Annotated in this window: 54 protein-coding genes (1 of these 54 only partly in view); 26 read left to right on the top strand and 28 right to left on the bottom strand. The window is 62.5% G+C overall.

Annotation, left to right across the window (positions count from 1 at the left end; translation table 11 throughout):
• The 17 genes from fliF to NKH57_RS16605 form a co-directional block, all read right to left on the bottom strand.
• Positions 1-1,011, bottom strand: the 5' portion of a protein-coding gene (fliF, locus tag NKH57_RS16685; RefSeq protein WP_352599725.1) for a flagellar basal-body MS-ring/collar protein FliF. Its footprint begins 636 nt before the window's first position; the window shows 1,011 of its 1,647 coding nt (coding positions 1-1,011); the start codon lies at positions 1,009-1,011; its stop codon lies beyond the left edge, outside the window.
• Positions 1,012-1,145: 134 nt separating this feature from the next.
• On the bottom strand, positions 1,146-2,213 hold the full coding sequence (locus tag NKH57_RS16680) for a flagellin N-terminal helical domain-containing protein (RefSeq protein WP_031260865.1): 1,068 nt from the start codon (positions 2,211-2,213) through the stop codon (positions 1,146-1,148).
• 266 nt (positions 2,214-2,479) lie between these two features.
• Positions 2,480-3,469 (bottom strand): flagellin N-terminal helical domain-containing protein, encoded by a 990-nt coding sequence (locus NKH57_RS16675; protein WP_352945552.1) that lies wholly within the window; start codon positions 3,467-3,469, stop codon positions 2,480-2,482.
• A 234-nt stretch (positions 3,470-3,703) separates the two neighbouring features.
• Positions 3,704-4,435, bottom strand: coding sequence for a flagellar type III secretion system pore protein FliP (gene fliP, locus NKH57_RS16670; RefSeq protein WP_352945550.1), 732 nt, complete (start codon positions 4,433-4,435; stop codon positions 3,704-3,706).
• Entirely contained in the window at positions 4,432-4,926 is a 495-nt protein-coding gene (locus NKH57_RS16665; protein ID WP_352945548.1) for a flagellar basal body-associated FliL family protein, read from the bottom strand. Before NKH57_RS16665 ends, fliP begins: the two co-directional genes overlap by 4 nt.
• Positions 4,927-4,945: 19 nt before the next feature.
• On the bottom strand, positions 4,946-5,656 hold the full coding sequence (gene flgH / locus NKH57_RS16660) for a flagellar basal body L-ring protein FlgH (protein WP_352945546.1): 711 nt from the start codon (positions 5,654-5,656) through the stop codon (positions 4,946-4,948).
• Entirely contained in the window at positions 5,653-6,240 is a 588-nt protein-coding gene (locus NKH57_RS16655) for a MotE family protein (protein ID WP_352945544.1), read from the bottom strand. The genes flgH and NKH57_RS16655 overlap by 4 nt, the downstream gene beginning before the upstream one ends.
• A gap of 3 nt (positions 6,241-6,243) precedes the next feature.
• A complete protein-coding gene (locus NKH57_RS16650) occupies positions 6,244-7,485 on the bottom strand; it encodes a flagellar basal body P-ring protein FlgI (RefSeq protein ID WP_352945542.1) in 1,242 nt (413 codons plus the stop codon).
• A complete protein-coding gene (gene flgA, locus NKH57_RS16645; protein WP_352945540.1) occupies positions 7,482-8,018 on the bottom strand; it encodes a flagellar basal body P-ring formation chaperone FlgA in 537 nt (178 codons plus the stop codon). The genes NKH57_RS16650 and flgA overlap by 4 nt, the downstream gene beginning before the upstream one ends.
• 6 nt (positions 8,019-8,024) lie before the next feature.
• The gene (gene flgG / locus NKH57_RS16640; RefSeq protein WP_013529795.1) at positions 8,025-8,813 is read right to left on the bottom strand and encodes a flagellar basal-body rod protein FlgG; all 789 of its coding nucleotides are present in this window, start codon (positions 8,811-8,813) and stop codon (positions 8,025-8,027) included.
• An 11-nt stretch (positions 8,814-8,824) separates the two neighbouring features.
• Positions 8,825-9,151, bottom strand: a complete 327-nt coding sequence (gene fliE / locus NKH57_RS16635; RefSeq protein WP_352599734.1) for a flagellar hook-basal body complex protein FliE — start codon at positions 9,149-9,151, stop codon at positions 8,825-8,827.
• Entirely contained in the window at positions 9,151-9,567 is a 417-nt protein-coding gene (gene flgC, locus NKH57_RS16630; RefSeq protein ID WP_023761683.1) for a flagellar basal body rod protein FlgC, read from the bottom strand. The genes fliE and flgC overlap by 1 nt, the downstream gene beginning before the upstream one ends.
• A gap of 2 nt (positions 9,568-9,569) precedes the next feature.
• Positions 9,570-9,950, bottom strand: a complete 381-nt coding sequence (gene flgB / locus NKH57_RS16625) for a flagellar basal body rod protein FlgB (RefSeq protein WP_023761682.1) — start codon at positions 9,948-9,950, stop codon at positions 9,570-9,572.
• Positions 9,951-10,034: 84 nt separating this feature from the next.
• Positions 10,035-10,880: a hypothetical protein gene (locus NKH57_RS16620; protein WP_352945537.1), complete on the bottom strand. Its 846-nt coding sequence runs from the start codon at positions 10,878-10,880 to the stop codon at positions 10,035-10,037.
• Positions 10,861-12,264, bottom strand: a complete 1,404-nt coding sequence (gene fliI, locus NKH57_RS16615; protein WP_352945535.1) for a flagellar protein export ATPase FliI — start codon at positions 12,262-12,264, stop codon at positions 10,861-10,863. The genes NKH57_RS16620 and fliI overlap by 20 nt, the downstream gene beginning before the upstream one ends.
• A gap of 3 nt (positions 12,265-12,267) precedes the next feature.
• Positions 12,268-12,990 carry a flagellar basal-body rod protein FlgF gene (flgF, locus tag NKH57_RS16610; RefSeq protein WP_352945533.1) on the bottom strand — a complete coding sequence of 241 codons (723 nt, stop codon included), beginning with the start codon at positions 12,988-12,990 and terminating at the stop codon, positions 12,268-12,270.
• Positions 12,991-12,997: 7 nt separating this feature from the next.
• Positions 12,998-14,119, bottom strand: coding sequence for a DUF1217 domain-containing protein (locus tag NKH57_RS16605; protein ID WP_352945531.1), 1,122 nt, complete (start codon positions 14,117-14,119; stop codon positions 12,998-13,000).
• Positions 14,120-14,266: 147 nt separating this feature from the next.
• Here NKH57_RS16605 and motA point away from each other — a divergent pair, with 147 nt between their 5' ends.
• From motA to NKH57_RS16575, 6 genes are read left to right on the top strand one after another with little or no spacing between them, the layout of a single operon-like run.
• Entirely contained in the window at positions 14,267-15,142 is an 876-nt protein-coding gene (motA, locus tag NKH57_RS16600) for a flagellar motor stator protein MotA (protein WP_023761677.1), read from the top strand.
• A gap of 32 nt (positions 15,143-15,174) precedes the next feature.
• Positions 15,175-16,122: a FliM/FliN family flagellar motor switch protein gene (locus NKH57_RS16595; RefSeq protein ID WP_352945529.1), complete on the top strand. Its 948-nt coding sequence runs from the start codon at positions 15,175-15,177 to the stop codon at positions 16,120-16,122.
• A gap of 15 nt (positions 16,123-16,137) precedes the next feature.
• Positions 16,138-16,524 carry a flagellar motor switch protein FliN gene (fliN, locus tag NKH57_RS16590; RefSeq protein ID WP_023761675.1) on the top strand — a complete coding sequence of 129 codons (387 nt, stop codon included), beginning with the start codon at positions 16,138-16,140 and terminating at the stop codon, positions 16,522-16,524.
• 43 nt (positions 16,525-16,567) lie between these two features.
• The gene (locus NKH57_RS16585) at positions 16,568-17,578 is read left to right on the top strand and encodes a flagellar motor switch protein FliG (protein WP_352945527.1); all 1,011 of its coding nucleotides are present in this window, start codon (positions 16,568-16,570) and stop codon (positions 17,576-17,578) included.
• Positions 17,579-17,587: 9 nt separating this feature from the next.
• Positions 17,588-18,670, top strand: coding sequence for a flagellar biosynthesis protein FlhB (gene flhB / locus NKH57_RS16580; protein WP_352599744.1), 1,083 nt, complete (start codon positions 17,588-17,590; stop codon positions 18,668-18,670).
• A complete protein-coding gene (locus tag NKH57_RS16575; RefSeq protein WP_352945525.1) occupies positions 18,667-19,143 on the top strand; it encodes a BspJ family T4SS effector nucleomodulin in 477 nt (158 codons plus the stop codon). Before flhB ends, NKH57_RS16575 begins: the two co-directional genes overlap by 4 nt.
• Before the next feature lie 5 nt (positions 19,144-19,148).
• Here the strand turns inward: NKH57_RS16575 and NKH57_RS16570 are convergent, their stop codons facing one another.
• Together NKH57_RS16570 and NKH57_RS16565 are read right to left on the bottom strand one after the other, a co-directional pair.
• The gene (locus NKH57_RS16570; RefSeq protein WP_352945523.1) at positions 19,149-19,919 is read right to left on the bottom strand and encodes a helix-turn-helix transcriptional regulator; all 771 of its coding nucleotides are present in this window, start codon (positions 19,917-19,919) and stop codon (positions 19,149-19,151) included.
• On the bottom strand, positions 19,916-20,626 hold the full coding sequence (locus tag NKH57_RS16565; protein ID WP_352945521.1) for a helix-turn-helix transcriptional regulator: 711 nt from the start codon (positions 20,624-20,626) through the stop codon (positions 19,916-19,918). The genes NKH57_RS16570 and NKH57_RS16565 overlap by 4 nt, the downstream gene beginning before the upstream one ends.
• A 587-nt stretch (positions 20,627-21,213) precedes the next feature.
• On the opposite strand from NKH57_RS16565, the gene NKH57_RS16560 reads away from it, so the two are divergent.
• Positions 21,214-22,407, top strand: coding sequence for a TMEM43 family protein (locus NKH57_RS16560; RefSeq protein WP_352945519.1), 1,194 nt, complete (start codon positions 21,214-21,216; stop codon positions 22,405-22,407).
• A gap of 73 nt (positions 22,408-22,480) precedes the next feature.
• Here NKH57_RS16560 and NKH57_RS16555 read toward each other — a convergent pair whose 3' ends face one another.
• The 4 genes from NKH57_RS16555 to NKH57_RS16540 form a co-directional block, all read right to left on the bottom strand.
• Positions 22,481-22,987, bottom strand: coding sequence for a DUF4411 family protein (locus tag NKH57_RS16555; protein ID WP_352945517.1), 507 nt, complete (start codon positions 22,985-22,987; stop codon positions 22,481-22,483).
• 1 nt (position 22,988) lies between these two features.
• On the bottom strand, positions 22,989-24,182 hold the full coding sequence (locus tag NKH57_RS16550) for an ImmA/IrrE family metallo-endopeptidase (protein ID WP_084025623.1): 1,194 nt from the start codon (positions 24,180-24,182) through the stop codon (positions 22,989-22,991).
• A 97-nt stretch (positions 24,183-24,279) separates the two neighbouring features.
• Positions 24,280-25,311, bottom strand: a complete 1,032-nt coding sequence (locus NKH57_RS16545; protein WP_352945515.1) for a histone deacetylase family protein — start codon at positions 25,309-25,311, stop codon at positions 24,280-24,282.
• Positions 25,312-25,334: 23 nt separating this feature from the next.
• Positions 25,335-25,988, bottom strand: a complete 654-nt coding sequence (locus NKH57_RS16540; RefSeq protein ID WP_352829088.1) for a TetR/AcrR family transcriptional regulator — start codon at positions 25,986-25,988, stop codon at positions 25,335-25,337.
• Positions 25,989-26,246: 258 nt separating this feature from the next.
• Here NKH57_RS16540 and NKH57_RS16535 point away from each other — a divergent pair, with 258 nt between their 5' ends.
• The 8 genes from NKH57_RS16535 (at position 26,247) to NKH57_RS16500 (ending at position 37,022) form a co-directional block, all read left to right on the top strand.
• Positions 26,247-27,920: an amidohydrolase gene (locus NKH57_RS16535; protein WP_352945513.1), complete on the top strand. Its 1,674-nt coding sequence runs from the start codon at positions 26,247-26,249 to the stop codon at positions 27,918-27,920.
• Between the two features lie 156 nt (positions 27,921-28,076).
• On the top strand, positions 28,077-29,171 hold the full coding sequence (locus NKH57_RS16530) for an ABC transporter ATP-binding protein (protein ID WP_352725407.1): 1,095 nt from the start codon (positions 28,077-28,079) through the stop codon (positions 29,169-29,171).
• Positions 29,171-30,103, top strand: coding sequence for an ABC transporter permease (locus tag NKH57_RS16525; RefSeq protein ID WP_352945511.1), 933 nt, complete (start codon positions 29,171-29,173; stop codon positions 30,101-30,103). Before NKH57_RS16530 ends, NKH57_RS16525 begins: the two co-directional genes overlap by 1 nt.
• The gene (locus tag NKH57_RS16520; protein ID WP_352599764.1) at positions 30,096-30,908 is read left to right on the top strand and encodes an ABC transporter permease; all 813 of its coding nucleotides are present in this window, start codon (positions 30,096-30,098) and stop codon (positions 30,906-30,908) included. Before NKH57_RS16525 ends, NKH57_RS16520 begins: the two co-directional genes overlap by 8 nt.
• Before the next feature lie 29 nt (positions 30,909-30,937).
• Entirely contained in the window at positions 30,938-31,966 is a 1,029-nt protein-coding gene (locus NKH57_RS16515; protein ID WP_031260861.1) for an extracellular solute-binding protein, read from the top strand.
• 66 nt (positions 31,967-32,032) lie between these two features.
• Entirely contained in the window at positions 32,033-33,229 is a 1,197-nt protein-coding gene (locus NKH57_RS16510; RefSeq protein WP_352945508.1) for a serine hydrolase domain-containing protein, read from the top strand.
• 159 nt (positions 33,230-33,388) lie between these two features.
• Positions 33,389-34,570 (top strand): serine hydrolase domain-containing protein, encoded by a 1,182-nt coding sequence (locus NKH57_RS16505; protein WP_352945506.1) that lies wholly within the window; start codon positions 33,389-33,391, stop codon positions 34,568-34,570.
• Between the two features lie 127 nt (positions 34,571-34,697).
• On the top strand, positions 34,698-37,022 hold the full coding sequence (locus NKH57_RS16500; RefSeq protein WP_352945504.1) for a Tex family protein: 2,325 nt from the start codon (positions 34,698-34,700) through the stop codon (positions 37,020-37,022).
• On the opposite strand, the gene NKH57_RS16495 is transcribed toward NKH57_RS16500, so the two are convergent.
• Positions 37,023-37,934, bottom strand: coding sequence for a LysR family transcriptional regulator (locus NKH57_RS16495; protein ID WP_352945502.1), 912 nt, complete (start codon positions 37,932-37,934; stop codon positions 37,023-37,025). It abuts the gene before it with no gap.
• 156 nt (positions 37,935-38,090) lie between these two features.
• Between NKH57_RS16495 and NKH57_RS16490 the strand changes: the two genes are divergently transcribed.
• The 8 genes from NKH57_RS16490 to amaB all read left to right on the top strand — a co-directional run bounded on the left by NKH57_RS16490 (position 38,091) and on the right by amaB (position 50,736).
• Positions 38,091-39,287, top strand: a complete 1,197-nt coding sequence (locus tag NKH57_RS16490) for an acyl-CoA dehydrogenase (RefSeq protein WP_352725421.1) — start codon at positions 38,091-38,093, stop codon at positions 39,285-39,287.
• 112 nt (positions 39,288-39,399) lie between these two features.
• Positions 39,400-42,759, top strand: a complete 3,360-nt coding sequence (locus NKH57_RS16485) for a transglutaminase family protein (RefSeq protein WP_352945500.1) — start codon at positions 39,400-39,402, stop codon at positions 42,757-42,759.
• A 6-nt stretch (positions 42,760-42,765) separates the two neighbouring features.
• Positions 42,766-45,177: a circularly permuted type 2 ATP-grasp protein gene (locus NKH57_RS16480; RefSeq protein ID WP_352945498.1), complete on the top strand. Its 2,412-nt coding sequence runs from the start codon at positions 42,766-42,768 to the stop codon at positions 45,175-45,177.
• A gap of 28 nt (positions 45,178-45,205) precedes the next feature.
• Positions 45,206-46,090 carry a transglutaminase family protein gene (locus tag NKH57_RS16475; protein ID WP_352945496.1) on the top strand — a complete coding sequence of 295 codons (885 nt, stop codon included), beginning with the start codon at positions 45,206-45,208 and terminating at the stop codon, positions 46,088-46,090.
• Positions 46,091-46,190: 100 nt separating this feature from the next.
• The gene (locus NKH57_RS16470) at positions 46,191-47,282 is read left to right on the top strand and encodes a DNA topoisomerase IB (protein WP_352725429.1); all 1,092 of its coding nucleotides are present in this window, start codon (positions 46,191-46,193) and stop codon (positions 47,280-47,282) included.
• A 109-nt stretch (positions 47,283-47,391) separates the two neighbouring features.
• A complete protein-coding gene (locus NKH57_RS16465; RefSeq protein WP_352599780.1) occupies positions 47,392-47,766 on the top strand; it encodes a YciI family protein in 375 nt (124 codons plus the stop codon).
• Positions 47,763-49,037 carry an RNA polymerase sigma factor gene (locus tag NKH57_RS16460; RefSeq protein ID WP_352945493.1) on the top strand — a complete coding sequence of 425 codons (1,275 nt, stop codon included), beginning with the start codon at positions 47,763-47,765 and terminating at the stop codon, positions 49,035-49,037. The genes NKH57_RS16465 and NKH57_RS16460 overlap by 4 nt, the downstream gene beginning before the upstream one ends.
• Before the next feature lie 184 nt (positions 49,038-49,221).
• A complete protein-coding gene (gene amaB, locus NKH57_RS16455; RefSeq protein WP_352945491.1) occupies positions 49,222-50,736 on the top strand; it encodes an L-piperidine-6-carboxylate dehydrogenase in 1,515 nt (504 codons plus the stop codon).
• A 240-nt stretch (positions 50,737-50,976) separates the two neighbouring features.
• On the opposite strand, the gene NKH57_RS16450 is transcribed toward amaB, so the two are convergent.
• The 4 genes from NKH57_RS16450 to NKH57_RS16435 all read right to left on the bottom strand — a co-directional run bounded on the left by NKH57_RS16450 (position 50,977) and on the right by NKH57_RS16435 (position 54,895).
• Entirely contained in the window at positions 50,977-51,840 is an 864-nt protein-coding gene (locus NKH57_RS16450; RefSeq protein ID WP_352945489.1) for a hypothetical protein, read from the bottom strand.
• A 160-nt stretch (positions 51,841-52,000) separates the two neighbouring features.
• Positions 52,001-52,366, bottom strand: coding sequence for a hypothetical protein (locus NKH57_RS16445; RefSeq protein ID WP_352945487.1), 366 nt, complete (start codon positions 52,364-52,366; stop codon positions 52,001-52,003).
• Positions 52,367-52,429: 63 nt separating this feature from the next.
• On the bottom strand, positions 52,430-53,284 hold the full coding sequence (locus tag NKH57_RS16440) for an endonuclease/exonuclease/phosphatase family protein (RefSeq protein ID WP_352945485.1): 855 nt from the start codon (positions 53,282-53,284) through the stop codon (positions 52,430-52,432).
• A gap of 147 nt (positions 53,285-53,431) precedes the next feature.
• Positions 53,432-54,895, bottom strand: a complete 1,464-nt coding sequence (locus tag NKH57_RS16435) for a phospholipase D-like domain-containing protein (protein WP_352945483.1) — start codon at positions 54,893-54,895, stop codon at positions 53,432-53,434.
• On the opposite strand from NKH57_RS16435, the gene NKH57_RS16430 reads away from it, so the two are divergent.
• From NKH57_RS16430 to NKH57_RS16420, 3 genes are all read left to right on the top strand, one after another.
• On the top strand, positions 54,894-55,046 hold the full coding sequence (locus NKH57_RS16430) for a hypothetical protein (RefSeq protein WP_352945481.1): 153 nt from the start codon (positions 54,894-54,896) through the stop codon (positions 55,044-55,046). The two genes, NKH57_RS16435 and NKH57_RS16430, sit on opposite strands and share 2 nt — an antisense overlap.
• 163 nt (positions 55,047-55,209) lie before the next feature.
• Entirely contained in the window at positions 55,210-55,413 is a 204-nt protein-coding gene (locus NKH57_RS16425) for a hypothetical protein (RefSeq protein WP_352599794.1), read from the top strand.
• A gap of 619 nt (positions 55,414-56,032) precedes the next feature.
• Positions 56,033-56,449 carry a helix-turn-helix transcriptional regulator gene (locus NKH57_RS16420; RefSeq protein WP_352945479.1) on the top strand — a complete coding sequence of 139 codons (417 nt, stop codon included), beginning with the start codon at positions 56,033-56,035 and terminating at the stop codon, positions 56,447-56,449.
• The last annotated feature ends 245 nt before the right edge of the window (positions 56,450-56,694 follow it).

Genomic DNA, 56,694 nt, shown 5'->3' with positions numbered 1-56,694 from the left:
CTCGTAGTTGGTGATCTCTTCTCTGCGATCGTTCTGCGAAGAGGACTGCGGACCATCGGTGGCGGTTGCCTGGGTCTCGGGCAGGTTCTGTTCGACGCTGGCCGGGGTCGAGGCCTGCTTCTGATTGTTGTTCTCGTTGGCGCGCACCGATTGCACCGAGCGTTCGACGCGGGAGTTCGGATCGAAGATGGTTTCTTCGGTCTGGCGGGTGTCGGTGTTGACCTCGGCCTTGACGCTGGCGCGGAAATTATCGGGGCCGAGATAGGCAGTCAGCGCACGGCGGATGTTGTCGCCGATCTGAGCCTCGACGGTCTGCTCGACGCCGAGCGTGCGGGCGGCGCTGGTGTTGGAAGGGTCATCGCCCGCGGCCAGCAGATTGCCGCTGGAATCGAGCACCGTCACCTTGTCGGCCGACAGGCCGGGGACGGCGGCGGCAACGAGATGGCGGATCGACATGGCGCTCTTCTCGGCGTCGATGCCGGCGTAGCGGATGACCACCGAGGCGGAAGGCTGCTGCTCGTCGCGGCGGAAATTGGCGCGTTCGGACATGACGATATGGACGCGCGCCGCCTTGATGCCCGATATCGACTGGATGGTGCGGGCGATCTCGCCTTCCAGCGCACGCACGCGGGTGATCTGCTGCATGAAGGAGGTGAGGCCGAGCGAGCCGACATTGTCGAACAGTTCGTAGCCGGCATTGGCGCTTGTCGGCAGCCCCTTTTCGGCCAGCAGCATGCGCGCCTGCGCGGTGGTGCCGGCCGGCACCAGCACCGAGGTTCCGTCGGCACCGACGTCGAAGCCGATGCCGGCTTCGCCCAGCACCAGGCCGATCTGGTTCACGTCGGCGCGGTCGAGGCCGACATAGAGCGTGTCGTAGGCGGGGCGGTTGAGATAGACCGAGGCGATGCCGATGACACCCATCACCAGAACCGCGATGCCCGCCAGCATGGCGAGGCGCTTCACGCCAAACCCGCGGAGATTCGAGATGATGCTCTGGATCTGTTCCGGCACGGTTCAACGACTCCCAGCATGATTGTCCGCCGGAACAGTAGTCTTCGAAGCTTGTGCGAAAATGAAATCGGGCCGCGCTTGCGACGCGGCCCGTCAATCGGGATGAGTGGGGATCGCGCTAGTGGCGCCTGTGATCAGTTCTTGAACAGCGACAGGATCGACTGCGAGGCGCTGTTGGCGATCGACAGCGCCTGGATGCCGAGCTGCTGCTGCACCTGCAATGCCTGCAAGCGGGTCGATTCCTTGTTCATGTCGGCATCGACGAGCTGGCCGACGCCGCGGTCGATGGAGTCCATCAAGCTCTGGGTGAAGGTCTTCTGTAGGTCGATGCTGCTCTTGGCGGCGCCGAGGATGGTGGCGGAGTCGGTCAGCTGAGCCATGACCTTGTCGATCCTATTCACCATCTGCGTGATGATATCGTCGGTCACCCCGGCCGCCGTGATATCGAGGTTGTAGGCCGAGATGTTGTCAATCTTGGCGGGGGTGCCGGTAACAGCGGCCTGGCCCGCGGTGTTCGCGGCGATATCAGTCCCTCCGCCGGCGATCGCGGCAGCATAGGCTGTGTCATACTCCGTCTGGGCGGCTCCTGTGGAATAGATGGAAGTCTGGCGATCGAGGGTGCCATAGTTCTTCACGTCGCTGGCAAGGCCGTAGTCAAAGAGCTTAGTGCTCTCGACATCGATGTCGATCGTTCCGATCGAGATGGCGCCGGATGAGGAGCGATTGAATGAAGAAACAATCTGGGAGTCGGGCTGGACGCCGTCATTGGCGGCCGCGACCTGCTTGGAGGTCACCGCAAGGAAATTAGATCCCGAGAAGGTGGCTGCATCTGCAAAGGACTTCATCTGCGCCTGAAGGGCCTTGATCTCGGTCTGGGTCTTCGCCTTGGCGGCATCCGTCTGGCCGACGGTCGAGAGCACCTTTGTCTTGATCTGACCGATCGTCGTCAGCACATTGTTCAAGCCGGTGTAGGCGGTATCGACTTTCGAGGCGCCGAGGCCGAGTGCGTCCTGGACCGTCGACAGGGCCTGATTGTCCGAACGCATCGTGGTGGCGATCGACCAATAGGCGGCGTTGTCGGAGGCCTGCGAGACCCGATAGCCCGTCGATATACGAGCCTGCGTCTGTTCGAGCGACTTGCTTGTGGCGCTGAGGCTTTGGAGTGCGGTTAACGCCGAAGCGTTTGTCATGATGCTCGCCAAGAAAGTCGCTCCTTCTCAAAAGCCGACATGCTCAGACACGCCGGATAGGACTGTTCAACGCTGCTATCGTGCCGGTAGGGCCGATTCGCCAACTGTTGTAAGCTATTGGTTAACCATAATTAGCGCGACATGGTTAACAGCCTGTTAAACGCTGGCTTCCAGAGTTAAGGAGCGACGGTTGCGCGGGGCTGGAGAAAAACGCAAATCGGGCCGCGCTTTTGGCGCGGCCCGATTTCTTGGTGCGAAATGTGGTGGAGCGGAGGCGATTAGCCGCGGAAGAGCGACAGGATCGACTGCGAGGAACCGTTGGCGATCGACAGCGCCTGGATGCCAAGCTGCTGCTGGACCTGCAGGGCCTGCAGACGCGTCGATTCCTTGTTCATGTCGGCGTCAACGAGCTGGCCAATACCGCGATCGATGGAGTCCATCAGGTTCGAGGTGAAGGTCTTCTGCAGGTCGATAGAGCTCTTGGCGGCGCCGAGCTTGGTGGCGGCGTTGGTCATGTCCTTGAGCGCCGCGTCGACGACGGTCATCTGCTGCGCGATCTGACTATCGCTGGCAGCAACGCCACCCGCGAAGATGGTCAGCGAGGCGACCGAATAGGTATCGGTGACCAGTGCAGCCGCGCCCAGGGCTGACTGCGAGCCCGAGGCTGCGGCCGCAGCGCCGGTGGTGCCGAGGCGGGCCGTGTCGAGGATGCCCTTGGCGGTCGGCGCGGCGCCGGCGTCATAGAGCTTGATGCTTTCCACTTTGACGTCGATGGTCGAGATCGAAACCGCACCGGTGGAGCTGCGATTGAAGGCCGAAACGATCTTGACGTCTGCCGCCGTGCCCGAAGCCGTGGACACCGACAGCATGTTGGTGCCGGAGAAGGTGGCGCCGTCGGCGTAGGCTTTCAACTGGTTCTGAAGAGCGGCGATTTCGACCTGGGTTTTTTCCTTGGCCGCATCGGTCTGACCGTAGGATGCGGTCAGCTTCTGCTGGATCTGGTTGATCGTGCTGATCGCGCTGTTCATGCCGGTGTAAGCGGTGTCGACCTTCGAAGCGCCGAGGCCGAGCGAGTCCGAAACGGTGGACATTGCCTGGTTGTCGGAACGCATCGTGGTGGCGATCGACCAGTAAGCGGCGTTGTCGGAGGCCTGCGAGACCTTGTAGCCGGTCGAGATGCGGGACTGGGTGGCTTCGAGGTTCTTGTTGGTGGAGTTCAGGCTCTGCAGTGCCGTCAACGCGGCAGTGTTCGTCATGATGCTGGACATGGCTACTCGTACCCTGATTTTACACGTGTTTTTTTGACATACCGGCTCTACCGGTATGACGGTGCGGCATCATGCCAATGATCTCTGGAAATCGATCACCCGCCATCTGCGAGCGAATATGCGGGCAAGTCCCTACCAAAGGGCTAAACCGGACGGTTAATCGAAAATATATTGCGTGAATCCTGCGCCTGAGCAGCGCGCCAGAGCGGCGCTGCAGGATTCAGTCGCCCGGGATCAGTTGAAGGAGCGCACCAGGCTGCCGACGAGCAGATTCCAGCCGTCGATCAGGACGAAGAACAGGATCTTGAACGGCAGCGACACCACTGTCGGCGGCAGCATCATCATACCCATCGCCATGGTGATCGTCGCGACGATCATGTCGATGACCAGGAATGGCAGCACGATCAGGAAGCCGATCTCGAAGCCGCGCCGGATCTCCGAGATCATGAAGGCGGGTACGAGAATGCGGAGGTCGACGGTGTCGCGCGAAACTGTCTGGCCGCGCTCGCGAGCGAGATCGGCGAACAGGTCGAAGTCCTTGTCGCGCACATTGTGCAGCATGAAGGTGCGGAACGGATCCGAAATCCTCTCGAACGCCTCGGTCTGGGTGATCTGGTTGTCCATCAGCGGCTTGACGCCGGTGTTCCAGGCCTGATCGAAGGTCGGCGCCATGACATAGAAGGTCATGAACAGCGACAGCGAGATGAGAATGAGGTTTGCCGGCGTCGACTGCAGGCCGATGCCGGCGCGCAGGATCGAGAAGGCGATGACGAAACGGGTGAAGCTGGTCACCATGATCAGCAGGCCCGGCGCCACCGACAGCACGGTCAGCAGGCCGAACATCTGGATGATGTAGCCGACGGTGGTGCCATCGGCCTTGCCGATGCCGCCGAGATCCAGCTGCTGGGCCGCCGCGACGGACGTGGCGGCGGCGATCAACGCCATGGCGAGAAGGAACTTTCTCATTCGAGCAGCAATGTCCTGATGAGAACCTGTTTGGCGTGACCCTGGCTGCGGATCGAGGCGCGTTCCTCGAGATCGGCCTTCAGGTGCTGGTAGCCGCTGGCGCCCTCGATCTGATGCATCTTCAAGGTGCGCACCAAGGCCAGAAGATCCTGGTGGATGTCGTCCGACATTGCCTGTGGCTGCGGCCCATCATAGACGACGGACACCTCCATCCTGATCCAGGTATCGGCAGGCGAAGCGATGTTGGTGGTGATCGGCGCCAGCACGACGAGCGTTGGCCCCACGCCTGGCTGCTCGGCCGCAGCCTGCTGCTCGGTCTTGCCTTGGTTCTCAGGCGCCGCCGGTACCGTCGGAGGTGCGCCGACGCCCTTCAGGTAACCGCCGGACATCCAGCCCATGCCGATGGCGGCCGCCGTCACAACCAGCAGCATGCCGCCCTGGACCGCGAGCGAAGGACCCTTGCGGGGCTGAACCTGTTCGACATTTGCCACGGCGCGGTGTTCTCCAATCCTAGAACGGAAGAACCTGATCGAGAACCTGCTGGCCGTAGGCAGGTTGCTGGATCTCGGTGATGCGGCCGCGTCCGCCATAGGAGATGCGCGCTTCGGCGATGCGTTCGTAGGGGATTGTGTTTTCGGCGCCGATATCGGCCGGCCGCACGATGCCGGCGATGGTCAGCACCCTGAGTTCGGCGTTGACGCGCACTTCCTGCGATCCCTTGATCATCAAATTGCCGTTCGGCAGGACATCGATGACGATGGCAGCAACATTGAGCTCCAGGGTTTCCGATCGCTTGATCTCGCCATCAGCGGTCGTGTCCGTGGTGGAGTTGAGAGCGCCAGCACCCTTGCCGGCGGTGCTGCCGATCTTGTCCCATTGCGCGCTGATATCGAAACCGAGCTTGCGGTTGGCAGTGCGGCTCCTGTCGTTCTGGTTCTTGAAGTTGGCGCGGTCATTGATCCTGATCTTGACGGTCAGGATGTCGCCCTGGGACAGCGCCCGCGGATCGGTGAACAACCGGCTCTGGCGGTCATCCCACAGCGAGAATTTCCTGGGCGGCGCAGGCGGCGTTTCCGGATAGCGATAGAGGGAAGAGCTGCTGCCGTCGTCGATGCCGGAGCCGACCGGCGACAGAGCCGGTTCCCTGCCGACCTCTTTCAGGTTGGTTCCACAACCGGACAACATGACGACCGCGAACAGGACGAGCATTTTGCGGATCATGACGGGTCTACCCTTCGGGCTGCGCTAGCCATGATGCCGGTGAGCGTCGCCGCCGCCTTCTGGTCCATTTCGTTGAGGATGACGCTCGCTTTGCGGGGGTCGAGCTTCATCAATACGGCCGCCGCCAGATCCGCGTTGACGATGGCCAGCCGCTCGGCGGCGGCGTCAGGCTTCATGCCGGCATAGATCTGGACCACGCCGTCCTCGGCCCGGGCCAGGAAAACCTCGCGTCGCTTCAGCCACGTCTCGTATTCGGCCTTTTTTTCCTCCAGCGCCTTCATACGCTGGTCGATGCCGGCCTGGAGCTGTTTCAGTTCCTCCGCCTGCAAGACATAGCGGCGGTCGCGGGCGGCGTCTGCGATGTTGGAGCAAAAACGCTCGATCTCGCTTTGGTCGGGTGCCTTCTCTCGCGCCAATTGCTGCGCCGCCGCTGCGACCGGGGCTCCCGGCAGGACCTGGCGGATCGCCTCCTCACCGCGTGCGGTATCGCCGGCAAAGGGCAGAGCCGCGAGAACGGCGGTCACGAGCAGGATAGCGACGGGGCGATATCCTTCACGGCGTGGGAAGGAGCGTGTCATCGGCATAGCCTATTGCAGAACCAGGTCGGCCTGCAGGGCTCCGGCCGATTTAATGCCCTGCAGAATGGCAATGATGCCGTCCGGCTTGACGCCGAGCCGGTTGAGGCCGGAAACGAGGGTCTGGAGATCGGGACCGTCAAGCACGGCAACGCGGGCGTCGGGCCGGCTGGCTTCGATGGCGGTGAACGGTTCGACGGCGGTCTCGCCCTTGGAGAAGGGCTCGGGCTGCACGATGCGCGGTGCTTCGGTGATCCGCACGGTGAGCGTGCCGTGACTGATGGCGACCCGCGAGATCTTGACGTCGTTGCCGATGACGATGGTGCCGGTGCGCTCGTCGATGACGACACGGGCCGGCGTGTCCGATTCCACAACAAGGTTCTCGATCTCGGCATAGAAGCGAGCCGCCGAAACACCCTTTGGCCTTCTGATCTGCACGGTGCGCGAATCGCGCTCGGCCGCTACGCGCGCACCGAAACGCTGGCTGGTGTAGTCGTTGATGGCATCGGCGATACGGATGGCGGTCGAGAAGTCGGGATTGCGCAGTTGCAGCGTCAGTGTTGCCTGATCGTCGAACTCGGCCTGGACGGCACGCTCGACGATGGCACCGTTGGGCACGCGGCCGGACGTCGGCACGCCTTGCGTCAGCTGCTCGGCCTGTCCCTTGGCGGTAAAGCCGGAAACGATCACCGAGCCCTGGCCGACGGCATAGATCTCGCCGTCCGCCGCCTTAAGCGGCGTCATGATCAGCGTTCCGCCGGCGAGCGAAGTCGCGTCGCCCATCGAGGAGACGTCGATGTCGATGCGAGCGCCCGACTGCACGTAGGGGGGCATGTTAGCGGTGACGATGACGGCGGCGACGTTCTTGGCGCGCGCGCTGCCGCCTTCGGTGGCGATGCCGAGATTTTCGAGCATGGCGCGGATCGACTGTTCGGTGAACGGCGAGTTGCGCAAGCTGTCGCCCGATCCGGCAAGGCCGATGACCAGACCGTAGCCGACCAGCTGGTTGTCGCGCGAGCTCTGCAGCTGGGCGATGTCCTTGATGCGCGAGGCGACCTGGCCCGGCGGCAGCGAACTCGGCCCGGACGAGACCCGAAACATGCGGCTGGTGGTGGCCGGATCATATTCGGGATCGTTATAGACGCCGCCATTCTTGGCGGCGAGATCGCGTTTGGCCTTCGGTGTCAGGCCGTCGGCCAGAGCCGGTTGCAGGCCAAGTACGGCTGCCAATATCAGGGTAAGTCCGCGCATCATGAAGCGCTGACCTGGATGGTTCCATCCGCCATCACCGTGCCGGACAGGATCTTGCCGCTGTCGACGTTGCGGACCTTGACGAGGTCGCCCGCGGCACCTGGCTGCAGTGTCACCGCGGTTGCCGAGATCGTCAGTCCGCCGGCGATGAAGAAGACCTGCACGGACGCACCCTGTTCGACCAGCCAGGCTTCGCGGATGGCGGTAGAAGGGATGTAGCGGCCGGGCAGCAGCGTGCGCTTGGCGACCTTGCCGTCGAGTTCCTCGGCCCTTGTGACGACTCCGTCCGGCTTGTGCTTGCCGGCGATGAGGGTCACCCGTTTCAAAGCCGTAAGTTCGATGGTCTGGCCGGGATAGATGACCCGGTTGGGTATCAGCACGACGTCGCCGACAGGTTGATTGCTGGCGATCTGGGTGGCTGACTGGTCGGCCGACTGGTTTGTCGATTCCTGGGCAAAAGCCGGCATGCTTCCCGTTGCCAGCGCAAGGACGAGCGCGGTGCGGCGGAATGCGGACGGGAGGCCGGGCGTCGACATCGTTCGCTACCTGATGTTCTTGGAGACGACGGAGGCCATGTCGTCGGCGGCCTGGATGACCTTGGAGTTCATCTCATAGGCGCGCTGTGCCGATATCAGCTCGGTGATTTCCTTGACCGGATCGACGTTCGAGGCTTCGAGATAGCCCTGCTGGATGGTGGCAAACCCTGGATCGCCCGGGACACCGACATTCGCCGGACCGGAGGCCGTGGTTTCCTGGAACAAATTGTCGCCGAGCGGCGCCAGGCCCGCCTCGTTGGCGAAGTTGGCGATCTGAAGCTGGCCGAGATTCTGGAGGTCGGTCTGGCCGTCGATGCGAGCGAAGACCTGTCCCGTCTTGTTGACGATAACCTCGACGGCATCGACGGGGACGTTGATGGCCGGAATGACGGCAGCGCCGTCGACTGTCACCAATTGGCCTGTCGCGTTGGTGTTGAGGGCGCCGGCGCGGCTGTAGAGCGTGCCGCCGTCGGCGCCTTCGATCTGGAACCAGCCCCTGCCGGTCAGCGCCAGGTCGAAACTGTTGCCGGTGCTGGTCAGTTCGCCCTGGGTGTGAACGTTGCGCACGGCCGTCGTCTTGACGCCGAGGCCGATCGAGACGCCCTCCGGCACCAGCGAGGCATTGGAGCGGTTGGGCACACCCTGCGTGCGATCGACCTGGTAGAGGAGGTCGGAGAATTCGGCACGGGCGCGCTTGTAGCCGGTGGTGTTGATGTTGGCGATGTTGTTGGCGATGACTTCCAGATTTGTCTGCTGGGCATTCATGCCGGTGGCGGCGATGGCGAGTGCTTTCATGGCGGAATTCCTCAGATGCCCATTCGACTGACTTCGAGATAGGCGGAAACCACCTTGTCGCGGATGGCGACGGCGGTCTGAAGCGCCTGCTGCGCGCTCATCACGGCGTCGACCACCTGCCGGGTGTCGGCGTCGCCCTTGAGCGCCTGTATCGACACCTGTTCGGCGTTCTGCATCGTGTTGACCGTCTTGGAGGCGGCCTGGCTCAACGCTTCGGCGAAGGAGGTGCCGACATTGCCACCGGCCGAAGATGTCGCGCTGCCCTGGAGCAGGCTTGTCATCGCATCGTCGCCGCCGATCGGCGACTTGAACTGAAGGGCTGCGAGGCCGCTGATCATTACTGGTTCCTCATCAGGTCGATGGTCATCGAAATAAGGTCGCGCGCCTGCTTGACGACCTGAAGATTGGCTTCATAGGAGCGGTTGGCCTCGGTCATGTCAGCCATCTCGATCAGCACGTTGACGTTGGGCATCTTGACGTAGCCCTTCTCATTGGCGGCCTCGTTGCCGGGCTGGAACTCGACCGGAAAGTCACTGGGATCACGATCGATCGAGTTCACTGCAACCGTCGAGCTGCCGGAGGTCCGGTCGAGCTCGGAGACGAAGCTGATGGTCTTGCGGCGATACGGATCGGAGCCGGGAGCAGTTCCCGTCGACTGGGCGTTGGCTAGGTTTTCGGAAACGACGCGCAGCCGCTCCGATTGGGCGCCGAGGCCGGATGCTGCGACTTTGAGGGCTGCGGTCAGCGCGTCCATGGTCAGCTCTTCACCGCCATCATCATCATGGAATGGAACGCCTTGACGATCGCCGTGTTGAGCTCGAAGGAGCGGCGCACCTCGCCGGCCTTCATCAACTGGTCTTCCAACACGACCGAGTTCTTGGACGGCATGATGACGCCGTCATCTTCCTGCGGCTTGATGGTGAAGCCGGCATTGGTCGCTGCGTTACCGAGATGACCGGCCTGTGTGGCCTGAAGCGACACGGCTGTGCGGTCGAGCACCTTTTCGAACGGTTCGACATCGTTTGCCGTGTAGCCCGGCGTGTTGGCGTTGGCGATGTTGCCGGCGACGGCCGACTGGCGCACGGCCAGCCACTGGGCTTGCTTGGCGGCGAGGTCGAAAAGGGAAACGGGCTCCATGGGAATCTCCGGGCGGGTTCCCGAAGACTAGGCCGCCAGTCTTGCGCGGACCTTGCGGATAGCAGCAGGCTTCAGACGGGGCGCCTATCGGGAGAGTTGGATCACCTGGTTGGTGCTGGTGACCATCACCCATTTGCCGTTGCGCTGCTCGATGGATGACACCTGGCTGGTATCCGGCAGTATCGAGCCAGGCTGGACGATCCAGAGGCCGGCGTCGTCCTCGATCATGGCGCGGCCATTGGCGACATGGACCATGCGGAATTTCGCCGCGTCGGCCGGAAAGGGCTGATCGTCGGGTGCCGGTGAGGGATTGGCGTCATCCTGCACGGTTCCCGTGGCGAGCAGATCGAGATTGGTGGCCGGAACGTCTTTGGCCGTCAGCGCCGCGCTGCGTTGGGCGACCACGCCGCCGCCCGCCCGTCCCGAATTGGTGCCGGTGCCGCCGAACTTGATCGCCTGTACGCCGAACTGGTCCTGATTGAAGAATATGTACCACGGAAACAGGGCGCAGATCAGCCCGAGCGTGATGCCGAGCGCGGCAATGACGAAGTCGCTGCGCCGGTCGGATTTCTTTTTCAGCCTCGGAAACTGCGCCTTTGGCGGCTGCGGCCATTCGGTGCGCGGGAACAGCCCGTCGATCAGCGATTCGCGGCTGGCTTGGGTCATCTCGGCGGCCCCGGCCCGGGGAACCCTGGGCGGAGCGGGCTCGCCGACCCTGGCCAGAACGGCCTCGGCTTTGGCAACCCGTGGCAGGGCTGGCTTTACGGCTCTGGCCAGAACCGCCTCGGCTTTGGCAGCGATCGCACGGGCAACCTTTGCCTTGGCGGTTCTGGCTTCGTCAGCTCGGGCTTTCTCCGCCGCGTTGGCCTCGGCGATCATGTCGCGCAGGATGCGCTCGGTATATTCGCGTTCAGTCTCCGGCATCGGCATTCAGCTTGCTCTTGAGGTGGCGGGCGAGATCGGAGAACGGATCGGTTGACGGGCGGTCCTTCGGCGCTTGCGTCAGCGCTTCGTAGATCAGCGGCACCTGGCGCACGGCAATATCGAGCTCGGCATCGACGCCGCCCTGGTAAGCGCCCAGCAGGCGGATGTCGCGCGTATCCTCGAACCGCGAGATCATCGACTTCAGTCTTGTCACCAGCGCGCGCTGTTCGGTGCTCCAGGCCTTGTCGGCCAGCCGCGATATGGACGACAGCGGATTGACCGGCGGGTAGCGGCCCTGTTCGGCAATTGTGCGGTCGAGCACAACGTGACCGTCGAGGATGCCGCGCACGGAATCAGCGACCGGGTCGTTGTGGTCGTCGCCGTCGACCAGCACGGAGATGATGGCGGTGATCGATCCTTTGCCTTCAGTGCCTGGCCCGGCACGTTCGAGCAGCTTGGGCAGTTCGGTGAACACCGAAGCCGGGTAGCCGCGCGCGACCGGTGGCTCGCCGGTTCCCGTCGCCACCTCGCGCAGCGCGTGGGCGAAGCGGGTGATCGAGTCCAGCACCAGGAGCACGCGGTGGCCCTGATCGCGAAAATGTTCGGCAATGCGCATGGCAGTGTCCGGCGCGCGACGGCGCATCATGGCGCTCTCATCGCTGGTGGCGACGACGGCGACGGTCTTGGCCATGCTGTCGCCGATCGTGTCCTCGAGGAATTCGCGGACTTCGCGGCCGCGTTCGCCGATGAGCGCCACGACGACGGTGTCGAACGCGTCGGCGCCGGCAAGCATGGCGAGCAGCGTCGACTTGCCGACGCCGGAGCCGGCGAAGATGCCGAGGCGCTGGCCGAAGCAGAGCGGCGTGAAGATGTCGATGACCTTGACCCCGGTCATGAAGGCGGTGCCGACACGCTGCCGCGTCATTGCGCCGGGCGTCGTCTGGGCGCCGCTCGAAGCTTCATCACCCCTGACGAGCGGCGCGCCGCCATCGATTGCCCTGGTGAGCGCGTCGATGGTGCGGCCGCGCCACGAGGCATGCGGCGACACCGCGAGCGGACCGCGGCGGAACACGGCATCGCCGATGCCGGCATCTGCACTGCGTTCGAAGGGCGCCACGACGACTTCGTCGCGGCTGATCTTGACGATCTCGCCATGGCGCGTGCCGCCATGGCCGCGCTGCTCGACGATGTCGCCGAGCCTGGCGAAATCGGATAGGCCGTGCACCTTGTAATGCGTGGGCGTGACTTCGGTGACGCGGCCTCCGCGCTTGAGTAGCGTCTCGGCGTCGGCGAAACGCTGCCATACCCGTTCCAGCGCGGCAAGCCGGTCTTTCGGGGCTGGCTGGAGCTGCCTTTCGGATGCGCGCAGGGATGGCTGGTCAAGTGACATGGACTATTTCGAGCCGAGCGTCTTGATCGCCTCGTCAGTGGAGGAGTCGGTCTGCCGCATAAGGGCAGCGGTGTTCTCGAAGGCGCGCTGGACCATGATCAGCCGGGTGATCTCCAGCACCGGATTGACGTTGGATTCTTCGAGAAACCCCTGGGCGATGCCTATATCGGAGCGATCGGTAACAGGCTCAGGCGTGCGTGCCGGAACGATGCCGGAATTGCCGTAGCGGACAAAATTCTCGCCCGGATCGAACTTGTAGAGACCGATCGAGCCGACAAGCTGACCGTTCTGGCGCAGCGAACCGTCGGCCCCGGCCTTGGGCGGACCGTTGCGCGGATCGAGTTGGATCGGCGAGCCGCCGGCATCGAGCACTGCGTGGCCTTCCATCGACATGAGTTCGCCGTTCTCGTTCATCGAAAAGCGCCCGTCGCGGGTCATGACCGTGCCGACAGGTGTATCGATGGCGAACCAGGCATCGCCCTGGACGGCGAAATCGAAGGGATTTCCGGTCTCGCTCAAGGCTCCGTGAGCGCCGGAAAGGTACGTCTTGCCGGAGGATGCGAAGGACACCGATTTCGACCCGGTGCCGGAGACGACGTCCTCGAACTTCACGCCGGTGGCGCGAAAACCGATCGTCGAGGCGTTGGCGACATTGTCGGCGATCGTATCGAGGCGGCGCTCGAGCGCGATCTGCGAGGAAAGGGCGACGTACAGACTGTCCCGCATGATGCTCTCAGAACCTCAGCTTCTGCATGGCCATCATCAGGTCGGTGGAGATGCCGACCGTGATCGGCTGCGCAAAGAGCACGCCGACCGATGTGACGGCCGATGACGTCGGGTTGTTGATCTCGTACATGCTGGCGAAGCGTGTCAGGAACTTGCCGAGCTTCTCGGGGTCGGAGAAATCCGAGATGTCGAGTTTCTGCTCGAACAGCTGCGCCTGCTTGTCGACATCGGCGGTGGCGAAGGAGTCGGGCAGCCCGAGCACTGTGCGCACGACGCTGGCAAGCGCGGTGTCGGCCAGCACGTCGAACCAGCTGGTGATATCAGGCGCCTTGCGGTCGAAATAAAGCGCCAGCCGCACGCCCTGGTTGGTCTTGCCGGCGTCCTCTTCGAGGGTCTGGCGCATGTATTTGTCGACGGTGGGCTGCTGTGCCGGATTGATGGTGGTGGTGTTCGCACCATAGGCTTCGAAATTGAAGGCGGAGGCAAGTGCGGCGTAGGTCTTGTCCGTCATCTTGTTGGCGACGCTGTCAGGATCGCGGACGCCACCTTGCAGGACCCGCTTGATGAGGTCCTTGTCCTCCGTCGCCGAATCGAGACCGAAAGAAGCCAGCGCATATGTGTAGAGCCGATTGTTCGACATCAGATCGTCGATCGACTTCACCTTGGTGATGTTGGCGAGATAGTATGTGGTCTCGCCCTTCACATAGGCCGAAGTCGGATCGAGGCCGGCGATTTCCGCCTGCGTGGCGTAGTTCTTGGTCACCATCTGCTGCGTCTTGTTGTAGATGGTTGCATTGGCGCCGTTGGCGGCGAAATTGAAGGCGCTGACGAATTCGGCATAGCGCTTATCGGTCAGCTTGTTGGCGAAACTGTCGGGATTGGAGACACCTTCCTTCAGGGCCTTGACCATGAAGGCCTTGGCGTAGTCCATGTCCTCAAGCCCGTAGGCCTTCATGGCATATTTGAACAAACGGTCATTCTTGACGAAATCGTCGATCGATTTCACCTTGGTGATGTTGGCGAGATAATATTTTGTGTCGCGATCAACCACCGGCTGCTGCTCGATCCTGTCGATCGACTTCGAGATGTCCTTGGTGATGAGCTGGTAGCTGGTAAAGGTATTCAGCAAAAACGTGCCTCCGGCCGAAGCTATGTCAGGACAATATCCCTACTTCCTTGCGCGAAACTGAATCGGATCCGGCGGCTTCGATTCAAGCCTCACACAAGGCACGAGGGCTATTCCTTGCTCCTGATGTGAAATGCGGAAGGACCTTTCGTGGGCATTCTGATTGGACTTGTGGTGACGCTCGGCTGCGTCCTTGGCGGCTTCATGGCCATGGGCGGCCATCTTCATGTGCTGGTACAGCCGTGGGAAGCCGTGGTCATCTGCGGTGCGGCGCTCGGCACCTTCCTCGTTGCCAACCCGATGAAGACGGTCAAGGACACCGGCAAGGCCATCCTCGAAGCGTTCAAGCAGGCTGTGCCGAAGGAGCGGGACTATCTCGAAACGCTGGGCGTGCTGCACTCACTGATGCGCGAGCTGCGCTCGAAGTCGCGCAGTGAGGTCGAAGCCCATATCGACAATGCCGAGGAGTCGGCGATCTTCCAGGCATTCCCGACCGTGCTCAAGAACCATGATCTGACGCATTTCATCTGCGACTACTGTCGCATCATCATAATCGGCAATGCTCGCTCGCATGAGATCGAGGCGCTGATGGACGAGGAAATCCAGACCATCAAATCCGACAAGATGAAGGCCTATCACGCGCTGATCGCGGTTGGCGATGGCTTGCCGGCGCTCGGCATCGTCGCTGCCGTCCTTGGCGTGGTCAAGGCGATGGGCGCGCTCGACCAGTCGCCGGAAATCCTAGGCGGCCTGATCGGCGCGGCCCTGGTCGGCACTTTCCTCGGCATCTTCCTGTCCTACGCGGTGGTCGGGCCTGTCGCCACCAAGATCAAGACGGTGCGTGAGAAGAAGAATCGCCTCTATATCATCGTCAAGCAGACGCTTCTGGCCTACATGAACGGCGCGCTGCCGCAGGTGGCGATCGAGTTCGGCCGCAAGACCATCTCATCCTACGAACGACCGACGATCGACGCCGTCGAGCAGAGCACCATGAACACCGGCGCCGTCGAAAAGAAGGCCGCCTGAGCGATGCGCGACAGATCGGTCCCCGCACCGTCATGACCAGTCCAGGCAGCCCATCGGAAGCGCGTTCGCTGATCATCGAGCGCCTCGTCGGCGACAGCGGCGAGGCCGCCCAGGTCATCGATGCAGGTCGCGCCATGGCCGAGCGCGCTGTGCCGCTGCTGCAGAAAAGCCTGACCGGCGAGCTTGGCGTTCCGGTCATTGTCGATCTCAAAGCGGTCGAGATCAGCCGCGTTCCCGAGGCGCGTTCCAGCGCCGGTGAGAATTTCGCGATGACCGTCGTTGCCTCGCCGACGTCTTCCGATGCAGTGACCCTCGTCATCGATGGCGCCGCGATCGCCATCATGGTCTCGACGCTGTTTGGGGGTGACCCGGACATGCCAGTGTCGCCGATCGAGCGTGACCTGTCGCCGATCGAGACCGACGTTTCGACGATGGTGTTTCAACAGGTCGCGCAGGCGCTGAACGGATCCGGTCGGCGCTCGCTTGAGCTACGGCTTCCGGCGCCGCGGGCGATGTCTGGGATGGAGGCCAAGCGACACGTGTTGCGCGACGGCGCCGCACTGCGCATCGTCCTCGGCGTCTCGACGCCGGCCGACAGCGGCACCATCACCGTGACGATGCCGCAGCGTATCGTGCTGGCCGGTCGGGACGGCGTTGCCGCGGTCAGCGAGAAGGATCAAAACGCCAGCTGGCGCGCGCGCTTTTCGGAAGAGGTGATGCGCTCAACGGTAGCGCTCGAAGCCACCATGCCACTGGCCCGGCTGACGCTCGGCGACCTCGCCAACTTCGACATCGGCCAGATCATCGAATTCGAGGAAACGGCGCAATCCCAAGCGCGTCTCAGTGCCCGCGGCCAGACGCTGTTCGTCTGCGAATTCGGCAAACTGGGACAGAATTATACCGTCCGAATCAAGCATCCCTACGATGCCGGGCAGGATTTTATCGACGGGCTGATGCCGGCTGCCGCCGGACGCGCCTGAGCACTGGAGACAATCATGGCCAAGACCAAGGTGGAAGCCGACCTCGACCAGCCGGACGAACAACTCGACCGTGCCATTGAAGAATTGCGCGGGGTCCTGCACGAAGAGGAACAACGCCCGGATGCGGCGTTCAGGGCGGCCTCCGGCGCCAATTCAAGCGTCATCATGAACATCCCCGTCGATGTTCAGATCATCCTCGGCAGCACCGAGATGCCGGTCTCTGACCTGATGGCGCTCCAGAAGGGCTCGACGGTGGCGCTTAATCGTCGTATCGGCGAACCTGTCGACGTTGTGGTCAACGGCCGCAAGATCGCGCGCGGCGAGATCACCGTGCTGGAAAGCGATCCGTCGCGCTTCGGCATCAGGCTGACCGAAATCATCGCTGGCACGAAGGGCGCCTAGACATGGGTTGCGGAGCTTGCCGGTGGCAGCGAAGGCGAGTGGCATGACGACGCCGGCCACCTTGACCCGCGCGCAGAAGGCAGCCGCCATACTGGTGGCGATGGGCAAGCCGTCGGCCAGCCGCCTGTTGAAATTCTTCAAGCAGGAAGAACTGAAGGCGCTGATCGAGGGCGCCCGACTGCTGCGGACGATTCCGCAAAGCGATCTCGAGCGCATCGTCGCCGAGTTCGAGGCCGAGTTCACCGAAGGGGCGGGATTGCTCGATTCCGCCGACAGGATGGACACCATCCTCAACGAGTCGCTGTCGCCCGAAGAGATGAGCGCGATCATGGGCGACAAGAGATTCGAAGTCGCCCCGGAAGGCCCGCCGCCCATCTGGCCCGAGCTCGAAAAGCTCGAGCCGGCGCGGCTTGGCGCCTTCCTGGCGGGCGAGCACCCGCAGACTGCGGCCATGGTGCTGTCGAAGCTGGCGCCGCAGGTTGCGGCGAGCGTGCTGCTGACGTTGACCAAGCCGATGCGTGGCGAAATCATCAAGCGCATGGTGACGATGGCCAATGTTCCGGACGCCGCCAGCAAGATCGTCGAAAACCGGCTGCGCACCAGCGTGTTGGCGGAAACCTCGACCAAAGACACTTCTGCCGGGCAGGCGCGTGTCGCCAGCGTTCTCAACGAACTGGACAAGCCGCTGCTCGAGGAGGTCATGCAGGATCTGGAGGCCGCCGGCACGCCCGACCTTGATGGTGTCCGGGCGCGCCTGTTCGCCTTCGACGACCTGCCGTTGCTCACCCAGAAGGCGCGGGTGCTGCTGTTCGACGGGCTTTCGACCGAACTGGTCACGCTGGCCTTGCGCGGCGCGCAGGCGGGACTTGCCGAATCCGTGCTGTCGGCGATCGGCGCGCGGTCGCGGCGCATGATCGAAGCCGAACTCGGACAAGGTTCGGAAGGGGTTCCCCTCGCCGATATCACAACAGCACGCAAGACGATCGTGACGACGACGATCCGGCTGTCGCGCGAAGGCGCCTTCGAACTTCCGTCGACCCAAGACGCCGCCTAAGACCGCGCCATGGCTGACGCGGTCGACAAGGATTCGAAAACCGAAGAGGCGACGGAAAAGAAGATCCGCGACACTGTCGAACAGGGCAAACTGCCCCATTCGCGGGAAACGGCGCTCCTTGCATCCTTCGTTGCCATACTGGTGTTCACCGTCTTCTACGCCAAGGACGCGGTCATCGATCTCGGCATGTTCCTGTCGATGTTCCTGGAGAAGCCGGAAGCCTGGCCGATGGACACCGAGACGGACGTCATCGCGCTCTACAAGACTGTCATTTTCGAGGTGGGCCGGGCCGTCATCAGCCTGTTCGTGCTGCTGACTGTCGCCGGTGTCGGCGCCTCGGTGTTCCAGAACATGCCGCAGTTCGTCGGCGAGCGGGTGCGGCCGCAACTCTCGCGCATCTCGATCCCCAAGGGGTGGAACAGGCTGTTCGGCATTCAGGGTTGGGTCGAGTTCCTGAAGTCACTCGGCAAGGTCGGCTTTGCCATCGTCGTGCTGAGCTTCACTCTGTCGGAAGACCACCGCAAGCTGCTCGCCGGCATGATCACCAATCCGGTCGCTTTCGGACTCGTCATCCGAGGCATTGCCGTCGACATCCTGGTGGCGATCGTCTTCGTCATGGGGTTGATCGCGGCAGTCGACATCGTCTGGTCGCGCTTCCACTGGAAGCAGGACCTGCGCATGAGCAAGCAGGAGGTCAAGGACGAGTTCAAGCAGTCCGAGGGCGATCCGATCGTCAAGTCGCGACTGCGCTCGCTGGCGCGCGACCGGGCGCGCAAGCGGATGATGACGGCGGTGCCGCGCGCGACGCTGATCATCGCCAACCCGACGCACTTCTCGATCGCGTTAAAATACGTGCGCGACGAGGACTCGGCACCAATGGTGTTGGCCAAGGGGCAGGATCTGGTGGCGCTGAAAATCCGCGAGATCGCACGCGAAAACAACATCCCGATCTTCGAGGACGTGGCGCTCGCCCGCTCCATGTACAAGCAAGTTTCGGTCGATAGTGTTATCCCATCGCAATTCTACCAGGCCGTCGCCGAACTGGTGCGGATCGTCTACTCGAAAAAGGCTGAGCGCAGACAGATTTCATGAACCGTCAACCGCATGCAAAATCCCGCGAGATCATCGTCGCCAGTGCCATCGAGCAGGTGGTGGGTGAACTGAGGCTGATCGATGTCGCCGACTATATAGCTTTCATCCGGCTGGAACATTTCGCATGCCTGTCGGATCTCGTCGACTCAGCGGTGGAGCTGTTCTTCATGCCTGGCACACTGCGGCTCGGCCATGGCGGCGAGGCGCATGTCGACTGGACCGGCAGCCCGCGCATCGTGCTCGATCTGGAGTTGAGGCCGCCTGGGGTCACCGTCTATTTCCAGCTGACGCTGAGCGAGAACGGCGCATCGGTGGTGGTCAACTACGTGTCGTTCGAGAAGCCGGGCGAAGACCCGGAGCACAACACGGCTCTGCTCGAGGCGGTCATCGAAAAGGCGCGTATCCGCAACGTCGAGCCGCGGGCCTTTCGCGGAACATCGATCGCTTCCGACAGCCGCGGGCCAATCCTATAGTTACCTTATTCGATCAGGCCAAGACGCAGCGCCTTGGCAACGGCCTGGTTGCGGTTGACGGCGTTGAGCTTCTGGGTCGACTGGGTCAGATACTGGTTGGCTGTGTGCACCGACAGTTTCAGCAGCCGGGCGATCTCCTCGCTCGTGTTGCCATTGGCGGTCAGCTTCAGGCATTCGAGTTCGCGCTTGGAGATAGAGCGCATGCGGCCCGCATCGCCGGGACGGATGCGCGCCACGGCGGCGAACAACGAGAAGCAGCGGGCGTGGATCTCGTAGAGCGCGTCCTGCGGCAAGGCTATCTCAGAGCCCATGAAAACGACGAGTCCGCACTGCCCACGATCGGCGTGGACGGGAAACGCGATGCCACTGGTGCCGGGCGCCAGCGGGGCCATCTGCTCGGTCCAGGCGAGATTGTCGAACATCGCCGCCATGGCGGCGCCGCCGTCATCCGTCCACCAGCGCGGTTCCGTCGAGATGCGGGTGTGGCGCACGATCTCCTCGCCATTGGCGCCTGAAATGAATTTCGTCGCCACCGAAATGCCGGGATAGTCGGAATCAAGGCAAGGGACGAGCCGTGCGCGTTCGGGCGAGGGGCTGACAAAGAACAGGCCGAAGGCGGAGGCGTTGATGTCGACTGATATCCAGCGGCAGCGCCGCACGGCATCGGGAATGGTGACGGCGTGATGGGTCTCGGAGCCGAGAGAAAAGGCGCCGAACGGATTGCGCTGTTCGTTGAAAAGGGCTTCGGCAGCTTCTTTGATATCGGCGTGTTTCAAATGATGCCGCTCCTGATCGCCGTGGCGATGGCCATCGCGCGGTTGCTGGCCGCGAATTTCTGGATGGCGTGGGTGATGTAGCTGTTGACGGTGTTGGAGGAGACGCCAAGGATAACGGCGACCTCGTCCGTGGTCTTGCCTTCGGAGACCCAGAACAGGCATTCGCGCTCGCGATCCGACAGCGGATCCTGCATCGCGGCGGCGGCAATCAGCTGCGGGATGTGCGACAGCGCATAGCAGCATTTCAGCTGCGCCCGCATCAGCGCCGGCTGGTCGATGTTGCCGGCAGTCGCCGCGGAGAACAGGGCGAACAGACGCTGGCGGCCGACATTGAGGCGCAGCGAATAGATCTCCGCATGGCCAAGCACGTCGAGAAGGCGCGCTTCCTCACCGGTGATCAGTCCGTCAGCCTCGGGCGCCTGGGATGCCACCAGAGCGATCGGGCGGATACCCGGCCCCACCGTGAGCGCTCCTTGCGCAAGCCCGGCGATCAGCCGCTTGCCGGTCAGTTCGATGGCGTCGAAAATCCAGTTGGACGAGACGATGCGCGCATCGTTGCGGTCCTGATCGTGGACGATGGCGACCAGCATATAGCTGTCGGCACCGATCTCGGCGGTCAGCTGCATGAAAAAGCTGGTGAGGTCGCCGCGCGACGTCAGGCGCGAGCCCAACGTGTCGGATTGAAGTAGCGCTGCGGGACTGCTCATTCTGTTGCTTTTGGCCGGAATCGTTTCTGCCGTCCGGTTGCTGGAAGCCAGCCGCCGAACCCGAATACGCATCACTTTGACGAAGACACACGCGTGGCGCAGGGCTGCGCCAACCAGTTTCGAATCCATTCAGGGAACGCGAAGCCGTCCGCGTCTGGTGCCGGAAAAGCTCCGGAACAAGAGACTTTGGGTGGTCGCCGCGCCCCCCGAGGACCGGCTGATTCGGGTCTAATCTACCCGCAGTTGAATCCGACATCAAACGCGATTTGACAAAATCGAATCCGGTGGACTCACGTACGACTCAGAGGCGGACTCCAAGCCGTTTTGCCGCCCTGACGCACCTGAAACGTCGGCACAAAAAAGCCGGCCTTGTTGCAAAGCTGCCGTATCGAAGACTGATCGATTCCGATAGGTTTTCGCTGATCGACAGGGATGGGCGCGTCCCTTCGATCCGACCGGGCGAGATGGGTAGCCCTTGTTGGCGGCCATCGGCATGGGGCGGTACGCAGATCCACGCTGATTGACAGGTTCAATGCGCGGCCGCCGGCCACGCTCAAATTTTAGCACCAGTGGTTTCGGGGGAAACAATGAGCGATTCATTTCGGGAAGTAACATCCGTCTCGTGGTTCGGGCGGATCAAGCGCACGGTCGGCGGGGTCATCTTCGGCCTGCTTCTGGTCGTGCTGATGGTGATCGGGCTGTTCTGGAACGAGGGCCGCGCGGTGCAGACGGCACGCTCGCTGGCCGAAGGGGCCGACGCCGTGGTTTCGGCCAGCGCCGACAGCGTCGATGCCGCCAATAACGGTAAATTGGTGCATGTCAGCGGCCTGGTGACGGCGGACAGTGGTCTCGCGGATCCGGATTTCGGCATTGCGGCGCAAGGGCTGCGGTTGTCGCGCGGCGTCGAGATGTACCAGTGGAAAGAAGAGTCCAAATCCGAGACCACGAAGAAGCTTGGCGGCGGCGAGGAGACGGTGACCACCTACAGCTATTCGGAGGTGTGGGACGACAGCCAGATCGACTCATCGGATTTCAAGAAGCCGGACGGCCACCAGAATCCGCCGATGGCGATCCACAGCCGGACCTTCCAGATTCCGGAGGGCAAGCTTGGCGCTTTCACGCTCGATCAGCCGGTGCTTGATCGCATCGAGGGCGACAAGGACTATTCGCTGTCGGCCGACCAGTCAGCCGCGATCAAGGCCGCCTATACAGGCGCCAGGCCGCTCAGCGTCGTTGACGGCAAGATCTATCTCGGCGCCGACACGACAACGCCGACGCTGGGCGACTACCGCATCGGCTATGAGCTGGCGCCGCTCGGCCTGATTAGCATCGTCGCGCGCCAGGCCGGCAGCCGGTTCGAGCCCTACCAGACAGAGGCGGGCGATGCGTTGCTGATGGTCGACGCCGGCACTGTCCCGGCCGACAAGATGTTCGCCGAGGCGATCAGCGCAAACACGCTGATCACCTGGCTGCTGCGCGCCGCCGGCCTTTTGTTGCTGACGATCGGCTTTGCCCTGTTCCTCAGCCCGATCGGCGTAATCCTCGACGTCATCCCGTTCCTCGGCAGCATGGCGCGGATGGGAACCGGCATCATCGCCTTCTTCCTGGCGATCCTGGTCGGCACGACGACGATCGCCATTGCCTGGTTCTGGTATCGGCCGGTTCTGGCGGCAGGCATCCTTGCGGCCGGCGTTATCGCGGCGACGGCGGTCTACTACCTCGGCCGCTCGCGCAGGGCAGTCGCGCCGATTGCAGTGCCAAGTGCTGCCACCACGAGCTGATCGCGAGCCGGGCGGCGTCGCTGTCGCCCGGTTCCTCGTTTTTCTTCGCGGATGGCTTGGGAAAGCGACAGCGTCATATTGATATGCCTTCCGCTCTCAGGAACTCGTTAAACGACAGGTGGTTTACGCCTTCGATCTTACACACATCAGGAATGCGCATTTTCTTGACACTGGGCTGATAGGTGTTCGGCTTCTCCATGCTGATGATGGGAAGCTTCAAAGTCATCGCCAGCGCAATGATCGAGATGTCATTCAAGCCGACCGTGCCTTTGCGGTTTCCGTTGTACTCGGAAATCACGGGCTCGTATTTAGCCTTTAGCTTCTCGACGCAATCAAGGTACTCCGACCACGGCCATTTGTCGTCGCCGATCTCATAACACATTGATTCAGCGCATGATTTTAGGCACTCGCCGAGCTTCCCCTCAATCGAGCCAAGTTCGGTCAGGATCTCGGTGTTGCAGCAAAGCTTGCCCGCCTCGACCACCTTCATAACTTGCGCCCACAAGGACGCGAAAATGTCCTCCGGAAGGTTTTCCAGAGGGTTGCTGAAGCCAGACGTATCGAGGCAATAAGCCGCCACTCTAGTCCCCGAAATGGTTCCTTATGTCGTATAGGTGCGACAGGCTCTTGATCCCCATAAACTCTGCCGCATTGTGGTTTGTAATTCGTCCGCTATTCCAAGCCTCGATAACTAGCCCAGTATAGAAGTCGCCACGACTGGAGCGATAGCGCTGGCCGTAATACTTGGATCGCCCCCCGCCAGTGTATTCTTCTTCCTCTTTGATGAACTCTGGGCGTTTGACGAACCAATAAAAAGCTGGCTTCACGAACCCTAGCGCTACCAGCCGGATCAGCATTGCGTGCCGACTTACGGCATAGCGATTTGCCAGCGACCGAAGTTCTCTTTCTCCAATCTCATCCCTGGGCGCTTTCTCGCCGCCCATATCTCTCACGATGGCCTTCTTCGGCATAAGGAAGGCCGCCGCAAATCGATTGCACCATGCCTCGATTTGCTTGAGGCCCTTTGCCTTCCCAAACCTGGGTGGGCCACTAATCGCGCTTTGCCTGAGTAGGATGTGGCCGAGTTCGTGCGAAAGCGTAAACGCTTGCGCACTTGGTGCCTCGCCTCCGTACACAATAATTGGAAGTGGTTCCGCGAACAGACAAATTCCCCTTGTCCGCAGCTTTGTCAGTCCATTTTGACGGAGAACGAGAACGCCCATTTCCTCAAATTTGTGCCTGAGAAAATTTGGAAATTGGTCGCGCTTGTCTGATCGGATGGCAAGTTGCTTTTCGATGCTGAATTGAATGGCATCGCGAACCTTATCGGCGACCGGTTCGACGTCATTGTCTACGGACGAAAACAGATGCGCCGGAAACTTTGGCGGATCATCGCCAATGATTTCTAGTAGGTCTAGGGCGTTTAGCCGTTGCTCCTCCGCCCAGCGCTGAACCTCCTCTAGAGCGGCCAGTTCTTGCCCCGGTGTGCCTCCGCGATGGAAGCGGAAATCAGGTACAAGCTCCGTCGCTGGTACGTGAGGGATTTCCTTGGAAAGGAACTCCAGAAACGGCCGATCATAGATATCGGCAAGCCGCCTTGCCTGTTTAACCGTGGGCGACCTATCGCCCGCTTCCCATTCCGCGAGCCTATCTGGGCTTACGTTGATCCGCCGCGCGATGTCCTCGATATCGCCATGGACACGGTGGCGCGCCCAGCGAAAAACTTCGCTGTTAAACGGAATCCTTTCCTGCGCTCCCCCGGCCATACGTTGCATCCTTACCCAACCAATAGGACAAATCCACGGCCCAATCGACAGTTGCGCAGATTTTTGTTAAGGCGCGCTTACACTTGTCTGAAGGGAATATACACCTCTATCTGCCTTCGAAGCCGGTCAGCACGCCGACGGCGTTGATGCCGATCTCTTCGACGGCATAGCCGCCTTCCATGACGAACAGCGTCGGCAGGCCGAGCCTGGCGATGCGGCGGCCGATCTTGGGATAGTCTGTCGTCTTCAGCCTGAACTGGCTGATCGGGTCCTTCTCGAACGTGTCGACACCCAGCGAGACGATGACGACATCCGGGGCGTAAGCGGCAAGCTTGGCGCAGGCGTCCTCGAGCGAGGCATTCCAGGCGTCCCAGTCGGTGCCGAAGGGCATCGGATAATTGACGTTGAAGCCTTCGCCTTCGCCGGCGCCACCTTCGTCGGCATGGCCGAGGAAGAACGGGTACTCGACCATCGGATCGCCGTGCAGGTTGAGGACCTGCACGTCGGCGCGGTCGTAGAAGATCTCCTGGGTGCCGTTGCCGTGGTGGTAGTCGACGTCGAGGATGGAGACACGGGCAGCGCCCTGGTCGCGGAACCATTGGGCGGCGACAGCGGCGTTGTTGATGTAGCAATAGCCGCCCATGAAGCCTGCACCGGCATGATGGCCGGGCGGACGGCAGAGCGCGAAGGCGGAAGCGTCGCCGTCCTTGACCAGGCCGGCAGCGGTCAGCGCCACGTCATAGGACGACTTGATCGCAGCCCATGTGCCTTCGACGAAGGTGGCGCCGGCATCGAAGGAATAGTAGCCAAGCAGGGCGTCGATGCGCTTCGGCGGCACGTCGCCGCGCAAGCCGCGCGTCGGCCAGGTGAAGGGCATCGCCGTGCCCTTCAGGCCGGCTTCCACCCATTGCGGCCAGACCGTCGGCAGGAAGTCGACATAGTCTGATTTGTGGATGCGCTTTGCGGCGGCAAGATTATGCTCGAGCGGCAGGACGATCGGTCCCAGTCTCTCGCTTTCGACCCGCGCCTTGATGAATTCGGCCCGCGAGGGCTTCTCGAAACCCGGCACGATCGCACTCGTAACCAGTTCCATCTGGCCGGCATGGCCAGCGTGTAGCGGCGAATAGACAGTCTTCATCAAATTCCTCTCGAAATGCGAAATCATTCAAGGTTGAGATAGGGTGTCACCAGAGCGAGCCACATGGTTTCAACATCGTCCTCGATGAGGTCGTATGTCCTGCGGTCCTTTTTCAGCCCTACAAGCCGGCAGGCATGGCCGACCTCCATCATCAGCACGCCAAGCCGGCTGGCGACCTTGTCTTCAAGAGCCGGGTTCACATGCTGCAGCCATGCGGCATAGAGGGCGATGATCTGCTCGTCATATTCGTTTTGGATCGGCCGGAGATCGGCATTGCCTGAAATAGCCTCGATCACCGGCATCAAGGTGGCATTATCGAGATAGAGCCTGGACGTGTCTTTGAAGAGCTTGCGCACTTCACGCCGGAACTCTTCGCGGTTGGTGGGCGGGGCGACCTTGATGCGCCTCGCGATCACCTCGGGAAAGGATGACAGCCAGCGCCGGGCGAGATCCAGAAGAATGGCTTCCTTGTTGGGAAAGTACTGGTAGACCGAACCGACCGACAGGCCCGCGCGCTGCGCAATGGCGAGCGTCGTCGGCGTCCTGGTTCCTTGCTCCCGCGTCAAGACCAGCGCCGCGTCGAGGATCCTGTCGACCACCTTGCTCGACCGTTGTTGCCGCGGCTGCTTGCGCGGCTCGAGCGCTATCCTGGTTTTGCGGTCGAGACTGCGCTTCATGGCCTGCTGTCCTCGTTCCCCGCCTGGTCTCAACACAGGCGGAGCGTGCTGTCCACAATACATTCGATATTCCGCATGTTGACAAACGCGAATGATCAGTCGCATTCTTTATCCACGCTGTCTCTTGGCATAACAAGGGAAATTTCGAAGACGGCGAGTTGACATCACTTCTGTCCGATAGCGCCGCTCCAGTGGAGTGGCAGGTTGTGGACGCCGGGGTTGTCGGTCTCAGTCGGTCGTCAAAAACGCGGAGTCGCGATGTCAGTCACGGGTGCGGGTCAAAACGCGGATCTGATCGTCATCAACGGTCGCGTGCTGACCATGGACGATGACAATCCCGCCGCCGAGGCAGTTGCCGTCAAGGACGGCGCCATCGTCGCCATCGGCAGCCGCGCCTCCATCGAACAGCTCAAGGGACCAGCCACCAAGGTCATCGACGCCAAGGGCGGTTCGGTCTTGCCGGGTTTCATCGAGGCCCACATGCATCTGTTCGGCGGCGCTGCCGAACTCGATAATCTGCATCTGGCTGGCGTGCACGGCTTCGACGCCTTGCGTGATGCGATCCAGACTTTTGCGGCGGCACGGCCCAACGCCAGGCTTCTGATCGGCGCCGGCGTCGACTATGCGATCCTTTCCGAGCCGGTTACGCGGCATCATCTCGACCGCATCATCCCCGACCGCCCCTTTGCCATGTCGGCTTCCGACCACCATACGATGTGGGCGAACACCATGGCGTTGGAGCAGGCAGGGCTTCTGCACGGCCGCCAATTGGGACCGGGTAACGAAATCGTCATGGGCGCCGACGGGCTCGCCGCAGGCGAATTGCGCGAAGGCGAGGCATTCGGCCCGATCCTGGAATTCTTCGGCCAGAACCGCACGCGGCTTGGCCTGACCGGCGGCGAGCCAGAGCCTTACCCCTTGGCCGAGGAACTGGCTGCCGACCGCGATCTGATGCATCGCGGCCTCGAATGGTGCGCCAGGCACGGCATCACGTCGATCCAGAATATGGACGGAAACCTCTACCAGCTTGAGCTGCTTGCCGGCCTGGAACAGGAGGGGCGATTGCTATGCCGCACAAAAATTCCTTTCCACTTCAAGAACTTCATGGACATAGACATGCTTGAAAAGGCATCGACGATGGCCTCGACCTACAAGTCGGAATGGCTGTCGTCGGGCATGGTCAAGGTTTTTTACGACGGTGTGCTCGATTCATGGACGGCGGTGATGGTCGAGCCATATGCGGATCGTCCGGACTGGGTCGGCGAGCCGCTGTTTACGCCAGAACATTTCGCGCAAGTCGCGGTGGAGGCCGATCGGCGCGGCCTGCAGATCGCGGTGCATTCCATCGGCGACGGAGCGGTACGCGCGGTTCTCGACGGCTACGAGGCGGCGCAAAAGGCCAATGGCAAGCGCGACAGCCGGCATCGGGTCGAGCACATTGAGGTCATTACCGAAGCCGACGTGCCGCGCTTCGCCGAATTGGGCGTCATTGCATCCATGCAGCCGCCACATCCGCCCGGCGCGCTGAACTTCCCGCTGGAACCGACACTCTCGCGCATCGGCCGCGAGAGGTGGCCGCTGAGCTATGCCTGGCGCACGCTCAAGGATGCTGGCGCTCGCGTTGTGTTCGCTTCCGACTGGCCGGTGTCGCCGATCGATCCGATCCTGGGCATACAAGCGGCGGTGATGCGCAAACCTTGGGCAGAAGGCCTGCCGGACCAGAGTTTCTCGCTGCGTGAAGCGGTTGCCGGCTATACGGTCGAGGGCGCCTATGCCGAATTCGCCGAGCACCGCAAAGGCACGCTGAAACCCGGTTACATGGCCGATTTGGTGGTTTTGTCGGCGGATATCGAGAAGACGGCTCCGGCCGATCTGGACAAGGTGCGACCGGTGACGACGATCTGCGGCGGAAAGGTAACCTATCAGGCCTGACAATGGCATGAGGCTTGCTGGTGCATGGCTTGCTAGCCGAGATAATGAACTGAACTGTGATTCAATGCCGGACTTGCCAACCTACCGGCCATGTGGTCACATCGAACAGGGGAAGAGCTCCGCCAGCAAGAGCGGGGTCAACAGTGAGGCGTAATCGTGCCGGACAAACCGGGTCGGAATGCGATTGAAGTAGTAAACGTCAGCAAAATTTTCGGATCAGGTGAGGGGCAGGTCGCTGCCCTCGACACGGTCTCGGTATCCATCCGCGAGAACGAGTTCTTCACGCTGCTTGGCCCATCCGGCTGCGGCAAGACGACGTTGCTCAGGCTGATCGCCGGCTTCGACTTTCCAACGGCCGGTGAAATCCTGCTCTATGGCCAGGACATCGCGCCGTTGCCGCCCTTCAAGCGGCCGGTCAATACCGTTTTCCAGTCCTATGCGCTGTTCCCGCACATGACGGTGGCCGACAATATCGGCTTTGGCCTGGAGATGCTGGGCAAGCCGAAGGCCCAGATCAAGGTGCGCGTGGCCGAGATGCTGAAGCTGGTCAAGATGGAAGCACTCGCCGGTCGTCGCACCAGCCAGATCTCCGGCGGCCAACAGCAGCGCGTGGCGCTGGCCCGGGCGCTCGCGCCCCAACCCAAGGTATTGTTGCTCGACGAGCCCTTGTCGGCGCTCGACTACAAGCTCCGCAAGGAGATGCAGATCGAATTGAAGCGGCTGCAGCACGAGACCGGCATCACTTTCATCTTCGTCACCCACGACCAGGAGGAAGCCCTAACGATGTCGGACCGCATCGCGGTGATGTCATCGGGTAAGATCCTGCAGGTCGGCTCGCCCTGGGATATTTACGACAAGCCGGCGGAACGCTTCGTCGCCGATTTCATCGGCGAAACCAACTTCCTGACTGCCGCAATTGCCGGCGTCAGCGATGGAAAGGCTCAAGCGACACTCAAATCCGGCGCGACGATCAATGCCACGGTCGCGGAAGGCTTCCAGCCGAAAGACAAAGCCACCATAGTGGTGCGGCCTGAGCACGCCAAGCTGACCGCCGCCAAGGGTGACCTTTCCGGGACGGTGGAAAACATCGTCTATTTCGGCACTGATACACACATTCAGGTCCGTCTCGATAGTGGCGAGGCCTTCACCGTTCGCCAGCAGAACACCCGCAGTGCAGGCTGCGGTTTCGAGCAGGGTGACAAGGTCGGCATTGCCATCGGCAACGACGCCGCACAGGTGTTGAGGGACTGATGGTAGCCACCACACTCTCAAAAGCCGCTTTGTTCGAGACAGGGGCTGCCAAGGCCACCGCGCGGCGCAACCGACTGCTCTCCGTTCCGGCGCTGGTCATCATCGGCATTTTCGGAGTGCTGCCGCTAATCATCATCTGCGTCTATTCGTTCCTCGTCGCGGCACCCTATGGCGGCGTACAATGGCAATTCTCGACCGACGCCTATCTGAACTTCTTGTTCCAGCGCGATATTTTCGACGACACGCTGCAGTTCACGCCGGACTTCCTGATCATCTATTTGCGCTCCTTTCTGTTTGCGGTGGTGACGACGGTCATCTGCCTGCTGCTCGGCTTTCCCACCGCTTACTTCATGGCGACGCGGGCGCCAGCGCAGCGCAATTGGTGGGTGCTTTTGATCACCATCCCGTTCTGGTCGAACCTTTTGGTCCGCACGTTGGCGATCATGTTCATCATCCGCGACGAAGGCCTGATCAACAATGCGCTGATGGCATTGGGTGTGATCGATAAACCGATCACGATGCTCTACACCAATTTCGCCATCCAACTCGGATTGCTCTACGCCTTTCTGCCGTTCATGGTGCTGCCGCTCTATTCGAGCCTGGAGAAGCTGGACTTCCGGCTGATAGAGGCCGCGTACGATCTCTACGCGACACGACGGCAAGTCCTATGGCGTGTGATCATCCCGCTGTCGCGGCCTGGCATCATTGCCGGTTGCCTGCTGGTCTTCATTCCCGCCCTTGGCGCCTATGTGACCCCGCTTATCCTCGGCGGTGGCATACATCTGATGATCGGCGATCTCATTGCCCAGCAATTCGGATCCGGGCGCAACTGGCCGTTGGGCTGTGCCCAGGCTTTGATCCTGATGGCTGCGGTGCTGGTGGCGCTCTTCTTCTACGTCCGCAACACGTCGGGGAGGATGCAACATGGCTGATCCCCGCAATATCGACATCAAGGACCAGCCGGGCTTCCGCTCTATCGCCATCATCTGCCTATGCGTGCTCTACGTGCCTGTCCTGATCCTGATGATCTTCTCGCTGAATAGTGGTTCGCTGGTCACGCAGTGGGAAGGTCTTACGCTCAGCTGGTACGGCAGTGCGCTGCTCAACGAGGAATTCCACAGCGCTGCCAAGAACACGATGATCATTTCGGTGACCGCAACGATCATCTCGACGATCACAGCCACTCTGGCTGCGATCGGCATGACCCGGGTCAAGCCGTGGCGGGGCTTGTCTACAGCCTTTATGATCATCAACCTGCCGCTGATGGTCCCGGAAATCATCACGGCGGTGGCGACGCTGTCCTTCTTCGCCCTGATCGCCGGAATGTTCGGGCTGAACTTCGGCATCGGCAACCTGATCCTCGCCCACACTGTTTTCTGCATTCCTTTTGCCTACATGCCGATTCGGGCGCGGTTGGAGGATATGGACCTGACGCTCGAATACGCGGCCGCGGATCTCTATGCGACGCCTTGGAATGCATTCAAGCGTGTGACGCTGCCCTTACTTGTTCCCGGCATAATGTCGGGTGCCGCACTCGCCTTCATCGTGTCCTTCGACGATTTCACCATCACGCAGCTCGTCGCGGGGCCAGGGCAGACGACACTGCCGCTTTATATCTGGAACCAGATCAGGCGACCGATGACGCCGGAGATCAACGCCATCTCCACCATTCTGCTGCTGGTCTCGATTCTCTTCGTCTCGGTATCGTTCCTGATCGCGCGCCGACGCGCCAATTGAATTAATGGGAAGGCAAAGGAGAACAATAAATGTCTAGGAAGATGATGGCTGCCGTTTCGACGGCAGCGCTTTTGTGGGCGCTGCCTGCGCTCGCAGATGGCGAATTGCATATCTACAATTGGGGTGACTACACCAATCCCAAGCTGATCGAGAAGTTCGAGAAACAGTACAATGTGAAGGTCACGCTGGACGACTACGATTCCAACGAAACCATGTTGTCGAAGGTGCGCGCCGGCAATTCCGGTTACGACATCGTGGTGCCCTCCGACTACACCGTGAAGATCATGGTGGACGAGGGCCTGCTCGAAAAGACCGAGCCCAACGCGATGCCGAACGGCAAGAATATCGATCCGCGTTTTGTCGACATCTATTGGGACAAGGGCCGCCACTACACCGCGCCGTGGCAGTTCGGCACCACGACTTTCGCGGTCAACATGGACAAGTTCAAGGGCGACATCGACACGCTCAGCATCCTCTTCGACCCGCCGGCAGAGCTCAAGGGCCAGATCAACGTGCTCGACGACGTCAACACCGTCATGCATGCGGCCGAGCGTTATGCCGGCGTGCCGCGCTGCGGTGCCGACAAGGCCAATCTGAAAAAGGTCAACGACATCCTGATGGCCGCCAAGCCGTCGTGGAAGACCTTCAGCTACGACACCATCACCAAGATCACCTCCGGCGACGTAATCGTGACGGAACAGTGGAACGGCGCGACCTACCGCTCGAGGCAGAAAATCCCCGCCATCAAGTATGCCTATCCGAAGGAAGGCATCGAAGGCTGGATGGACAATGTGGCGGTGCTGAAAGGCGCCAAGAACCTCGATAATGCCAAGCTGTTCCAGGATTTCGTCATGGCCCCGGAAAACGCGGCGCTGATCTCGGAATTCGCTGGCTATGACAACGGCATTGCCGGCAGCCACAAGTTCCTGCAAGCGGATTTCGCCAATTCGCCGGAACTCAACCCTCCGGCAGGTGCGCCGGCAGCCGAATTCGTTCCACCGTGCCCGCCTGAGGTGGTCGAGATCTACAACAAGATCTGGACCAACCTGCGCAAATAAGGCTCGGTTCAAAATCCTACGGAAGGGGGGCATCGGCCTCCCTTCTTCGCGCTTACGAGAGGCTCAATGTTATCCTACCGCAACAGCGACCCGCGGCCGCCGATCATGCAGGGCTCGCCACCCGCCATGGTGGTTCCCAAGCTCGACTGGGACCGGCCGCCGTGGAACCGCTGGGCGTTCCAGCACATCCGCGAATTCCTGCCGACCGCCGAAGTCTGGCGCGGCAATGGCCATCGCCACCGTTTCGAGCGCGCCGAGGTCGATCTCGACGGGTTGGCGGTCGAGGACAGCACAGGCGCGCCGACGACGCTCGCCGGGCTGCTCGACGAAACCTATACGGATGGCTTCCTGGTGCTCAAGGACGGCAAGGTTGCCTATGAGCGCTATTTCAACGGCATGGGCGAACGCACGCTGCACCTGTCGCAGTCGATGGCGAAGTCCATCACCGGTTCGGTGTTCGGCATACTGGTCGGGCGCGGCCTGATCGATCCGGCCAAGCCGGTGACCGACTACCTGCCGGAACTCAGCGCGACAGGCTGGGCCGGCGCCAGCGTCCAGCATGTGTTGGACATGACCAGCGGGGTGCGTTTCTCCGAGGAATATAGCGACCGCTATTCGGACATCGGCCAGGTCGATGTCGCCACCGGCTGGAAACCCGTGCCGCCTGACAGCGACCCGGATTTCCGCTGGCCCTCGCACATGTTCGAACTGATCCTGGGCCTGAAGGAAACGACCCGCCCGCACGGGGCTGCCTTCGAATACCGCTCGATCGAGACCGACGTGCTTGCCTTCATCATGGAGCGCGTGACGGGCAAGCGGCTGCCGCAGCTGGTTTCGGAAGAACTCTGGCAAAAGCTCGGCGCTGACGAAAGCGCCTGCTTCACCGTCGACAGCGCCGGTTATGCGGTGGCCGACGGCGGCTTCAACGCGACGCTGCGCGACTACGGCCGCTTTGGCCAGCTGATCCTCGACAATGGTGGCGGCGTCGTGCCGGCCGAATGGATCGAGGCGACACGCAACGGCACGCATGGGCCGGATTTCAGCCCCAGCCTGCCGGAGGGCAGCTATCGCAACCAGTTCTGGATCGAGGACCCGCGCTCACGCGCTCTGATGTGCCGGGGCGTGTTCGGGCAGATGATCCATATCGACTGGAACACCGGAATGGTCGTGGTGAAGCTTTCGACCTGGCCGGATTTCAGCAATGTCGCCTATTCCATGGCAACGCTGAAGGCCGTGCACGCCATCGCTACTGCACTGAGCTGAGAGCCTGTTTGGAAACTCGGCCATCTGACGGCGTTTTCTGCGGTTGCGGTGCTCAAGCACCTGAATGTCCGCTCCGCTCCGGTTCTCGAAACCACCACCATATGACTCGCCGGACCGACTTTCGAAACCGCCGCTAAAAAAGACTTGGGAGGAAACGCCATGACCGGCAAGACCGCGTTCGAGACCCGGTACGGCTTCCGCCGCAATGAGATACTGCTCGCCAACTGGCGCGAAAACCCGTTCAACCGATGGTCGTTCCAGAATCTTGGCGAACTGGTGCCTACCGCCTGCGTCGCGGCAGCGCCGGCTGGTGTCGAGATGCCGGTCCGGGACATGAGCGGCCTGCTCGGCGAGAAGGTCACGGTCGCCAGCACACCGGAGACGGTGGCTGAATTTCTCGGGCGTTCGAGCACCGATGCGCTGACGGTGATGAAAGGCGGCAAGATCGTCGGCGACTGGTTCGCACCGCATATGGATTTCGGCGCCCGCCATATCATCTTTTCGATCAGCAAGTCGCTGACGGCCATCATTGCCGGCATACTGGAAGGCGAGGGGGTGTTCGGCCCGGAAGCGTCGGTGACGCAGTATATTCCTGAGGCCGCCGGCTCTGCCTATGGCGATGCGAGCGTGCGGCATGTGCTCGACATGAGCGTCAGTCTCGATTTCGAGGAAGCCTATCTCGATCCGGAGAGCGCTTTCGCCCGCTATCGCCGCGCCACGCTGTGGAATCCTGGCGGCGGCACGGAGAGCCTGCGCGAATTCATCCTGACTCTGCAGCGCCTGGCCGAACCGCATGGCCAGACCTTCCGCTACCGCTCGCCCAATTCCGACCTGCTCGGGCTGCTGCTAGAACGCGCATCCGGCCAGCGTTTTGCCGACCTGATGCGTGAGAAATTGTGGCTGCCGCTTGGCGCCGTCAGCGACGCTTCGATCAGCATCGACATGGAAGGCACGGCCCGCACCGCCGGCGGCATTTCGGTGACGCCGCGCGACCTGGCGCGCGTTGGCGAGATGATGCGGCAAGGTGGGGTGGCCAACGGCCGGCGCATCGTGCCGGAAGCCTGGGTGCGAGACACGGTTGCTGCCGGCGGCAGTGCCGCCGCCTGGCAGCGCGGCACGATGCGGCCACTGTTCCCCAAGGGCCGTTACCGCAACAAATGGTACCAGACTGGACACGAGAGCGGCGCCTATTGCGGCATCGGCATCCATGGCCAGTGGCTCTATGTCGATCCCAAGACCGAAGTGGTGATCGCCAAGATGTCGTCGCAGCCGGAACCGGTCGACGATCGGCTCGATGCCGAGATCGTCGCCTTTTTCGAGGCGCTTAGCCGCCTCGTCTAGACCGGATCTAGTCGCCACATTGGCGCGCGCTTTCCTGTGGACCCGCCGGGCTGATCGAAGTGCGGCGGTTGGCGGACCGAACGTCTGCGCCTATGGTCGCCGCTCTTTCGACGAGAGCAGGAACGACATGGCATCCGACATCAAGCGCATCGCAGCCATCATCGCGGCCGAGATCAGTGCCCGGCCCGAACAGGCGGTCGCGGCGATCGAATTGCTCGACGAGGGCGCGACGGTGCCGTTCGTGGCGCGCTACCGCAAGGAGGTCACCGGCGGGCTGGACGACACGCAATTGCGCGACCTTGCCGAACGGCTTGCCTACCTGCGCGAGCTCGATGCCCGCCGCGACACCATCCTCGGCTCCATCCGCGAGCAGGGCAAGCTGACCGCAGAGCTTGAGGGCAAGATCGTCGCCGCCACCACCAAGGCAGAGTTGGAAGACATCTATCTGCCCTACAAGCCCAAGCGCCGCACCAAGGCTGAGATCGCTCGGGAACGCGGGCTGGGGCCGCTGGCGGAAGCCATTCTCGCGAACCGCGCTTTGGTGCCTGCTGACCTGGCGTTGGCCTATGTCGGCGAAGAGGTGGCCGATGCCAAGGCGGCGCTCGACGGCGCGCGCGACATCCTGTCGGAACAGTTCGCTGAGAATGCCGACCTGATCGGCAAGTTGCGCACCCACATGAAAGAACGTGCTTTCATGCGGGCCAGGGTGGTCGACGGCAAACAGGAGGCCGGCGCGAAATTCTCCGACTATTTCGACCATGTTGAGCGCTGGGCTAATGTGCCGAGCCATCGCGCGTTGGCGATGCTGCGCGGCCGCAACGAGGAAGTGCTGTCGCTCGACATCGAGGTCGATGCCGACGACACGTCGCCGGTGAAGCCGGTCGAGCGCATGATCGCCAATGCCTATGCCATCGGCGGCAGCCTGCCGGGCGACCGCTGGCTGATGGAGGTGGCGGGCTGGACCTGGCGCATAAAACTGTCGCTGCACCTGACGCTCGATTTGATGCGCGACCTACGCGAACGAGCGGAAGAGGAAGCGATCCACGTCTTTGCCCGCAATCTGAAGGATTTGCTGCTCGCGGCGCCCGCCGGTTCTCGTGCCACGATGGGGCTCGACCCCGGCATCCGTACCGGCGTCAAGGTGGCGGTGGTCGACGGAACCGGCAAGTTGCTGACCACGACGACCGTCTATCCGTTTCCGCCGAGGAACGATGTGCGTGGCACGCAGGCGGAACTTGCCAAGCTCATCCGCCTGCACAAGGTCGAGCTGATCTCGATCGGCAACGGCACCGGCAGCCGCGAGACGGAAAAGCTGGTGGCGGACATGCTGTCCGACATGCCGGCGGACGGTGGCCCGAAGCCGCTGAAGGTGATCGTCAGCGAGGCGGGTGCCTCGGTCTATTCGGCATCGGCGACGGCGGCGGCAGAATTTCCCGGCCTCGACGTGTCGTTGCGCGGCGCGGTGTCCATCGCCCGGCGCCTGCAGGATCCGCTGGCTGAACTGGTCAAGATCGAACCAAAATCGATCGGTGTCGGTCAGTATCAGCATGACGTCGACCAGTACCGGCTCGGCCGCTCGCTGGAGGCCGTGGTGGAAGACGCGGTCAACGCCGTCGGCGTCGATCTCAACACCGCTTCGGCCCCGCTGCTGGCCCGAGTTTCGGGGCTCGGCGCGTCACTGGCCGACGCCATCGTCGCGCATCGCGATGCGAGCGGCCCCTTCGCCAGCCGGAAGGACCTGCTCAAGGTGCCGCGGCTCGGACCGCGCGCCTTCGAACAGTCCGCCGGCTTCCTGCGCATCGCCAACGGCAGCGAGCCGCTCGATGCCTCGTCGGTGCATCCGGAAGCCTATGGCGTGGCGAAGAAGATCGTCGCCGCCTGTGGGCGCGATGTCCGTTCGCTGATGGGGGACAGTGCCGCACTCAAGGCGCTCGACCCGCGCGTCTTCGTCGACGAGCGTTTCGGCTTGCCAACGGTGCGCGATATCCTGGCGGAGCTGGAAAAGCCCGGCCGCGATCCGCGTCCCGGTTTCAAGACGGCGACCTTCGCCGACGGCATCGACGACATCAAGGATCTGAAACCCGGCATGCTGCTGGAAGGAACGGTCACCAATGTCGCCGCCTTCGGCGCCTTCGTCGATATCGGCGTCCATCAGGACGGCCTGGTGCACGTCTCGCAGCTGGCCGACCGGTTCATCAAGGACGCACATGAGGTGGTCAAGGCTGGCGATGTGGTCAAGGTGCGGGTCGTCGATGTCGACATCAAGCGAAAGCGTATCGCGCTTTCGATGCGCAAGGACGGGGGCGAAGGCGGGGCACCGCGCGGTGGGCCGCGCGACAATGGCGGCGGCAGGCCGGCGCCGCGTGCACCGGCGCCGCAGCGCCAGCCGGAGCGGCCCGCACAGCAAGGCGCGTTCGGCGCGGCGCTGGCCGATGCGCTGAAGCGGAAGTAGCTACCAAGCCAGAACAGCCGGCTCCTTCTCAACCTGACCCAGCAACCAGTCGCGAAAGCTGGCGACCGGCGGATGGCCACGCTTGTCGTGCGGCACGACGAGATAGTAGGCGCTGCGGCTTTGCATGGGCTGACCGGGCGCCAGCACGAGTTGGCCGCGATGCAATTCGCCTGCGATGAGGATCAGCGGCAACAGCGCCACGCCGAGGCCAGCCATGCAGGCCTGGGCAGCGGTGCCGAACTGTTCGAACTGCATGCCGGGTCCGCTCGGCGCGCTCAGCCCCTGATGCTCGAACCATTCGGTCCAGGCGCCGGGCCGCGTCGCCATATGCAGCAGCGGCAGGCGGCCGATATCGGCCGGTGAGGCGATAGCGCGGCCGGCGAGGAATTCTGGCGAGACGACCGGCGCCACAGTTTCGCGAACCAAAAGCGTCGAGTCGGCCTCCGGCCAGTCCGGCAGGCCGTAGTGGATTGCCGCATCCAGCCTCTCCCTAGCGAAGTCGAAGCGGCCGATGCGGGTGACGAAGTTGATGGTGATGTCCGGGTTGTTTTCGACGAAATCGGGGATCATCGGCATCAGCCAGCGCGTACCGAAGGTCGGCAATATGGCAAGGTTCAGGATGCCGCTATGCCGATTGCTCATCAATCCAAGGGCCGCGTCACGTAACTGGCCAAGCGCTGAACGCACAGCGTCGGCGTAGATCTCGCCTGATGTCGACAGCCTGACATTGCGGCTGTCGCGTTCGAACAGTCGGCGGCCGAATTGATCTTCTAGCAACCTGATCTGTCGGCTGACCGCGCCCTGGGTCAGATCGAGCTCCTGGGCAGCAGCGGTGAAGCTGCCGAGCCGAGCCACAGCCTCGAAGGCGGCAAGGGCGCTGATGTTGGGCAAAAGTCGGCGCTGGACACTCATGATCCATTACTAACGCTCATTGATCGATTAGGCAATTTCGTTTGATTTTTCCGGGGCGCGGGCCGATAAGCCGGGCCAAGATTTTGCTTCATGCATGTCGTCATCCCAAAACCGCTGAATACTTTTGGGCGACATGCGTTGGTTTGGGAGAACGCCATGGCTGCCGACAAGAATGCATTCGTCTGGGAAGATCCGTTCTTGATCGAGGACCAGCTTTCGGAAGACGAGCGCATGGTGCGCGATGGTGCGGCAGCCTTTGCCGCCGACAGACTGGCGCCTCGGATCGAGGACGCCTATCTCAACGAGACCTTCGACACCGCTATCTTCCGCGAAATGGGCGAGGCCGGCCTGCTCGGCATCAATATTCCCGAGGAGTTTGGCGGCCTCGGTGCCAACTATGTGACCTACGGGCTGGTCGCGCGCGAAGTCGAACGTGTTGACTCCGGCTATCGCTCGATGATGTCAGTGCAGTCGTCGCTGGTGATGTACCCGATCTATGCCTATGGCTCGGACGAACAGCGCAAGAAGTATCTGCCCAAACTCGCCAGCGGCGAGTGGATCGGCTGTTTCGGCCTGACCGAGCCGGATGCCGGCTCCGACCCCGGCGGCATGAAGACGCGCGCCGAGAAGACCGCCAATGGCTACAGACTTTCCGGCTCGAAGATGTGGATTTCCAACGCGCCGGTCGCCGATGTGTTCGTCGTCTGGGCGAAGTTGAAGGGCGAGAACGGCAAGGACGAGATCCGCGGCTTTGTGCTGGAAAAGGGCATGAAGGGGCTTTCGGCGCCGACGATCGGCGGCAAGCTGTCGCTGCGGGCATCGATCACCGGCGAAGTGGTGATGGAAGGCGTCGAAGTCGGCGAAGACGCGCTGCTGCCCAACGCCAAGGGCCTTGGCGGTCCATTCGGCTGCCTCAACCGGGCCCGCTACGGCATTTCCTGGGGTTCGATGGGTGCGGCGGAAGATTGCTGGCATCGCGCCCGCCAGTACGGTCTTGATCGCAAGCAGTTCGGCAAGCCGTTGGCTGGCACGCAGCTTTACCAGAAGAAGCTCGCCGACATGCAGACCGAGATAGCGCTTGGGCTGCAGGCATCGTTGCGCGTCGGACGGTTGCTCGATGAAGGCAAGATGGCGCCGGAAATGATCTCGATCGTCAAGCGCAACAATTGCGGCAAGGCGCTCGACATCGCCCGCCAGGCCCGCGACATGCATGGCGGCAACGGCATCCAGATCGGCTACCACGTCATGCGCCATGCGCAGAACCTGGAGACGGTCAATACCTACGAGGGCACGCACGACGTGCACGCGCTGATCCTGGGACGGGCGCAGACGGGGATACAGGCGTTCTTCTGAGCGTTCGGCAGCCGCTTAAATTAGGTGCACCGCAACATCTCTGCTTGGAGAATGGCCGCCTGATGTGTCAGGGTTCAGTGAAATCGTTTGAAACGCTGAATTCCGGGGCCCCATGGCAATTCTGGCAGCCGTCTATCACCTGACCCATTACAAGTACGACCGGCCGGTGATTCTCGGCCCCCAGATCATCAGGCTGCAGCCGGCGCCGCATTCCCGCACCAAGGTGCTCAGCCATTCGCTCAAGGTCGAGCCGGCGAACCACTTCGTCAATTTGCAGCAGGACCCCTACGGCAACTTCCTTGCCCGCTTCGTCTTTCCGGAGCCGGTGACGGAACTGAAGATCGAGGTCGACCTCGTCGCCGACATGACGGTCTACAATCCGTTCGATTTCTTCGTCGAGCCGTCAGCCGAAGCGTTTCCGTTCGAGTACCCGGAAGAGATACGCGACGATCTCGCCATCTACCGGACGCCGGAACCAGGCGGTCCGTTGCTTTCGGCCTTGCTCGGGACAATCGACCGCAGCGCGCCGAATACTGTCAATTTCCTCGTCGATCTCAATGCGCGGCTGCAGCGCGAAATTGCCTATATCGTTCGCATGGAGACCGGTGTGTTCTCGCCGGAGGAGACGCTTGCGGCGAAAAAGGGTTCGTGCAGGGATTCAAGCTGGCTGCTGGTGCAGGTCCTGCGCAATCTCGGCATCGCCGCGCGGTTCGTTTCCGGCTACCTGATCCAGTTGAAGCCGGATCTGGTGGCGCTCGACGGGCCGGCCGGAACCGCCGTCGACTTCACCGACCTGCATGCCTGGTGCGAGGTCTATCTTCCCGGCGCGGGCTGGATCGGCTTCGACCCGACCTCGGGGCTGCTCACCGGCGAAAGCCATGTGCCGCTCGCCGCCACGCCGCATTTCCGCAACGCAGCCCCGATTTCCGGCATGGCGAGCTTTGCAAATGTCGAATTCGGCTTCGACATGCGGGTCGACCGCATCGCAGAGCATCCACGCATCACCAAGCCGTTTTCGGACGAAAGCTGGCAAGCGCTTGACGCTCTGGGCAACAAGGTCGATGCCGCACTTGCGGAAGGGGATGTGCGGCTGACCATGGGCGGCGAGCCGACTTTCGTGTCGATCGACGATTTCGAGTCGGCCGAATGGAACACCGCCGCCGTCGGTCCGACCAAGCGCGAAAAGGCCGATGAACTGATCCGAAAACTGCGCGAGCGTTTCGCGCCGGGTGGTTTCCTCCACTACGGCCAGGGCAAATGGTATCCCGGCGAGAGCCTGCCGCGCTGGACCTTCTCGCTCTACTGGCGGGCCGATGGCGAGCCGGTGTGGAGCGATCCGTCGCTGATCGCGCGCGAAAGGAGCGAGGCCGATATCGGCCCGAAACAGGCCGAAAGCCTGCTCACCGCGATTGCCGGCGAACTCGGCATCGACAAGAGCATGGTCAGCGAAGCCTTTGAGGATCCGGCCGAGTGGCTGCTCAAGGAGGGCAAGCTGCCGGACAATGTCGATCCGTCCAACTCCAAGCTTGAGGACCCGGAAGAGCGCAGCCGCATGGCGAAAGTGTTCGAACGCGGGCTGACCAAGCCGTCGGGTTACGTGTTGCCCGTGCAGCGCTGGAACAGCCAGGCAACAGGGCCGCGCTGGCGCTCGGAAAGATGGCAGACGCGGCGCGGCCGGCTGTTCCTGGTGCCGGGCGATTCACCCGTCGGCTATCGCTTGCCGCTCGGCACGTTGCCCTATGTGCCGCCGGCGCAGTTCCCCTACATCGTGCCGGTCGATCCATCGCTGCCGCGCGGACCGTTGCCCGCGCGCGAAGCCATATTGCCCGGGACGGCTCCGGCCGAGCAGGAAGGCGCCGACGAGATGGCGCGCCGCCAGCAGGCGGCGTCCTTCACGGCGGTGACCGGCCAGCAGGATCGGGTCGAACAGGAGATCACCGAGATCGGCGGCGCGGTGCGTACCGCACTTTCGGTCGAACCGCGCGACGGACGGCTTTGCGTGTTCATGCCGCCGGTCGAGGCGCTGGAAGATTATCTGGAACTGGTCGCAGCGGCCGAGAACGCAGCAAAGGCGATCGGCCTTCCCGTGCATATCGAGGGCTATGGCCCGCCGCACGATCCGCGCCTCAACGTCATCCGCGTGGCGCCCGATCCCGGCGTCATCGAGGTCAACATCCATCCGGCTTCGAACTGGCAGGATTGCGTGGCGACGACGAGGGCGATCTACGAGGAAGCGCGGCAGACACGGCTTGGCGCCGATAAATTCATGATCGACGGCCGCCATACCGGCACCGGCGGCGGCAACCATGTCGTCGTCGGCGGCGCGACGCCCAACGACAGCCCATTCCTTCGCCGGCCGGACCTGTTGAAGAGCCTTGTGTTGCAATGGCAGCGGCGTCCGTCGCTGTCCTATCTGTTCTCCGGTCTGTTCATCGGCCCGACAAGCCAGGCGCCGCGCTTCGACGAAGCGCGTCACGACTCGCTCTACGAGCTCGAAATCGCGATGGCGCAGGTGCCGCATCCAGATCAGGGCGCAGCACCCTTGCCGTGGCTGGTCGACCGGCTGTTCCGCAACCTGCTGACCGATGTCACCGGAAATACGCACCGTTCGGAAATCTGCATCGACAAGCTGTTCTCGCCGGACGGTCCAACCGGCCGGCTGGGTCTTGTCGAGTTCCGCGGCTTCGAGATGCCGCCCAATGCGCGCATGAGCCTGGCGCAGCAACTGCTTGTCAGGGCCATCATTGCCCGCGCGTGGAAGAGCCCGCTCGACGGCCGCTTCGTGCGCTGGGGTACGTCGCTGCACGATCGCTTCATGCTGCCGCACTATGTCTGGGCCGATTTTCTCGACGTGCTTGACGACCTCAAGCTCAACGGTTTCGAGTTCAGGCCCGAATGGTTCGACGCCCAGCTCGAGTTCCGCTTCCCGTTCTGCGGCGAAGTTCTGCACGCCGGCGTCAAGCTGGAATTGCGCCAGGCGCTGGAGCCGTGGCATGTCATGGGCGAGCAAGGAGCGATCGGTGGTACCGTGCGCTTCGTCGATTCCTCGGTCGAGCGGCTGCAGGTCAAGACCGAAGGTCTCAATCCGGAGCGCCACGCGATCGTTTGCAACGGCCGCATCGTGCCCATGAAGGTCACGGACAATCGCGAAGTCGCCGTGGCGGGCGTCCGTTTCAAGGCCTGGCAACCGGCCTCCGGTCTGCATCCGGCACTGCCGGTCAACACGCCGCTGGTGTTCGATATCTATGACCGCTGGTCGGGCCGGGCGGTCGGCGGCTGCGTCTACCATGTCGCGCATCCGGGCGGGCGCAACTACGATACATTCCCGGTCAACGGCAATGAGGCGGAGGCACGGCGCCTCGCCCGCTTCGAACCGCGCGGGCATACGCCGTCCGCCTATGTGCTGCGTGAAGAACAACCGGCGGAAGATTTCCCGATGACCCTTGACCTTCGGCGGCCGGCAAGACTCTGATCAGCGATGGCGAAGGGGAATCACAGACGAGTACGCGGCAAGCCGCAGATCCACAGCCTGCTGGAGCACTACCAGCCGATCGACGGCGTCGTCGACGAGATGGTCGATGCGTCAGGAAACCCCCGTCCGACCTGGAAACACTTCATCGAGGCGCTCGACGAGCTGGGGCCTGAAAAGCTTGGCCAGCGATTTGCCCGTGCCGACCAGTATCTGCGCGATGCCGGTGTTTATTACCGCGTCTACGACAAGGCCGGCGCCAATGAGCGCGAATGGCCGCTGGCGCATGTCCCGGTTCTTATCGAAGAGAGCGAGTGGGCGGCGATCAGCGCCGGCCTCGTGCAGCGCGCCGAACTGTTCGAGGAAACCATCGCCGATATCTACGGGCCGAACCGGCTGGTCGAAAAAGGCATATTGCCGGCGGGACTGATCGCAGCGAGCCCGGAATACTTGCGGCCCGTCGTCGGCACCAGGCCGGCCGGTGGCCATTTCCTGCATTTCTGCGCCTTCGAGCTCGGCCGCGGGCCCGACGGCCAATGGTGGGTGCTTGGCGACCGCACCCAGGCGCCGTCGGGCGCCGGCTTCGCACTGGAGAACCGTGTCGCCACCACGCGCGCGCTGTCCGATATCTATGGCGAGATGCATGTGCACCGCCTTGCCGGCTTCTTCCGCCGCTTTCGCGATGCACTGATCGGCATGGCCAAGGAAACCGACGGCCGCGTCGCCATCCTGACGCCTGGGCCGCTCAACGAAACCTATTACGAACACGCCTATATCGCTCGCTATCTCGGCATCATGCTGCTCGAGGGCGAGGATTTGACCGTTTCCGGCGGCAGGCTGATGGTGCGCACGGTTTCCGGGCTGATGCCGATCAGCGTGTTGTGGCGGCGGCTCGATGCTGCTTTTGCAGATCCGCTCGAACTGCGCGCGGATTCGCAGATCGGCACGCCGGGCCTGGTCGAGGCGATCCGCCAGGGTGCGGTTGCGACCGTCAATGCGCTGGGCTCCGGCCTGATGGAGACACGGGCGCTGCTTGCCTTCCTGCCCAAGATTTCACGCGCCTTGCGGGGCGAGGAATTGCTGCTGCCAAGTGTCGCGACATGGTGGTGCGGGCAAGCAACCGAACGTGCGCATGTGCTGGCCAATATCGATCGCATGGTCATTGGCCCGGCGCTGTCGACGAGACTTGCCTTCGAGGATGACGACCAGACGAAGCTTGGCTCGGCGCTGTCGGCCGGGGAGCGGGCGGAGCTGGTGTCGCGCATCGAACGCGATGGCGGCAACTTCGTTGGTCAGGAAGCGGTGACTCTTTCGACGACGCCCGTCTATGTCGGCGGCTGGCTGGAGCCCCGGCCGGCGAGCCTGCGCGTTTACCTGGCGCGAACGCCCGAGGGCTGGATGGTGATGCCGGGGGGCTTTGCCCGCGTCGGCCTATCGCTCGACCCGACGGCGATCGCGATGCAGCGCGGAGGCCAGGCGGCGGACGTCTGGGTGGTCAGCGAGCGACCGGTGGAGCGCGAGACGCTGCTGCCGCAAGAAGGCGACAGTTTCACGCGCACCAGGCCCGGTAGCCTGCCCAGCCGGGCGGCGGAGAACCTGACCTGGCTTGGACGTTATATCGAACGCTCGGAAGACACGGTGCGCATCCTACGTGCCTATCATGTGCGGCTGGCCGAAACCTCCGACCCGGATATGCCGCTGCTCGCCGACATCAGGGAGTATCTCCAACCTTTCGGCATCGACATCGAGACGGCGATCCCGTCAGGGCTGATCGGTACGCTGGATAGCGCGGTCTACAGCGCCGGTCAGATTCGCGACCGCTTCTCGCCCGATGGCTGGCTGGCGCTGAAGGACCTGTCGAAGACCATCCATCAGTTCGCAACGACGGTAGCGCCAGGCGACGACGCGACCCGGGCGATGACGGTCGTCCTGCGCAAGCTCGCCGGCTTTTCCGGCCTGCTGCACGAGAACATGTACCGCTTCGCCGGCTGGCGCTTCCTCGAGATCGGCCGGAGGCTGGAGCGCGGCATCCAGATCGCCCGTACGCTATCTCGGCTGACCAGCGCCAAGGCGCCGGACGGCGCGCTCGACATGATGCTGGAGATCGGCGACAGCGTGATGACCCACCGTCGGCAATATCCGGTGCAGGCCGGCCGGCGCACGGTAGTCGATCTCTTGGCGCTCGATCCGCTCAATCCTCGCTCCATCCTGTTCCAGCTCGAAAGGCTGAAGGCCGAGATCGGCCTGTTGCCGTCGCTCGGCGGGGAAGGGCACATGTCGCCGGCGGCGAAAGAGATCCTGCAGCTCAATACCCAGATCGCCATCAAGGAGCCTTCGGACATGACGGCAAAGGCGCTGGACGATCTCGCCCACGAAATCGGCGGCCTCTACAACAGCCTCGCCAAAGCCTATTTCGGCTAAGCCGGTTCCGGAACAAGAAAAGTAGGGCATGCTTTACGACATCAGGCTTCATCTCCATTACGATTATGCCGCGGCGGCCGGTGGCGGCCGCCATCAGATCCGCGTGCTGCCGTCGACGATATCGGACGTTCAGCGCGTCATCGCGGCATCCTTGTCCTTTGCGCCGGCGCCCAACGAGCGTTCGGATTTTCCCGATTTCTTCGGCAACAACGTCACGTCGATCGCCTTTCGCGACGCGCATGACACACTCGACATAAGGATGAGCGCACGCGTATCGGTGTCGCGGCCCGAGCCCGGCCTCGACGTGTCGCCCGATATCGGCAGACTCAGGCAGGAGCTTGCTGCCGTGCGGTCGCTGGCGCCTGATACACCCCACCATTTCCTGACGGCCAGCATTCATGCCGGCATCGATGGTGCGATCACCGGCTACGCTCGCGATAGCGTCGCCGGCTCTGCCGCCGGCACGGCGATGAACCTGTGCAATCGCATCCATCGCGATTTCACCTATGACGGCGAGGCGACCACGGTGCGAACCAGGGCGAGCGACGCCTTCAAGCTGAAGCGCGGTGTCTGCCAGGATTTTTCGCATATCATGATCGCCGGCCTGCGCGGGCTCGGTATTCCGGCCGGCTATGTCAGCGGCTTCCTGCGCACCATCCCGCCGAAGGGCAAACCCCGGCTGGAAGGCGCCGATGCCATGCATGCCTGGGTCAAGGTTTGGTGCGGGCGCGACGCCGGCTGGCAGGAATTCGATCCGACCAACGGCATGCGGGCCAGCAACGATCACATCACCGTCGGTTACGGCCGCGACTACTCGGACGTGGCACCGATCGTGGGCGTTCTCAAGACCACGGGAGGGCAGGTCGGCGAGCAAGCTGTCGACGTCATCCCGGTCGTGCTCGAAAAGGCGTGAGCTTCGGGCCGGCGCTCTCGCCCGCCCCCGGCTTTTCCGACCATGTGTGGAACCAGAAATCGGCCAGTGGCTTATCTACGGATATTTGCGCGGAGCTGACATGCTGCAGAAATCCGGATTGTCGCACAGCCGGTCGGCTGACGGAGATGCTGTGCCGAAAAATGGGTCGCAAAGCTCGGCCGATCACGCGTCGCTTACCTATGTCAGTGATGCCGAGCCGGGTATCCGGCGGCTGAAGACAGGCGAGGGGTTTTCCTACAAGGGGCCGGATGGGCGGCCAGTTGCCAATGCTACCAGGGCGCGTATCGAGGCAATCGTCATTCCGCCGGCTTGGACGGATGTGTGGATTTCGCCCGACGCCGACGGCCATATCCAGGCAACGGGCAGGGACCTGCGCGGACGCAAGCAATACCGCTACCATCCGCAATGGGCCGAAGAACGCGACGGCGCCAAATATTCAAGCCTTGTCGCCTTTGCCGAAAGCCTGCCGACCCTGCGGCGCAGGATCGACAGCGATCTACGTCGTCCTGGTTTGCCGTTCGAGCGTGTCGTTGCCGCGGTCGTCTGGCTGCTCGACAACACGATGATCCGGGTCGGCAATGCCGCTTATGCCCGCGACAACAAGAGCTTCGGGCTGACCACGTTGCGTGACCGCCATGTCGATATCGACGGTTCAAGCCTGCGCTTTGCCTTCAACGGCAAGTCCGGCAAGGAGTGGAAGCTGAAGCTGGTCGACCGCCGGATCGCCAGGATTGTTCGCGGCGCGCAGGATCTGCCGGGCCAGAAGCTGTTTCAGTACCTAGATGACGACGGCAACAGGCGGCCGGTCCACTCAGAGGACGTCAACCGCTATATCCGTGAGGCAGTTGGTGATGCCTTCAGCTCGAAGCATTTCCGCACCTGGGGCGGCACCATCCACGCCGCGTCGCTGTTTGCACAGACGGATTTGCCGGAAAGCCAGGCACAGCAAAAGCGGGTGATGAACAGCGTCGTCGACAAGGTCGCCGAGCGGCTGGGCAACACACGCGCGGTCTGCCGCAAATGCTACATCCATCCGCAGGTCTTCGAGGCGTGGTCAAAGGGGCGATTGCTGGACGAAATGGCGCGGGCCAACAAGCGCAGGCGCTCGATCGATGGTCTGGACGACGAGGAAGCGCTCGTGCTGCGATGGCTGAAGCTGCACGAAAGCTGACCGGCAGCGACGGAGCGTCGCCAAATCCGCCGTCTCGGGATTTTTTTATCGACGCCATGTCGGGATCGGACTTACTGTTTCGTCCTTTGACAGAGAAGAAGGACCAACCATGCTCTACGCAATCCTCTGCTATGCTTCCGAAGATGTCGTCTGCTCCTGGAGCAAGGCACAGGACGACGAGGTCATGGCCAATCTCCGCGACGTCCAGGACAAATATGTCAAGGCTGGCAGGCTTGGGCCGGTGGCACGGCTCTTGCCGACCACGGCCGCGACGACGCTGCGGAGGGTCAAGGGCGAAGCGGTCGTCATCGACGGCCCGTTTGCCGAGACCAAGGAACAATTCCTCGGCTTCTACACGCTCGAATGCGGCGATCTCGACGAGGCCGTGGAGTTCGCCCGCGAACTTTCCGAGGTCAATCCGAGTGGCGGCTCCTACGAGATACGGCCGGTCTCGGTCTTCAACCGCAACAAGGTCCCGGCATGACCGAACTAGCCTGGATCAGCTCCGCGATCAGTGTCGCCCGTCCGCAGGCAATGGGCGCGCTGCTGCGTTATTTCCGCGATCTCGATACGGCGGAGGAAGCTTTCCAGGATGCGTGCCTCAGGGCCATCAAGAACTGGCCGCAGAACGGGCCGCCGCGTGATCCCGCGGCCTGGCTGATCTTTGTCGGCCGCAACAGCGGCATCGATGCAGTGCGCAAGCGCGCCAAGCAGACGCCGATGCCGGAGGAAGACCAGATCTCGGATCTGGAAGATGCCGAGAGCGATATCGCCGAGCGGCTGGACGGAGCGCATTACCGCGATGACATATTGCGGCTGCTGTTCATCTGCTGCCATCCCGACCTGCCGGCAACGCAGCAGATCGCGGTGGCGCTGCGGATTGTCTCGGGCCTCACCGTCAAACAGATCGCGCGTGCCTTCCTGGTTGGCGAAAGCGCCATGGAGCAGCGCATCACCCGCGCCAAGGCGCGCATTGCGGACGCCGGCGTGCCGTTCGAGACGCCGGGCGCAGTCGAGCGGTCGGAACGGCTCGCCGCCGTCGCCGCCATGGTCTACCTGATCTTCAACGAAGGCTATTCGACCAACAGCGGCGAGGCGCCGGCCCGTGCGCCGCTGTGCGAGGAGGCGATCCGGCTGGCACGGCTGTTGCTGCGGCTGTTCCAGACCGAACCGGAGATCATGGGGCTGACGGCGCTGCTGCTTCTGCAGCATGCGCGCGCACCGGCCCGTTTCGACGAAGATGGCGAGATCGTGCTGCTCGAGGATCAGGATCGCAGCCTGTGGAGCCGCAAGATGATCGATGAGGGGCTGGCACTGGTCGACAAGGCGCTGCGCCATCGCAAGCCCGGCCCCTATCAGGTGCAGGCGGCTATTGCCGCGCTGCATGCACGGGCCGAAAAGGCCGAGGATACCGACTGGAACGAGATCGACCTGCTCTACCGCCTGCTCGAGCAGATGCAGCCATCACCGGTGATCACGCTCAACCGGGCCGTCGCCGTCTCGAAGGTGCGTGGTCCGGCAGAGGCACTCGCCATGATCGAGCCGCTGGAAGAACGGCTTTCCGGCTATTTCCACTTCTTCGGCCTCAAGGGTGGCCTTCTGATGCAGCTTGACCGGGGCGAGGAGGCGCGTGTCGCCTTCGACCGCGCCATCGCGCTTGCCAATACGGCGGCGGAAGCGGCTCATATCCGCATGCATATCGACCGGCTGATGAAGGACGGGGCCGCCCGCGCACCGACGCAAAAGGCAAACTGAGCGCCGTCCGCATGTCTGGCTCAATCGTGTCGCCTGGGCTTGGACCATGCCGGGGTGGCGATTCTTCCCCGAAACGAGTAATGCCACGCCATGACTGTGCCCGAAGTGCTGACCGGCACGCGGGCGACATTGCGCAAGCATTGGTTCAACGCCATCTGATGGCGGTGGATCCGAAAGGGACAAAATGACGATAGCGAAGGAAACGACCGAGCTTCTGGCGAAACTGGGTGTGGCCAAGGATGCGCTTGTCGGCGGTGACCTGATGGTGCGCAGCCCAGTGACGGGCGAGCAGATCGCGGCGCTTAAGACGATCTCGCCCGCCGATGCGGCCAAGACCATCGATGCCGCGCACAAGGCCTTCCAGGCGTGGCGGCTGGTGCCGGGTCCGAGGCGTGGCGAACTGGTGCGGCTGCTCGGCGAGGAGCTGCGCGCGCACAAGGCCGAGCTTGGCCGGCTGGTCTCGATCGAGGTCGGCAAGATCCCGTCCGAGGGCCTTGGCGAAGTGCAGGAGATGATCGACATCTGCGATTTCGCCGTCGGCCTCTCCCGGCAATTGTACGGCCTGACCATCGCCACCGAGCGTCCGGGACATCGCATGATGGAAACCTGGCATCCGCTGGGCGTCGTCGGCGTCATCTCGGCCTTCAATTTCCCGGTCGCGGTGTGGTCGTGGAACGCGGCACTGGCGCTGGTCTGCGGCGATGCGGTGGTGTGGAAGCCGTCGGAGAAGACGCCGCTGACGGCGCTTGCCTGCGAAGCTATCTTCAAACGGGCGGTCAAGCGCTTCGGTGCGGATGCACCTGAGGGCCTGGCGCCGGTGCTGATCGGCGATCGTGCGGTTGGCGAGATCCTGGTCGATCACCCAAAGGTGCCGCTGGTTTCGGCCACCGGCTCGACCCGCATGGGCCGCGACGTCGGCCCGCGGCTGGCCAAGCGCTTTGCCCGCGCGGTGCTGGAGCTTGGCGGCAACAATGCCGGCATCGTCTGCCCGACAGCCGATCTCGACATGGCGTTGCGCGCGATTGCCTTTGGAGCGATGGGCACGGCAGGCCAGCGCTGCACGACGCTGCGGCGCCTGTTCGTGCATGACAGCGTCTACGACGCCCTGGTTCCACGTCTCAAGAAGGCCTACGAGAGCGTCTCGGTCGGCAATCCGCTGGAGACCTCCTCGCTGGTCGGGCCGCTGATCGACAAGGCAGCCTACGAGAACATGCAGAAGGCGTTGAAGGAAGCCGCCGCCCAGGGTGGCAAGATTACCGGCGGCGCGCGCGTCGAGAATGGTCATCCGGATGCCTATTACGTGCATCCGGCGCTGGTCGAAATGTCCAAGCAGGTGGCCCCGGTCACGGAAGAGACCTTCGCGCCGATCCTCTATGTGATGAAATATTCGGATTTCGACGCCGTGCTCGACGAGCACAATGCGGTGGGCGCCGGCCTGTCGTCGTCGATCTTCACCCGCGACCTGCAGGAGTCGGAGCGCTTCCTCGGTGTCGATGGGTCGGACTGCGGCATCGCCAATGTCAACATCGGTACCTCGGGCGCCGAGATCGGTGGTGCCTTCGGCGGCGAAAAGGAAACCGGCGGCGGCCGCGAGAGCGGCTCCGATGCGTGGAAGGCCTATATGCGGCGCGCCACCAACACGGTGAACTACTCAAAGGCACTGCCGCTCGCCCAGGGCGTCTCGTTCGATATCGACTGACGAGGGCCGGGTTGGGCATTGGCAGCTTTTGTGCCGGTAGCTTTTTACGATAGGAATTTTTTCTTGACCTCGTGCCCTCAGCTATGGTACATATTCATCCATGGTGCTGATTTGCGCCAGTGACCCGCCGTGCAGGCGGGTTTTTCGTTTCCGTCAGCCAACGCGCCGGCGAAGGCTGCGAAGGAACCTGTTAACCCGAGTTCGTTGCCATGGGCGTCTCCCGCAGGGTAGCCCAACCGATCAGCTGCCTACCGGCTGGCCAAAAGTCGCGTCGAAGGCCGCATCGACTATGGCCAGCTTGGCGGCCTGGACGGTCATGTATTCCTGGTAGAAGGTGTTCGACACCCACATCACCGAATGGCCGCGCTGGCCGAGCCAGCCGATGCTGCCGAGGTTCTCGGCGGCGCGCAGTTTGCGGGCAAGGTGGGTGCGCGACAGCTTGAGCCATTTGGCGAAATCGCCGATCGAAACCACGCTTGTCGCAATCCGCTCCAGGCCGGCATGATCGGGGTCGATGCCCGACATCAGCCAGTCCATGACGATGCCGCCATTGTTGAGCCAGATGAACAGGGAAAAGGTCTGGTTGGGTTCGCGCACCGGCGCGGAGGCTAGCAGGCCGTCCGCTACCAAAGGCTGCAGCCCGGCAACCATTTCGGGATGCTCCAGGAATCTGGCCAAGCGGTCTGCCCCGTCGAGGCGATCCAACGTGCGCAAATGGGCAAGGACCCAGCCGGTAAAAGTCTGCACGGTTGCCGCTGTCGGCTGCAAGGGGTGGGTACGACCGTCGCCACCCGACACGTATTCGGCAATGTGGTAGTGCAGCATCTCCTTGATGAAAGCGTCGGCCGTGTTGCGGCTAGCCACCGCGTGCTGGTGCACGAACTCGATGAAACGCGATACCGTCAGTTCCTTGCGACGGTCATGCGGGTCGCGCCTGAAATGCATGGCGAGGCCGACATGGCCCATCAGCCAACGCTGCTGCGTGGCGAAAATCGAAGCCAGCCGCGGGCTGTCCTGATAAATCTGGATCAGCGCCAGCGACTGCTCCTGAACGCACCGATGCAACGCCGGATGGCCGGCAATGTCTTCCAATCTCAGCGCCATCTCCTGGTGTTCCGGCTCGACTCCAAAGCGAGTTGCGCTCCAAATTTTTCAGCCTTCGGCAGCTGTGTCCAGAGGGTATCAGATAGCGAGGTCAGGCCCTGTCCGGGTAGGGTCGCCAAGCTGGCCTGCTTTGTCGCCAGCCGGTTGGCTCGGCCGAAGATCAGCTGCAGACGCGGACCTCCTCGATCACCCTGTGGTGGTGGCGCCAGTGCTTGATCAGTTCGATGTGGCAGCGGTGATGCCGGTAGTGGCGGCGATATTCGCCGTCGCTGTAGTCGCCATATTGCGCGTTCTGGTCGTCATCATACTGGTTGTCGTAGATACGCCGGTCGTGATGGCGGCGAACGATGATTTCGCCATTGTCGAACTGATCATCCGGTGAATATTGGTCGTCCGGTGAATACAGGTCGTCCGGTGAATATTGATCGTCGTCGGACTGGATAATCACGCTTGCGGCTTGCGTCGGTGCCACCACCGCGGCCGTTGCGGCAAATGCCAATACGGAAGCTAAAATCAATTTCTTCATTCGGTCCTCCTGCGAACTCAAGACCTATCAACTCGTGGAAGAACCGGGCGTTCCACAGAACATCTACACGCTTTGCGACGCCTGGGACATCAAACCGTTATCGGCGCCGGCCATGCGCTCCAGTTGGACAAAGGCCGTCAACGGCAGATGGTCCGATGCAACCCGAGAAAGCGGCGTGTCATGCGCGTCGACGGCGGCAATCATGCCATGCCTGTTGGCCATGATGCGGTCGAGCGCCAGCAGCGGCAGGTTCGAGGGGAAGGTGGGGACCGCCGGGGGCTGCGGGCCGAACGTCGCATGCAGCGTATTGAGCGCGGAGCGGTTGCCGAGACGCCATTCGTTGAGGTCGCCGAGCAGCAAGGTCGGCTTTTCGTCCGGGCTATTCATCAGGTCGAGTACGACACGTGCCTGCTGGGAGCGCGAGCGGCGCAGCAGGCCGAGATGGGCGGCGATGATGCGCAGCGTCTGGCTTCCATCGAGGTCGATCTCCGCCACCAACGCGCCGCGCGGCTCCAGTCCCGGAAGTCTGATCTGGTGCACGTCACGAACGACGCCCTTCTTGAACAGCAAGACATTGCCATGCCAGCCATGGCCCTTGCCGGTCGCGGAAATCGGCACCGGAACAAGGCCGGTTTCGCGCTCGAGCCGGGCCAGGTCGAGAAGCCCGACACGGTCGCCGAAGCGGTTGTCGACTTCCTGCAACGCAATGACATCCGGATCGATTTCGCGGATGACGCGGACGGTCCGCTCCGGGTCGAATTTCCTGTCGACGCCGATGCATTTGTGGACATTGTAGGAGGCAACCAGCGTGCCGGTGATGGCCGTGGTCTTGAGTGCGGCAACGTTTGCCTTCCGCATCCGGCGGTCACGAATGGATAACAGCATACTTGCCGGGAGGCTGCGTCCTGTCACGCGCATCGTGTGCCTACCATGGCCGCTGCTTTCACCATGCACCTCAGATAGAGTCTTTCAGTCCATATTCCATGATCGGCATCAAACTATCCGCCTAGCACGTCGTTTTGGTAAAGATGGGTTCACTCTCATCCAGAGACTGGGTGAACCCATCTAGAGATAGGGCGAGCCGAGCCAGAGGGCCCGGTCGAACAGCCTGATGAGGAACGGCCTGGCCTTCAATGCTTCCAGCGTGACCGGTACGGCCGTCTCGAGCGCCGACCGGATGCGCGCTTCGATCTCGTTGGCAAAGCCGGCGTCGAGGATTTCGAGGTCGATTTCGAAATTCAGCCGCAGCGACCGGGCGTCAAGATTGGAAGAGCCGACATAGGCCCACACGCCGTCGATCGAAACCAGTTTCGAATGGTCGAAAGGTCCTTCCGTGCGCCAGACGCGGCAATAATGCTTCAGCACCTGGTCGAATTGCGCCGTCATCGCACGGTCGACCAGGAAAAGGTTGTTCACCGCCGGCACGACGATGTCGATTTCGACACCTCGTCTGCCCGCCGTTATCAGCGCACTGATCAGTTCGCGATCCGGCAGAAAATAGGGCGACATCAGGCGGATCGATTTGCGGGCGACGGAGAACGCCCCGATCAGCAGCTTGTGGTTGGTTTCGTTGCTGGCGTCCGGGCCGGAAGCGACGGCCCGGACCAGCATCGGCACGCCGGGTGCCGGCGACAGCGGGGCAATTCGCCACGCATCACTCTTCAGCGCTTCGTTGGTGGCGAAGCGCCAGTCCTCGGCTGCGACCGAAAAGAGGTCGGCGACAACCGGACCGGTCACCCGGAAATGTGTGTCCCTGGCGCTGTTGGAGCCGGCGAATTCGGCCGAAAAGCCCTTGCGGATGTTCATGCCGCCGGTGAAGGCGGCGATGCCGTCGACCACGAGGATCTTCCGGTGGGTCCTGAGATTGGCATAGGGCAGGCGCAGGCCCATGACGATGTTGCCGTTGAAGACATCGGCCGGGATTTTGGCCTCGCGCAAATGGCCAAGGATGCTGGGCACGGAGTAGCGGGCGCCGACGGCATCGATCAGCACGCGGACGGCGACGCCGCGCCGGACCGCGCCGGCCAGCGCTTCGACGAAGAGCCGGCCGACGGCGTCATTGTCGAAAATGTAGGTTTCGAGCAGGATACTGCGTTCCGCGCCGTCGATCGCCGCACCCATGGCCGCATAGGCCTGATCGCCGGTCTCCAGCACCTCTATTGCATTTCCAGGCGTCAGTGCGCGCCGCGCCACCCTGTCGCCCAGTGTTCTCAAGCCGGTGAACCGCTGCCCGTATCGCTCGACGATTAGGGCCTCTTCGGCGGCGACGTCGCGCTCAAGCTTGGCGGATACCGCGTTGCCGGCAAGCGGACGCTGTGCGGTGATCGTGGCGCGACGGATGCGGTTGATGCCGGCGACGGCATAGATCAGCACGCCGAGGATCGGCGACAGCACCATCACGCCGACCCAGCCGGTGGCAGCGCGGACATCCTCCTTGGTCATGACGGCGTGGACGATGCCGACGGTCGCCATCACCACGGAGATGACCGCGAGAATTTGGGGCCAATGAGTCGCCAGGGTCTCCAACATGGCCGAGACTATCCAGCGAGCGATTGCAGAAGGCAATGCAGCCGATCATGTGCTGGAAGTGATCTTGCCAGGCAAATTGCGATGGCAAGCGTTCGATATCGCGAAGAGATACTCAGTGCCGGCGACAGGCGGCCTGGCCGAAGAATTGTAACCTTGGGCAGAGCGGCGAAGCATAGAGACGAGCTGACGCAACGTCATTCCATGCAGCCTCCGGTTGTCGAAGGCTTCCTATGCTTGGCGGCGGACTTGTTGTATGCAAGCGGGAATAAAAAACAATGATGTAACGTTTCGGTCGAGGGCGAGGGGGGCCGCGAATGATGGAGTTCAACTTCGGCGGACCTCCTATGGGTGACGACGACGTCGAATTATCGGCCGAATGCCGGCGCCAGTTGTTGCCGCTCGTGCGCGAAATCGTTCAGGCGGCGGTCGCGGTCGGTTGGAACGAGGAGGATGTTCTTCTCGGCCTTGTCGAACTTGCATGGAATCTGTACGAGGAGCGTCGCGAGGATCAGCAATAGCTGGCGATATTCAGCAGGCCCGCAAGATCTTCGACTGCGTCCAGTATCGGACCTCCCTTATCCCGGACAAAACGCTTTCTTTGCGCATGGAAGTTCTTCCATAGCCTTAGCATGTGCGTTAGTTTGATTCCCGGGTTGGTGGGCTAAAGGGGATTTCGAACGGCGAGGCGGCTGAGGCGAGGCCCATGAAACATGCGGAGACCTGGGAAGGCGGCGCTTTCCGGGGCGGCGGTCGGGGACGAGTATCCCGGCCTGTGTTCGGCGTTATTGCGGAAAGTGCAAGCCCGGGAAGGGCAGCCCAGCGCCGGAGCGCGATGTCTCCGCGCGACTGGATCGCGGAAGCTTCTGGCGACCAGCATTCCTCAGGGATTTTGCCGGCTCGCATAACTGTCCGTGTTCGGCAAAGCCGGCCCGTGGGCTCTCGATACCGTCCGCCGCTGCCGAGCCGACCGGGATTGCCGGCGCCGGGACCGATTGACCGTTCAACGCTTGTCCCTCCGGCATATGATGCGTGAGAGCCGGCACAGGTCCAGTTCGATCAATCACGAATTGTTTTCGAGGGAACGACGTATGCCGCATCAGGTTGAGTTCCATTCGGGAAAGATCCGGAGGCCGAGCCATGCGGCGCCACGATGATCCCCGGGAACCGACTTCCGGGACCGATGCGACGCGACAGCCGACGCTGAACGTGAAAGGCGGGCTTTCGGTGCGCGGTGCGCGCCGCGTGCAGGAATTCCTGAACGAGAACTTTTCGCGCAAGCTGGCGCTTTCCGAAATGGCCGCGGTTTGCGGACTTTCGCCCTATCACTTCATGCGGGCTTTCTCGAAGACGTTCGGGGCGCCGCCGCACCAGTATGTTCTCGATCTGCGGCTGGACTTCGCGGAAAGACTGCTTCTCGACAGGCGCATGACCATCGCGGAGATCGCTCATCTCTGCGGATTTTCAAGCCAGAGCCATTTTACCACGATCATGAAGAAGTATCGCGGTGTCACGCCATTGCAAGCGCGGTCCGGAAAGCTTAGGCGGGAAGCTTAGGCGGGACGGTAGATTGCGCAAGTACTATGACGCTGGCGGATGATCTCTTATTAAAGCACTTACTAAAGTAACGAGCCGTTAACCTCTACGGTCCTGCGCCGATGTTTTATCACGAGACAGCAATTTCGTGAAATACCGCAAGCCAGAATCATGGCTTCTTAGAGTCCGTTTTGAAATTCACGGATGAGCGTTTCGGCGGATGAGATTGCCACCCATTGCGACAAGGATCATGGCTTGCGAGACGT

Origin of the sequence: Mesorhizobium sp. M1050 (assembly GCF_040318715.1) — a bacterium.
Lineage (GTDB): Bacteria > Pseudomonadota > Alphaproteobacteria > Rhizobiales > Rhizobiaceae > Mesorhizobium.
Note: the sequence above shows the minus strand (reverse complement) of the source record. Positions and strands in the feature narration are given on the sequence as shown.

What these genes read in the sequence shown, in the direction of transcription:
- NKH57_RS16675 (WP_352945552.1), bottom strand. Translation starts at nt 3,469, where the DNA reads ATGTCCAGCATCATGACGAACACTGCCGCGTTGACGGCACTGCAGAGC.
- fliP (WP_352945550.1), bottom strand. Translation starts at nt 4,435, where the DNA reads ATGAGAAAGTTCCTTCTCGCCATGGCGTTGATCGCCGCCGCCACGTCC.
- flgH (WP_352945546.1), bottom strand. Translation starts at nt 5,656, where the DNA reads ATGATCCGCAAAATGCTCGTCCTGTTCGCGGTCGTCATGTTGTCCGGT.
- NKH57_RS16655 (WP_352945544.1), bottom strand. Translation starts at nt 6,240, where the DNA reads ATGCCGATGACACGCTCCTTCCCACGCCGTGAAGGATATCGCCCCGTC.
- NKH57_RS16650 (WP_352945542.1), bottom strand. Translation starts at nt 7,485, where the DNA reads ATGATGCGCGGACTTACCCTGATATTGGCAGCCGTACTTGGCCTGCAA.
- flgA (WP_352945540.1), bottom strand. Translation starts at nt 8,018, where the DNA reads ATGTCGACGCCCGGCCTCCCGTCCGCATTCCGCCGCACCGCGCTCGTC.
- flgG (WP_013529795.1), bottom strand. Translation starts at nt 8,813, where the DNA reads ATGAAAGCACTCGCCATCGCCGCCACCGGCATGAATGCCCAGCAGACA.
- fliE (WP_352599734.1), bottom strand. Translation starts at nt 9,151, where the DNA reads ATGATCAGCGGCCTCGCAGCCCTTCAGTTCAAGTCGCCGATCGGCGGC.
- flgC (WP_023761683.1), bottom strand. Translation starts at nt 9,567, where the DNA reads ATGGACGCGCTGACCGCAGCCCTCAAAGTCGCAGCATCCGGCCTCGGC.
- flgB (WP_023761682.1), bottom strand. Translation starts at nt 9,950, where the DNA reads ATGGAGCCCGTTTCCCTTTTCGACCTCGCCGCCAAGCAAGCCCAGTGG.
- NKH57_RS16620 (WP_352945537.1), bottom strand. Translation starts at nt 10,880, where the DNA reads ATGCCGATGCCGGAGACTGAACGCGAATATACCGAGCGCATCCTGCGC.
- fliI (WP_352945535.1), bottom strand. Translation starts at nt 12,264, where the DNA reads ATGTCACTTGACCAGCCATCCCTGCGCGCATCCGAAAGGCAGCTCCAG.
- flgF (WP_352945533.1), bottom strand. Translation starts at nt 12,990, where the DNA reads ATGCGGGACAGTCTGTACGTCGCCCTTTCCTCGCAGATCGCGCTCGAG.
- NKH57_RS16595 (WP_352945529.1), top strand. Translation starts at nt 15,175, where the DNA reads ATGACCAGTCCAGGCAGCCCATCGGAAGCGCGTTCGCTGATCATCGAG.
- fliN (WP_023761675.1), top strand. Translation starts at nt 16,138, where the DNA reads ATGGCCAAGACCAAGGTGGAAGCCGACCTCGACCAGCCGGACGAACAA.
- NKH57_RS16585 (WP_352945527.1), top strand. Translation starts at nt 16,568, where the DNA reads ATGACGACGCCGGCCACCTTGACCCGCGCGCAGAAGGCAGCCGCCATA.
- flhB (WP_352599744.1), top strand. Translation starts at nt 17,588, where the DNA reads ATGGCTGACGCGGTCGACAAGGATTCGAAAACCGAAGAGGCGACGGAA.
- NKH57_RS16575 (WP_352945525.1), top strand. Translation starts at nt 18,667, where the DNA reads ATGAACCGTCAACCGCATGCAAAATCCCGCGAGATCATCGTCGCCAGT.
- NKH57_RS16565 (WP_352945521.1), bottom strand. Translation starts at nt 20,626, where the DNA reads ATGAGCAGTCCCGCAGCGCTACTTCAATCCGACACGTTGGGCTCGCGC.
- NKH57_RS16560 (WP_352945519.1), top strand. Translation starts at nt 21,214, where the DNA reads ATGAGCGATTCATTTCGGGAAGTAACATCCGTCTCGTGGTTCGGGCGG.
- NKH57_RS16550 (WP_084025623.1), bottom strand. Translation starts at nt 24,182, where the DNA reads ATGCAACGTATGGCCGGGGGAGCGCAGGAAAGGATTCCGTTTAACAGC.
- NKH57_RS16545 (WP_352945515.1), bottom strand. Translation starts at nt 25,311, where the DNA reads ATGAAGACTGTCTATTCGCCGCTACACGCTGGCCATGCCGGCCAGATG.
- NKH57_RS16540 (WP_352829088.1), bottom strand. Translation starts at nt 25,988, where the DNA reads ATGAAGCGCAGTCTCGACCGCAAAACCAGGATAGCGCTCGAGCCGCGC.
- NKH57_RS16535 (WP_352945513.1), top strand. Translation starts at nt 26,247, where the DNA reads ATGTCAGTCACGGGTGCGGGTCAAAACGCGGATCTGATCGTCATCAAC.
- NKH57_RS16525 (WP_352945511.1), top strand. Translation starts at nt 29,171, where the DNA reads ATGGTAGCCACCACACTCTCAAAAGCCGCTTTGTTCGAGACAGGGGCT.
- NKH57_RS16520 (WP_352599764.1), top strand. Translation starts at nt 30,096, where the DNA reads ATGGCTGATCCCCGCAATATCGACATCAAGGACCAGCCGGGCTTCCGC.
- NKH57_RS16515 (WP_031260861.1), top strand. Translation starts at nt 30,938, where the DNA reads ATGTCTAGGAAGATGATGGCTGCCGTTTCGACGGCAGCGCTTTTGTGG.
- NKH57_RS16510 (WP_352945508.1), top strand. Translation starts at nt 32,033, where the DNA reads ATGTTATCCTACCGCAACAGCGACCCGCGGCCGCCGATCATGCAGGGC.
- NKH57_RS16505 (WP_352945506.1), top strand. Translation starts at nt 33,389, where the DNA reads ATGACCGGCAAGACCGCGTTCGAGACCCGGTACGGCTTCCGCCGCAAT.
- NKH57_RS16500 (WP_352945504.1), top strand. Translation starts at nt 34,698, where the DNA reads ATGGCATCCGACATCAAGCGCATCGCAGCCATCATCGCGGCCGAGATC.
- NKH57_RS16495 (WP_352945502.1), bottom strand. Translation starts at nt 37,934, where the DNA reads ATGAGTGTCCAGCGCCGACTTTTGCCCAACATCAGCGCCCTTGCCGCC.
- NKH57_RS16490 (WP_352725421.1), top strand. Translation starts at nt 38,091, where the DNA reads ATGGCTGCCGACAAGAATGCATTCGTCTGGGAAGATCCGTTCTTGATC.
- NKH57_RS16485 (WP_352945500.1), top strand. Translation starts at nt 39,400, where the DNA reads ATGGCAATTCTGGCAGCCGTCTATCACCTGACCCATTACAAGTACGAC.
- NKH57_RS16480 (WP_352945498.1), top strand. Translation starts at nt 42,766, where the DNA reads ATGGCGAAGGGGAATCACAGACGAGTACGCGGCAAGCCGCAGATCCAC.
- NKH57_RS16475 (WP_352945496.1), top strand. Translation starts at nt 45,206, where the DNA reads ATGCTTTACGACATCAGGCTTCATCTCCATTACGATTATGCCGCGGCG.
- NKH57_RS16470 (WP_352725429.1), top strand. Translation starts at nt 46,191, where the DNA reads ATGCTGCAGAAATCCGGATTGTCGCACAGCCGGTCGGCTGACGGAGAT.
- NKH57_RS16465 (WP_352599780.1), top strand. Translation starts at nt 47,392, where the DNA reads ATGCTCTACGCAATCCTCTGCTATGCTTCCGAAGATGTCGTCTGCTCC.
- NKH57_RS16460 (WP_352945493.1), top strand. Translation starts at nt 47,763, where the DNA reads ATGACCGAACTAGCCTGGATCAGCTCCGCGATCAGTGTCGCCCGTCCG.
- amaB (WP_352945491.1), top strand. Translation starts at nt 49,222, where the DNA reads ATGACGATAGCGAAGGAAACGACCGAGCTTCTGGCGAAACTGGGTGTG.
- NKH57_RS16450 (WP_352945489.1), bottom strand. Translation starts at nt 51,840, where the DNA reads ATGGCGCTGAGATTGGAAGACATTGCCGGCCATCCGGCGTTGCATCGG.
- NKH57_RS16445 (WP_352945487.1), bottom strand. Translation starts at nt 52,366, where the DNA reads ATGAAGAAATTGATTTTAGCTTCCGTATTGGCATTTGCCGCAACGGCC.
- NKH57_RS16440 (WP_352945485.1), bottom strand. Translation starts at nt 53,284, where the DNA reads ATGCGCGTGACAGGACGCAGCCTCCCGGCAAGTATGCTGTTATCCATT.
- NKH57_RS16430 (WP_352945481.1), top strand. Translation starts at nt 54,894, where the DNA reads ATGGCCGAGACTATCCAGCGAGCGATTGCAGAAGGCAATGCAGCCGAT.
- NKH57_RS16435 (WP_352945483.1), bottom strand. Translation starts at nt 54,895, where the DNA reads ATGTTGGAGACCCTGGCGACTCATTGGCCCCAAATTCTCGCGGTCATC.
- NKH57_RS16425 (WP_352599794.1), top strand. Translation starts at nt 55,210, where the DNA reads ATGATGGAGTTCAACTTCGGCGGACCTCCTATGGGTGACGACGACGTC.
- NKH57_RS16420 (WP_352945479.1), top strand. Translation starts at nt 56,033, where the DNA reads ATGCGGCGCCACGATGATCCCCGGGAACCGACTTCCGGGACCGATGCG.